Source organism: Planomonospora sp. ID67723, from assembly GCF_015711605.1.
In the GTDB taxonomy this organism is placed as follows: domain Bacteria; phylum Actinomycetota; class Actinomycetes; order Streptosporangiales; family Streptosporangiaceae; genus Planomonospora_A.
The window spans coordinates 1,029,295-1,086,437 of sequence record NZ_JABTEZ010000002.1 but is presented as its reverse complement, the minus strand read 5'-3'; the positions used below and the strand labels follow the sequence as shown (position 1 = coordinate 1,086,437).

50 protein-coding genes (2 of these 50 only partly in view) are annotated in these 57,143 nt (G+C 72.4%); 20 read left to right on the top strand and 30 right to left on the bottom strand.

The genetic code is table 11. The features are described from left to right. Positions 1 to 744: the 5' portion of a cache domain-containing protein gene (locus tag HS041_RS17540; protein ID WP_196441739.1), read on the bottom strand. 48 nt of this gene lie to the left of the window's left edge; the window shows 744 of its 792 coding nt (coding positions 1-744); it begins with the start codon at positions 742 to 744; its stop codon lies beyond the left edge, outside the window. A gap of 30 nt (positions 745 to 774) precedes the next feature. Then, positions 775 to 1,497, bottom strand: coding sequence for a FadR/GntR family transcriptional regulator (locus tag HS041_RS40055; protein ID WP_196441738.1), 723 nt, complete (start codon positions 1,495 to 1,497; stop codon positions 775 to 777). Between the two features lie 88 nt (positions 1,498 to 1,585). On the opposite strand from HS041_RS40055, the gene HS041_RS17530 reads away from it, so the two are divergent. From HS041_RS17530 to HS041_RS17515, 4 genes are read left to right on the top strand one after another with little or no spacing between them, the layout of a single operon-like run. Further along, positions 1,586 to 2,614 carry an ABC transporter ATP-binding protein gene (locus HS041_RS17530; RefSeq protein ID WP_230879102.1) on the top strand — a complete coding sequence of 343 codons (1,029 nt, stop codon included), beginning with the start codon at positions 1,586 to 1,588 and terminating at the stop codon, positions 2,612 to 2,614. A gap of 16 nt (positions 2,615 to 2,630) precedes the next feature. Continuing rightward, positions 2,631 to 3,848: an ABC transporter substrate-binding protein gene (locus tag HS041_RS17525; protein ID WP_196441736.1), complete on the top strand. Its 1,218-nt coding sequence runs from the start codon at positions 2,631 to 2,633 to the stop codon at positions 3,846 to 3,848. A 9-nt stretch (positions 3,849 to 3,857) separates the two neighbouring features. Further along, the gene (locus HS041_RS17520; RefSeq protein ID WP_196441735.1) at positions 3,858 to 4,703 is read left to right on the top strand and encodes an ABC transporter permease; all 846 of its coding nucleotides are present in this window, start codon (positions 3,858 to 3,860) and stop codon (positions 4,701 to 4,703) included. Next, complete coding sequence (locus tag HS041_RS17515) at positions 4,700 to 5,509, top strand: ABC transporter permease (protein ID WP_196441734.1); 810 nt, start codon at positions 4,700 to 4,702, stop codon at positions 5,507 to 5,509. The genes HS041_RS17520 and HS041_RS17515 overlap by 4 nt, the downstream gene beginning before the upstream one ends. Here the strand turns inward: HS041_RS17515 and HS041_RS17510 are convergent. From HS041_RS17510 to HS041_RS17495, 4 genes are read right to left on the bottom strand one after another with little or no spacing between them, the layout of a single operon-like run. Next, positions 5,506 to 6,036: an HAD domain-containing protein gene (locus HS041_RS17510; protein WP_196441733.1), complete on the bottom strand. Its 531-nt coding sequence runs from the start codon at positions 6,034 to 6,036 to the stop codon at positions 5,506 to 5,508. The genes HS041_RS17515 and HS041_RS17510 overlap by 4 nt on opposite strands. A gap of 10 nt (positions 6,037 to 6,046) precedes the next feature. Continuing rightward, positions 6,047 to 6,979: a polyphosphate kinase 2 gene (gene ppk2, locus HS041_RS17505; protein WP_230879101.1), complete on the bottom strand. Its 933-nt coding sequence runs from the start codon at positions 6,977 to 6,979 to the stop codon at positions 6,047 to 6,049. Between the two features lie 47 nt (positions 6,980 to 7,026). Further along, on the bottom strand, positions 7,027 to 8,799 hold the full coding sequence (locus tag HS041_RS17500) for an ABC transporter ATP-binding protein (protein ID WP_196441732.1): 1,773 nt from the start codon (positions 8,797 to 8,799) through the stop codon (positions 7,027 to 7,029). A gap of 49 nt (positions 8,800 to 8,848) precedes the next feature. Beyond that, complete coding sequence (locus tag HS041_RS17495) at positions 8,849 to 10,633, bottom strand: ABC transporter ATP-binding protein (RefSeq protein ID WP_196442553.1); 1,785 nt, start codon at positions 10,631 to 10,633, stop codon at positions 8,849 to 8,851. 165 nt (positions 10,634 to 10,798) lie between these two features. Between HS041_RS17495 and HS041_RS17490 the strand changes: the two genes are divergently transcribed. Further along, a complete protein-coding gene (locus HS041_RS17490; protein ID WP_196441731.1) occupies positions 10,799 to 11,431 on the top strand; it encodes a TIGR03085 family metal-binding protein in 633 nt (210 codons plus the stop codon). A gap of 16 nt (positions 11,432 to 11,447) precedes the next feature. Here the strand turns inward: HS041_RS17490 and HS041_RS17485 are convergent, their stop codons facing one another. Further along, positions 11,448 to 12,116: a MerR family transcriptional regulator gene (locus HS041_RS17485; RefSeq protein ID WP_196441730.1), complete on the bottom strand. Its 669-nt coding sequence runs from the start codon at positions 12,114 to 12,116 to the stop codon at positions 11,448 to 11,450. An 83-nt stretch (positions 12,117 to 12,199) separates the two neighbouring features. Here HS041_RS17485 and HS041_RS17480 point away from each other — a divergent pair, with 83 nt between their 5' ends. The 3 genes from HS041_RS17480 (at position 12,200) to HS041_RS17470 (ending at position 13,927) form a co-directional block, all read left to right on the top strand. Next, the gene (locus HS041_RS17480; protein WP_196441729.1) at positions 12,200 to 13,183 is read left to right on the top strand and encodes a hypothetical protein; all 984 of its coding nucleotides are present in this window, start codon (positions 12,200 to 12,202) and stop codon (positions 13,181 to 13,183) included. After that, the gene (locus HS041_RS17475) at positions 13,180 to 13,611 is read left to right on the top strand and encodes an ABA4-like family protein (RefSeq protein ID WP_196441728.1); all 432 of its coding nucleotides are present in this window, start codon (positions 13,180 to 13,182) and stop codon (positions 13,609 to 13,611) included. The genes HS041_RS17480 and HS041_RS17475 overlap by 4 nt, the downstream gene beginning before the upstream one ends. Positions 13,612 to 13,744: 133 nt before the next feature. Continuing rightward, positions 13,745 to 13,927, top strand: coding sequence for a hypothetical protein (locus HS041_RS17470; RefSeq protein WP_196442642.1), 183 nt, complete (start codon positions 13,745 to 13,747; stop codon positions 13,925 to 13,927). 323 nt (positions 13,928 to 14,250) lie between these two features. Here the strand turns inward: HS041_RS17470 and hisF are convergent, their stop codons facing one another. The 9 genes from hisF to hisD form a co-directional block, all read right to left on the bottom strand. Further along, the gene (gene hisF / locus HS041_RS17465) at positions 14,251 to 15,021 is read right to left on the bottom strand and encodes an imidazole glycerol phosphate synthase subunit HisF (RefSeq protein ID WP_196441727.1); all 771 of its coding nucleotides are present in this window, start codon (positions 15,019 to 15,021) and stop codon (positions 14,251 to 14,253) included. A 35-nt stretch (positions 15,022 to 15,056) separates the two neighbouring features. Beyond that, a complete protein-coding gene (locus tag HS041_RS17460) occupies positions 15,057 to 15,461 on the bottom strand; it encodes a RidA family protein (protein WP_196441726.1) in 405 nt (134 codons plus the stop codon). A 24-nt stretch (positions 15,462 to 15,485) separates the two neighbouring features. Continuing rightward, the gene (priA, locus tag HS041_RS17455) at positions 15,486 to 16,205 is read right to left on the bottom strand and encodes a bifunctional 1-(5-phosphoribosyl)-5-((5-phosphoribosylamino)methylideneamino)imidazole-4-carboxamide isomerase/phosphoribosylanthranilate isomerase PriA (RefSeq protein WP_196441725.1); all 720 of its coding nucleotides are present in this window, start codon (positions 16,203 to 16,205) and stop codon (positions 15,486 to 15,488) included. Positions 16,206 to 16,209: 4 nt separating this feature from the next. Beyond that, complete coding sequence (locus HS041_RS17450; protein WP_196441724.1) at positions 16,210 to 16,551, bottom strand: hypothetical protein; 342 nt, start codon at positions 16,549 to 16,551, stop codon at positions 16,210 to 16,212. 33 nt (positions 16,552 to 16,584) lie between these two features. Beyond that, positions 16,585 to 17,220 carry an imidazole glycerol phosphate synthase subunit HisH gene (gene hisH, locus HS041_RS17445; protein ID WP_196442552.1) on the bottom strand — a complete coding sequence of 212 codons (636 nt, stop codon included), beginning with the start codon at positions 17,218 to 17,220 and terminating at the stop codon, positions 16,585 to 16,587. Further along, complete coding sequence (locus tag HS041_RS17440) at positions 17,217 to 17,372, bottom strand: CG2302 family histidine operon protein (protein WP_196441723.1); 156 nt, start codon at positions 17,370 to 17,372, stop codon at positions 17,217 to 17,219. Before HS041_RS17440 ends, hisH begins: the two co-directional genes overlap by 4 nt. A gap of 74 nt (positions 17,373 to 17,446) precedes the next feature. Then, positions 17,447 to 18,040 (bottom strand): imidazoleglycerol-phosphate dehydratase HisB, encoded by a 594-nt coding sequence (gene hisB, locus HS041_RS17435; RefSeq protein ID WP_196442551.1) that lies wholly within the window; start codon positions 18,038 to 18,040, stop codon positions 17,447 to 17,449. A gap of 23 nt (positions 18,041 to 18,063) precedes the next feature. Beyond that, positions 18,064 to 19,134, bottom strand: a complete 1,071-nt coding sequence (locus tag HS041_RS17430) for a histidinol-phosphate transaminase (protein ID WP_196441722.1) — start codon at positions 19,132 to 19,134, stop codon at positions 18,064 to 18,066. Continuing rightward, the gene (hisD, locus tag HS041_RS17425) at positions 19,131 to 20,465 is read right to left on the bottom strand and encodes a histidinol dehydrogenase (RefSeq protein ID WP_196441721.1); all 1,335 of its coding nucleotides are present in this window, start codon (positions 20,463 to 20,465) and stop codon (positions 19,131 to 19,133) included. The genes HS041_RS17430 and hisD overlap by 4 nt, the downstream gene beginning before the upstream one ends. 162 nt (positions 20,466 to 20,627) lie before the next feature. Between hisD and ybaK the strand changes: the two genes are divergently transcribed. Further along, entirely contained in the window at positions 20,628 to 21,155 is a 528-nt protein-coding gene (gene ybaK, locus HS041_RS17420; protein WP_196441720.1) for a Cys-tRNA(Pro) deacylase, read from the top strand. A 99-nt stretch (positions 21,156 to 21,254) separates the two neighbouring features. Beyond that, on the top strand, positions 21,255 to 22,646 hold the full coding sequence (locus tag HS041_RS17415; RefSeq protein WP_196441719.1) for an amidase: 1,392 nt from the start codon (positions 21,255 to 21,257) through the stop codon (positions 22,644 to 22,646). 10 nt (positions 22,647 to 22,656) lie between these two features. Here HS041_RS17415 and HS041_RS17410 read toward each other — a convergent pair whose 3' ends face one another. After that, a complete protein-coding gene (locus HS041_RS17410; RefSeq protein WP_307845340.1) occupies positions 22,657 to 23,196 on the bottom strand; it encodes a hypothetical protein in 540 nt (179 codons plus the stop codon). Positions 23,197 to 23,305: 109 nt separating this feature from the next. Here HS041_RS17410 and murA point away from each other — a divergent pair, with 109 nt between their 5' ends. Further along, entirely contained in the window at positions 23,306 to 24,622 is a 1,317-nt protein-coding gene (murA, locus tag HS041_RS17405) for a UDP-N-acetylglucosamine 1-carboxyvinyltransferase (protein WP_196441717.1), read from the top strand. Between the two features lie 52 nt (positions 24,623 to 24,674). Beyond that, complete coding sequence (locus tag HS041_RS17400) at positions 24,675 to 26,879, top strand: transglycosylase domain-containing protein (protein ID WP_196441716.1); 2,205 nt, start codon at positions 24,675 to 24,677, stop codon at positions 26,877 to 26,879. Positions 26,880 to 27,041: 162 nt separating this feature from the next. On the opposite strand, the gene HS041_RS17395 is transcribed toward HS041_RS17400, so the two are convergent. The 6 genes from HS041_RS17395 to HS041_RS40455 all read right to left on the bottom strand — a co-directional run bounded on the left by HS041_RS17395 (position 27,042) and on the right by HS041_RS40455 (position 36,891). Further along, complete coding sequence (locus tag HS041_RS17395; protein ID WP_230879100.1) at positions 27,042 to 28,340, bottom strand: serine hydrolase domain-containing protein; 1,299 nt, start codon at positions 28,338 to 28,340, stop codon at positions 27,042 to 27,044. A gap of 94 nt (positions 28,341 to 28,434) precedes the next feature. Further along, positions 28,435 to 29,421 carry a hypothetical protein gene (locus HS041_RS17390; RefSeq protein ID WP_196441715.1) on the bottom strand — a complete coding sequence of 329 codons (987 nt, stop codon included), beginning with the start codon at positions 29,419 to 29,421 and terminating at the stop codon, positions 28,435 to 28,437. Then, on the bottom strand, positions 29,421 to 30,686 hold the full coding sequence (locus HS041_RS17385; protein ID WP_196441714.1) for an MFS transporter: 1,266 nt from the start codon (positions 30,684 to 30,686) through the stop codon (positions 29,421 to 29,423). The genes HS041_RS17390 and HS041_RS17385 overlap by 1 nt, the downstream gene beginning before the upstream one ends. Beyond that, positions 30,687 to 32,045, bottom strand: coding sequence for a galactose-binding domain-containing protein (locus HS041_RS17380; protein WP_196441713.1), 1,359 nt, complete (start codon positions 32,043 to 32,045; stop codon positions 30,687 to 30,689). A gap of 201 nt (positions 32,046 to 32,246) precedes the next feature. Then, positions 32,247 to 35,768 carry a DNA polymerase III subunit alpha gene (gene dnaE, locus HS041_RS17375; RefSeq protein WP_196441712.1) on the bottom strand — a complete coding sequence of 1,174 codons (3,522 nt, stop codon included), beginning with the start codon at positions 35,766 to 35,768 and terminating at the stop codon, positions 32,247 to 32,249. A gap of 166 nt (positions 35,769 to 35,934) precedes the next feature. Continuing rightward, the gene (locus tag HS041_RS40455) at positions 35,935 to 36,891 is read right to left on the bottom strand and encodes a chorismate mutase (RefSeq protein ID WP_374058853.1); all 957 of its coding nucleotides are present in this window, start codon (positions 36,889 to 36,891) and stop codon (positions 35,935 to 35,937) included. Between the two features lie 366 nt (positions 36,892 to 37,257). Here HS041_RS40455 and HS041_RS17365 point away from each other — a divergent pair, with 366 nt between their 5' ends. From HS041_RS17365 to HS041_RS17345, 5 genes are read left to right on the top strand one after another with little or no spacing between them, the layout of a single operon-like run. Next, a complete protein-coding gene (locus tag HS041_RS17365) occupies positions 37,258 to 39,375 on the top strand; it encodes a serine/threonine protein kinase (RefSeq protein ID WP_196441711.1) in 2,118 nt (705 codons plus the stop codon). Between the two features lie 52 nt (positions 39,376 to 39,427). Then, complete coding sequence (locus HS041_RS17360) at positions 39,428 to 41,308, top strand: serine/threonine-protein kinase (RefSeq protein ID WP_196441710.1); 1,881 nt, start codon at positions 39,428 to 39,430, stop codon at positions 41,306 to 41,308. Then, positions 41,305 to 42,159: an AraC family transcriptional regulator gene (locus tag HS041_RS17355; RefSeq protein WP_307845339.1), complete on the top strand. Its 855-nt coding sequence runs from the start codon at positions 41,305 to 41,307 to the stop codon at positions 42,157 to 42,159. Before HS041_RS17360 ends, HS041_RS17355 begins: the two co-directional genes overlap by 4 nt. A gap of 10 nt (positions 42,160 to 42,169) precedes the next feature. Next, complete coding sequence (locus HS041_RS17350; protein ID WP_196441709.1) at positions 42,170 to 42,850, top strand: AzlC family ABC transporter permease; 681 nt, start codon at positions 42,170 to 42,172, stop codon at positions 42,848 to 42,850. A gap of 40 nt (positions 42,851 to 42,890) precedes the next feature. After that, complete coding sequence (locus HS041_RS17345) at positions 42,891 to 43,202, top strand: AzlD domain-containing protein (protein WP_196441708.1); 312 nt, start codon at positions 42,891 to 42,893, stop codon at positions 43,200 to 43,202. Here the strand turns inward: HS041_RS17345 and HS041_RS17340 are convergent. Further along, on the bottom strand, positions 43,171 to 44,406 hold the full coding sequence (locus tag HS041_RS17340) for a sensor histidine kinase (RefSeq protein WP_196441707.1): 1,236 nt from the start codon (positions 44,404 to 44,406) through the stop codon (positions 43,171 to 43,173). The genes HS041_RS17345 and HS041_RS17340 overlap by 32 nt on opposite strands. Beyond that, on the bottom strand, positions 44,406 to 45,092 hold the full coding sequence (locus HS041_RS17335) for a response regulator transcription factor (RefSeq protein WP_196441706.1): 687 nt from the start codon (positions 45,090 to 45,092) through the stop codon (positions 44,406 to 44,408). The genes HS041_RS17340 and HS041_RS17335 overlap by 1 nt, the downstream gene beginning before the upstream one ends. Positions 45,093 to 45,212: 120 nt before the next feature. Between HS041_RS17335 and HS041_RS17330 the strand changes: the two genes are divergently transcribed. Then, a complete protein-coding gene (locus HS041_RS17330; RefSeq protein WP_196441705.1) occupies positions 45,213 to 47,399 on the top strand; it encodes an MMPL family transporter in 2,187 nt (728 codons plus the stop codon). 102 nt (positions 47,400 to 47,501) lie between these two features. Next, positions 47,502 to 49,073, top strand: coding sequence for a protein kinase domain-containing protein (locus tag HS041_RS17325; protein ID WP_196441704.1), 1,572 nt, complete (start codon positions 47,502 to 47,504; stop codon positions 49,071 to 49,073). Between the two features lie 72 nt (positions 49,074 to 49,145). On the opposite strand, the gene HS041_RS17320 is transcribed toward HS041_RS17325, so the two are convergent. From HS041_RS17320 to HS041_RS17310, 3 genes are read right to left on the bottom strand one after another with little or no spacing between them, the layout of a single operon-like run. Further along, entirely contained in the window at positions 49,146 to 50,075 is a 930-nt protein-coding gene (locus tag HS041_RS17320) for an RluA family pseudouridine synthase (protein ID WP_196441703.1), read from the bottom strand. After that, positions 50,068 to 50,631, bottom strand: a complete 564-nt coding sequence (locus tag HS041_RS17315; protein WP_307845338.1) for a signal peptidase II — start codon at positions 50,629 to 50,631, stop codon at positions 50,068 to 50,070. Before HS041_RS17315 ends, HS041_RS17320 begins: the two co-directional genes overlap by 8 nt. An 11-nt stretch (positions 50,632 to 50,642) precedes the next feature. Continuing rightward, the gene (locus HS041_RS17310; protein ID WP_374058865.1) at positions 50,643 to 51,050 is read right to left on the bottom strand and encodes a TraR/DksA family transcriptional regulator; all 408 of its coding nucleotides are present in this window, start codon (positions 51,048 to 51,050) and stop codon (positions 50,643 to 50,645) included. 469 nt (positions 51,051 to 51,519) lie between these two features. Between HS041_RS17310 and ileS the strand changes: the two genes are divergently transcribed. Further along, a complete protein-coding gene (gene ileS, locus HS041_RS17305) occupies positions 51,520 to 54,684 on the top strand; it encodes an isoleucine--tRNA ligase (protein ID WP_196441701.1) in 3,165 nt (1,054 codons plus the stop codon). A gap of 124 nt (positions 54,685 to 54,808) precedes the next feature. Here ileS and HS041_RS17300 read toward each other — a convergent pair whose 3' ends face one another. Beyond that, positions 54,809 to 56,743: a hypothetical protein gene (locus HS041_RS17300; RefSeq protein WP_196441700.1), complete on the bottom strand. Its 1,935-nt coding sequence runs from the start codon at positions 56,741 to 56,743 to the stop codon at positions 54,809 to 54,811. Positions 56,744 to 56,813: 70 nt separating this feature from the next. Further along, positions 56,814 to 57,143: the end of a DivIVA domain-containing protein gene (locus HS041_RS17295; protein WP_196441699.1), read on the bottom strand. 531 nt of this gene lie beyond the right edge of the window; the window shows 330 of its 861 coding nt (coding positions 532-861); its start codon lies beyond the right edge, outside the window; it ends in the stop codon at positions 56,814 to 56,816.

The window sequence follows — 57,143 nt, the reverse complement described above, 5'->3', positions numbered from 1 at the left end:
CCGGCACGGGTGCGCCGCCATGCCGGGGGCTCCCCGGAAGACCGACCCGGCCAGGTGCCTGGCCGTGGTGGAGGCCACCACCCTGCCCTGCCGGTTGACCAGGAACGCCGGGCCGGGCACCCTGCGCAGCACCGGCAGCACCGCGACCTCGAAGCGGCGCACGAACACGTCGGCCGCGGCGACCCCGATGAACTCCCCCTCCCTGCGCACCGGCACCGAGAGGGTCAGCGAGTATTCGTCGGTGCACAGGAAGTCCACGTACGGCCCGGCGAGCGTGTGCTCCTCGCCGGAGCGCGGGCCGGCGAACCAGTCCCAGTGCGAGTAGTCGTAGAACGCGCTGCTGGCCGGGTCCATGTCCCTGACCAGGCGGACGGGGCCGCCCGAAGGGTTCTCCTGCCACCATTCGAGGTACCACGGCGCGTCGGCGAGCAGGCCGGGGGCGGCGATGAAGCCGATGCCGGAGATCAGGCCCCCCAGGCGGGGCAGGAGCAGCGGGCGGAGCCCTGCCAGGTCGCCGCTGACCGGCGCCGGGCCCACGGTCGCGAGCACGGCGTCGCGCACCTGGTGGAGCTCGCCGAAGACGCCCTCCACGATCTCCCCGACCGTCCCGGCCGCCTCCCCGACCGTCCCGGCCGCCGTGCCCGCCGTCTCGGCGGCCGCCACGCCACCGGCGGCCGGGACGGTCACCGAACCCCGCACCGCATCGCTCACCGCGCCCGCCGGCAGCGTCCGGAACTCACCCACGTCGACCCACCGCCCTAGACCCGCTGATGCTCACGGCTCCCGCAGCCGCAGCTCGATGAGGTGTTCCACCCCGTCGAGCACGTGCCGCTCGGCCAGGTCCCTGGCGCGCTCGCCGTCGCCTCGGTGGACGGCCTCGGCGATGGCGCGGTGCTGAGCCGTCGGACCATGTTCTCCCGTGTGGGCGAGCCAGAGCAACGGTCCGATGTCAGCCTGTAACCGGATCTCCTCCTGAGTGAGTCGTGCCGACTGGGAGACGGCCGCGACCTCGATGTGGAAACGTCCGTGCAGCCTGCGCAGGTGGGCCTCGTCCCGGGTGGCGGCCATCTCCTCCAGCGTGCGGCGCAGCGGCGCGACGTCCTCGGGCAGCGCCCGCTGGGCGGCCAGCCGGGCGGCGGCCCCGGCGATGGCCGCGTAGTGGTCGCCCAGGTCGCGCAGTTCCTCCACGGTGAACGCCCGCAACCGGTCGACCAGTTCGGGGGCCTGGGAGGGCACCCGCACGAAGCTGCCGCCGCCGCGCCCGCGCCGGGTCTCGACCATGCCCTGCTGCCGCAGGGCCATCAGGGCCTCCCGCAGTGTGACCGTGGAGACGCCCAGCTGGGCCGCGAGCTCGGACTCGCTCGGCAACTGTTCTCCGTCGGCCAGCAGGCCCAGGACGATCGCGTCGGTGAGCCTGCGGACCACCGCGTCCACCCGCGCGGTGCTGTCCACCGGGGCGAAGGCGGCGAGCCTGGCCCCGCCGGAGACATCCGTCACGGCCGCACCCCCTCATCCTTCGCCGTCGGCACCAGTGATACCGGATCGGCTCTTGCAGTTAAACATTTAAACCCATATGTTTCCGGTCATGTCAGACCCAGCGGTGAGGCTGAGCGGCCTCCGCAAGAGCTTCGGCGGCGTCCACGCGGTCGCCGGCGTCGACCTCGACATCGCCGACGGCGAGTTCTTCGCCATGCTCGGCCCCTCGGGATCGGGGAAGACGACCGTGCTGCGGATGATCGCCGGCTTCGAGAGCCCCACCTCCGGCACGGTCGAGCTCGGCGGTGCCGACGTCACCCGGCTCGCCCCCTTCGAACGCGACGTCAACACCGTCTTCCAGGACTACGCCCTGTTCCCGCACATGGACGTCCTCGGCAACGTCGAGTACGGCCTGCGCGTCAAGCGGGTCCCCCGGGCCCGGCGGCGCGAACGGGCCCTGGCCGCGCTGGCCTCGGTCCGGCTGGAGGGCTACGAGCGGCGCAGGCCCGGCCAGCTCTCCGGAGGCCAGCGCCAGCGGGTCGCCCTGGCCCGCGCCCTGGTCAACCGCCCCCGCGTGCTGCTGCTGGACGAGCCGCTGGGCGCGCTCGACCTCAAGCTCCGCGAGGAGATGCAGGTCGAGCTCAAGTCGATCCAGCGCGAGGTCGGCATCACCTTCCTGTTCGTCACCCACGACCAGGAGGAGGCCCTCACCATGAGCGACCGGGTCGCGGTCTTCAACGAGGGCCGGATCGAGCAGGTCGGCACCCCCGCCGAGATCTACGAGCGCCCCTCCACCGCCTTCGTCGCCGGGTTCGTCGGCACCTCCAACCTCATCTCCGGCGAGGCGGCGCAGGCCGTGCTCGGCAGGCGCGGCACCTTCAGCGTGCGGCCGGAGAAGCTGCGCGTGGCCGCGCCCGGCGACCCGGTGGGCGACGCCGAGCACAGCGCGACCGGGACCGTCAGCGAGGTCGTCTACGCCGGCCCCGCCACCCGGTTCGTGGTCGAGCTCGACGCGGGCGGCCGGCTCATCGCGCTCCAGCAGAACCTGCAGGTCTCGTCCATGGACGTGACGGGCCTGCGCGGCACCAGGGTCCGGCTCGTCTGGCAGCGCCGGCACGAGTTCGCGATCGTCTCGTAAGAAAGGTCGTCAGCAGATGGCATCCACCCCCCGCCTCGCCCGCTTCACCGCCGCGCTCTCCGCGCTCGCCCTCGCCGTCGCCGCCTGCGGCTCCGGCTCCCAACCGGCCGGCACGGCCCCCGCCCCCGGCCAGAGCGGCTTCACCCCGCCCACGATCGAGGCGCTGAAGTCCCTCGGCGCGGGCGAGGGCCAGGTCAACCTGGTCCACTGGGCCGGCTACGCCGAGGACGGCTCCAACGATCCCAAGGCCGACTGGGTCACCCCGTTCGAGCAGGCCACCGGCTGCCAGGTCAACTCCAAGACCGCCGGCACCTCCGACGAGATGGTGAACCTCATGAAGACCGGCGAGTACGACGCGGTCTCCGCCTCCGGCGACGCCTCGCTGCGGCTGATCGCGGGCGGGACCGTCGCGCCGGTCAACACCGCGCTGGTCCCGAACTACGCCGACGTCTTCGCGAGTCTGAAGGACAAGCCGTGGAACTCGGTGAACGGAGTGCCCTACGGCGTGCCGCACGGCCGCGGGGCCAACCTCCTGATGTGGCGCACCGACGCCGTCACGCCCGCCCCCGACTCCTGGAGCGTGGTCTTCGACCCGGCCTCGCCGCACAAGGGCAAGGTCACCGCCTACGACTCCCCCATCTACATCGCCGACGCCGCGGTGTACCTGATGGCCACCAAACCCGAGCTCGGCATCAAGAACCCCTACGCGCTGGACGACAAGCAGTTCCAGGCGGCGGTGGACCTGCTCAAGCAGCAGAAGCAGATCATCGGCGAGTACTGGTCGGACTACACCAAGGAAGTACAGGCGTTCAAGAGCGGCGACTCCGTGGTCGGCACCACCTGGCAGGTCATCGCCAACGTCGCCAAGGCCGACGGGGCCCCGATCGAGGTGACGCTGCCCAAGGAGGGCTCGACCGGCTGGTCGGACACCTGGATGGTCGCGGCCGCGGCCAAGAACCCCAGCTGCGCCTACAGGTGGCTCGACTGGATCATCTCGCCGAAGGCCAACGCCCAGGTCGCCGAGTACTTCGGTGAGGCGCCGTCCAACGCGAAGTCCTGCGAGCTGACGGCCGACCCGAAGCACTGCGAGACCTTCCACGCCACCGACGAGGACTACTTCTCGAAGGTCTGGTACTGGACCACCCCGATCGCCCAGTGCCTGGACGGCCGCACCGATGCGAAGTGCAAGGACTACGCGGAGTGGACCCGCGCCTGGACCGAGATCAAGGGCTGACCGACGAGGATGACCCGCACACTCCGGCGGCGCCTGGCCGCCTTCCTGCACCGGCACGCCGGAGTACGGCTCTCGCTGCTGCTGTCGGCGCCGATGCTCTGGCTCGGCGTGGCCTACCTGGGCGCGCTGGCCGCCCTGCTCGTCTCGGCCCTGTGGAGCACCGACACCTTCACCGGCAACCTGGTCAAGGAGGTGACCTGGGTCAACTTCCAGGAACTGCTCACCGTCGAGGTGTACCGGACGATCGCGCTGCGCTCGGTGGGCGTGGCGGCGGCGGTGACCCTGATCGACCTGGTGATCGCCTTCCCCATGGCGTTCGCAATGGCCAAGCTGGCCCCGCCGCGCGCCCAGCGCTGGCTGGTGATCGCGGTGCTGACCCCGCTGTGGGCCTCCTACCTGGTCAAGGCCTACGCCTGGCGGGTCATGCTCTCGGCCGACGGCGTGCTCGGCTGGGGATACGGCCTGACCGCCACGATCGTCACGCTCTCCTACCTGTGGCTGCCGTACATGATCCTGCCGATCTACGCCGGACTGGAGCGGCTGCCGAACTCGCTGCTGGAGGCGGCCGGGGACCTGGGCGCGCGCGGCGGGCGCACGTTCCGCACGGTCGTGTGGCCGCTGGCGTTCCCCGCCGTGATCGCGGGATCGGTCTTCACCTTCTCCCTGTCGCTCGGCGACTACATCACCGTGAAGATCGTCGGCGGCAGGTCCCAGCTCATCGGGAACGTGGTCTACGACAACATCGGCGCGGCCAACAACCTCCCGTTCGCCGCCGCGGTCGCCACCGTCCCCGTCCTGATCATGCTGGTCTACCTCGCCGCGGTCCGCCGCACCGGAGCCCTGGAGAACCTTTGAACCTCTCGCGTACGGCCCGCGCGACGCTCTGGGCCACGCTGGCCGGCGGCCTGGCTGTGATCTACGTGCCGTTGCTCGTCGTGCTGCTGAACTCCTTCAACGCCGACCGCACCTTCGGCTGGCCGCCGGCCGGGTTCACCCTGCGCTGGTGGGAGGCGGCGTGGAACTCCACCGGCGTGCGCGACGCGCTGTGGACCTCGATCCAGGCCGGGCTCGGCGCGACCGCGATCGCCCTGGTGCTCGGCACGATGGTGGCCTTCGCCATCCAGCGCCACTCCTTCTTCGGCAGGGATGCGGTCTCGCTGCTGATCATCCTGCCGATCGCGCTGCCCGGCATCGTCACCGGCATCGCGCTGAACAACGCCTTCCGCACGGTGCTGGAGCCGTTCGGCGTGGGGCTGGGCATGTTCACGGTGATCGTCGGGCACGCCACCTTCTGCGTGGTGACCGTCTACAACAACGTGCTCGCGCGCCTGCGCCGCACGGGCACCTCGCTGGAGGAGGCCTCGGCCGACCTGGGCGCCGACGCCTTCACCACCTTCCGGCTGGTCACCTTCCCGATGATGCGCTCGGCGCTGCTCGCGGGCGGGCTGCTGGCCTTCGCGCTCTCCTTCGACGAGATCATCGTGACCACCTTCACCGCGGGCGCCGGCGTCAAGACCCTCCCCCTGTGGATCTTCGAGAACCTGTTCCGCCCCAACCAGGCCCCCGTCGTCAACGTGGTCGCCGCCGCCCTGATCGTCCTGTCGGTCGTCCCGATCTATCTGGCCCAGCGCCTGTCCGGCGGCGAGGCGAGCACGCGCTAGCCCGCTCCCCCGGCCTCCCGGGGCCAGTCGGCGAGAACGGCGAAGTCGTCGGGGAGCAGCCCGACGCGCGGGTCGACCCGGTGCAGCAGGGCGGGCCCCGGGTGATGGGCGGCCATGAAGGCGCGGTCGGCCTCGCCGATCTCGTCGTCGACCCAGGCGAAGACCCGGCCCGCCGCCCACTCCACCAGGTGCCGGGTCTTCCAGTGCACGCCGTCGTCCCGGGCCGCCGAGTGCGGCTCGCCCCAGTCGATGACGGGCAGGCGGGGCAACCCCAGCCGCGGCGCGATCCAGGTGTTGGCGTCGTGCCGCCAGGTGGTGGCCCAGACGAGGTCGTACGGCAGGGCGAGCAGGGCGGGACCGTGCCCGGGGTTCAGCCAGACCCGCAGCGGCCGCAGCCGGGGGTCGTCCCAGCCTTCGGGCCGCATGCGGTGCGTGGTGTACCCGGCCGGGCGCCGTTTCGGCTTGGCGGCGTACGGGTTCAGCGGCCCGTCCACATCCAGCAGGAGGACAGGGCGGACATCGTGCACGGGGCCGACCCTAATGGGTGCGGTCGTCGTCCAGCACGTCGGCGGCCTTGACGACGATCTTGGGGTCGGGACGGCCGACGATGTCGTGGTCCTTGCCGGCGTACTCGAACAGGTCCAGGACGTGCCGCATGGCCTCCACCCTGGCCCGCTTCTTGTCGTTGCTCTTGATCACCGTCCACGGCGCCTCGTCGGTGTCGGTGTGCAGGAACATGTCCTCCTTGGCGCGGGTGTAGTCGTCCCATTTGTCCAGTGACTCCAGGTCCATCGGGGAGAGCTTCCACTGCCGGACCGGGTCGACCTGGCGGATGATGAACCGGGTGCGCTGCTCCCTGCGCGTCACCGAGAACCAGAACTTCACCAGGTGGACCCCGTCGCGCACCAGCATGCGCTCCAGCGCGGGGGCCTGCTTCATGAACTCCAGGTACTCCTCCTCCGTGGCGAAGCCCATGACCCGCTCCACCCCGGCGCGGTTGTACCAGGAGCGGTCGAAGAAGACCATCTCCCCGGCCGAGGGCAGGTGCAGGATGTAGCGCTGGAAGTACCACTGGGTGCTCTCGCGCTCGCTGGGCTTCTCCAGGGCGACCACCCGCGCGCCGCGCGGGTTGAGGTGCTCCATGAAGCGCTTGATCGTGCCGCCCTTGCCCGCGGCGTCACGGCCCTCGAACAGGATCACCAGCCGCCCGCCGGTGTCCTTGATCCAGTACTGCAGCTTGAGCAGCTCGATCTGGAGCAGCCGCTTGACCTTGTCGTACTCATCGCGGGACATGCGCTCCGGGTAGGGGTAGCGCTCCCGCCAGGTGTCCACGGGAGTGCCGTCCAGCCACCTCAGGATCGGGTCGTCGTCGCCGTCGTCATCGTCGACCAGGAACTTCTTCAGATCATCCATCAGCTCGCTGTCGGCCATGGCCGAGGCCACCCCCGGCGGCAGCAGGTTCGCGTCCATACCCCGCCCCTGCCACCACCGGGGGCCCGTTAATCCTCAGAACCCGCTCAGGAGTGGGAGGCGGTCACCCAGGAGGCGTGCAGGTCGGCGTAGACGCCCGGTCGCCCGACCAGTTCGGCGTGCGGTCCGCGCTGGACGATCCTGCCGTGCTCGAAGACGAGCACCTCGTCGGCGGCCTCGGCGGTGGACAGGCGGTGCGCGATGGAGACGGCGGTACGGCCCCGCGTGACGCCCTCCAGCGCCCGCGCCAGCCGTACCTCCGTGGCCGGGTCCACTGCGGAGGTCGCCTCGTCCAGCAGGAGCAGGTCGGGGTCGGCCAGGTAGGCGCGGGCCAGCGCGACGAGCTGCCGCTCGCCCGCCGACAGCGACTCGCCGCGCTGGCCGACCGGGGTGTCCAGGCCCGCGGGCAGGCCCTCCACCCAGTCGGCCAGGCCCAGCTCGGTCATGGCCAGCGCGATCTCCGCGTCGGTCGCCTCCGGCCGGCCGAACCGGATGTTCTCCGCCAGCGTGCCGTCGAACAGGAAGCCGTCCTGCGGCACCATGACGATCCGCTCGCGCAACGAGGAGAACCGGACCTCGCGCAGGTCCTCCCCGTCCACCGTGACCCGCCCCGAGACCGGGTCCATCAGCCGGGTGAGCAGCTTGGCGAAGGTCGTCTTGCCCGAGCCGGTCTCCCCGACCACCGCGATCCGCGAGCGGGGCGGGATGTCCACCGAGACCTCGCGCAGCACCGGCGGACCGCCGGGATAGGCGAAGCCGACGTTCTCGAAGGAGACCGAGATGGGACCGCGCGGCAGCTCGACGCCGTCCGGGCCGGGGTCGGCGACGTCGGGCGGGGTGTCGAGCACGCCCAGGACGCGCCGCCAGCCGGCGATCGCGTTCTGCGCCTCGTTGAGCACCTCGGTGGCGATCTGCATCGGGGAGACGAACAGCGTGATCAGGAACAGGAACAGGACCAGGCCGCCCTCGGTGATGCCGTCGCCGACGCCGAGCCGGACGCCGACGAGCACCACGGCGGCCAGGGCGATCGCGGCGACGATCTCGGTCAGCGGGAAGACCGTGGCGACGATCCGCTGGGTGCGCGCCTGGGCGGCCTTGTTCGCCTCGATCGCGGTGTCGAGCCGCTCGGCCGTGCGGGCCTCGGAGCCGTGGGCCCGGATCACCGCCGCGCCGACGACCGACTCGCTGACCGCGGCGAGCATGTCACCGGTGCGCTCGCGGACCCGGGTGTAGGCGGCCGACAGCCACCGCTGGAAGCGCGGCAGCGCGACCAGCAGCGGCAGGAAGCACGCCCAGATCAGCAGCGCGAGCTGCCAGGAGTAGACGAACATCACCGCGCTGGCGACCAGTAGCTGGCCCACCGCGACGATGATCATCAGTCCGCCCCACTGCATGAACGCGCTGATCTGGTCGACGTCGCCGGTGACCCGGGAGACCAGGGCGCCGCGCCGCTCGGAGTTCTGGGTGAGCACCGACAGGTCGTGCACGTGCCGGAAGCCGCGCACCCGGAGCGTGGCCAGCGAGGCCTCGGTCGCCTTGTACAGGCGGACGTTCATCAGGTAGCCGCACAGCGCCGTGACCACCACGGCCACCGCGCACACCACGACGGTGGTCCGGATGAACGGCACGTCGGGCACCGCCCCCCCGAGCCCCCGGTCGATGGTCTGCTGGACGGCGATGGGGACGATCACCTTGCCCAGCGTGGCGAACACGGCCAGCGCCAGCGTCCCGGCCAGCCCTCTGCGGAACTCCGGCGTGAGGGACAGGCCGTGCCGTACGGTGTCCAGCGCCGACCGCTCGACACCCTGAAGCGAACTCACTCGGTCTCCCCCGTCACCGTCACCGTCACCGGCCTGCTGCGTCGCGTTCTCACGCGTTGATCTCCTCGTCCGATTCGAGCGCCTCGCGCTCGGCCTCTTCGCGCTCGTAGGCGGTGACCAGGTTGCGGTAGCCCTCGCAGCGTGCCAGCAGGTCCTCGTGGGAGCCCTGGTCGGCGACCCTGCCGTGTTCGAGGTAGACGACCTGGTCGGCCAGGGCGATGGTGGCCATCCGGTAGGCGACGACCACCACGGTGGAGGCCGCCGAGGTGGCGGCCGCGTCTCGCAGGCCGTACAGGATCTTGGCCTCGACCTGCGGGTCCACGCTGGAGGTGGCGTCGTCCAGGACGAGCAGCCGGGGGCGGCGGACCAGCGCGCGGGCCAGGGCCAGGCGCTGGCGCTGGCCGCCGGACAGGGTGGTCCCGCGCTCGCCGACCATCGTGTCCAGGCCGGAGGAGAGCGCGCTGACGAAGCCGTCGGCCTGAGCCAGCCGGAGCGCCTGCCAGACGTCCTGGTCGGAGACCGGCAGGCCGAGGGTGACGTTGCCGCGCACCGTGTCGTCGAACAGGAACGTCTGCTGGGGCACCAGGGCCACGGCGTCGCTGACCCCGCCGCGCGCGACCTCGCGCAGGTCCGTCCCGTCGACGAGCACGGCTCCCGCGGCCGGGTCGACCAGGCGGACGAAGGTCTGGGCGAGCGTGGACTTGCCGGAGCCGGTGGGGCCGACCAGCGCGACGGTGCGGCCGGGCTCGACCTCGAAGGTCACCCCGTGCAGAACCTGGAAGTCGCCGTAGGCGTAGTCCAGGTCGCGCACCTCCAGCCGGGCCGGGGCGCCGGAGGTCAGCGTGGCGGTGCCGTACTCCATGGAACCGGTGGCGGTGAGCACGGCCTGCACCCGCTCGTAGCCGACGACGGCACGGGGCAGCTCGGCCAGCACCCAGCCGAGGGCGCGGATCGGGAAGGCGAGCAAAGTGAACAGGTAGGCGACCTCGACCAGGACGCCGGAGGTGATCGCGCCGCTCTCCAGCCGCACCGCGCCGACCAGCAGGACCGCGAGCACGCCGAGGGTGGGCAGGGCCTCCAGCATCGGGTCGAACAAGCCCCGGACGCGGCCCACCGCGACGTTGGCGTCCCGCAGTTCCTCGGCCCTGGCCCGGAACCGGGCGGTCTCGGTGTCCTCGCGGCCGAGGGTCTTGACGACCAGGGCCCCGTCGAAGCTCTCGTGCGCGATCTCGCTGACCTCGGCGCGGAACTGCTGGGCGCGGGTCACCAGAGGGCTGAGCCTGCGCTGGTAGACCAGGTTGAGCAGGGCGATGGCCGGGAAGATCAGGAAGCCGACGAGGGCGAGCATGACGTCGGTGAGCACCAGAGCGACCGCCGCGGTCACCAGCATGACGATGACGCCGACGGCCATCGGCAGCGGGGCCAGCGGGGCCCAGGCGGCCTCGGCGTCGGCGCTGGCGTTGGAGAGCAGCTGGCCGGTCGGGTGCCGGTGGTGCCAGGCCAGCGGGAGCCTCAGGTACTGCCGGGTGACGTCCCGGCGGGAGCGGGCCTGCATCCGGTACTGCATGACGCCGGCGAAGTAGCGCCGGCCGGCGACGCCCAGCGCCTTGAGCAGCGCGGTGCCGAGGATGAGGACCATGCCCAGGGTGATCGCGCCGGTGGCCGTCTCCCCCTGCCTGAACGCGGGCAGGACGACGTACTCGGTGGTCCAGCCCAGCGCCCGGGCGGAGGCGACCGTCATCACGCCGTAGAGGGCGCTGGACACCACGGCGGCGGTGAAGACCGCCTTCTCGGCCCGGATGGCCGCCCCGAGTACGCGAAGTCCCTGACGCATGACGGCGGAGGTCACCTTGCTCGTCACTCGGAAGGTGTCCTTTCGAAGGGGAATGTTGCTACAAGTGAGTATCACGCTAGATCAAGCAGTTATTCCCGATCTCAAGTGATCGGCGAACCCTGTCCCCTCTGATTGCCCATGCAACGGCCTTGTTAGGATCACGGGATGACATACGCCCCCGCCGAACGCGCCGCGCTCAGCGACCTGTTCGCCCGGCTCGGCCCGGACTCCCCGACGCTGTGCGAGGGCTGGACCACCTTCGATCTCGCCGCCCACCTCGTCCTGCGCGAGCGCCGGCCCGACGCCGCCGGAGGCATCGCGCTGGCCGCGCTGGCCGGGTACACCGCCAAGGTGCAGGAGTCGCTGAAGGCCAAGCACGGCTTCGAGGGCCTGGTCGAGCTGGTCCGCTCCGGTCCCGGCGGGTTCTACGGCCTGGTCCCCGGCCTGGACGAGACCGTCAACACCGTGGAGCTGTTCATCCACCACGAGGACGTACGGCGGGCGCAGCGGGTATGGGAGCCCCGCGAGCTCCCCTCCGCCCTGGAAGAGACCTTCTGGCGGCGCGTCCGGGCCGGCCGGGGGCTGTTCCTGCGCAAGGCGCCGGTCGGCGTCGTACTGCACCGGATCGGCGGCGGCGTCGCTCTCGGCGGCGCCAAGGACGCACCCCGGGTCGAGGTGACCGGCCCGGCGAGTGAGCTACTGCTGTTCTGCTTCGGCCGCCAGGCCCACGCCAGGGTGGACCTCAGCGGCGACGAGGCCGCGGTGGCGCGGCTGATGGACGCCTCGCTGGGTGTCTGAACCGGGCGCCTGAGCTTCACTCCCCGGCGGCCCGGAGGGCAGCGCCCTCCTCGCCCTCCTCGCCCTCCTCGCCGAACCGGCGAGCCGAGGCGCAGCTCTGGGCCACCCGCCGCAGGGCCGTGACCAGGGCGTCCCCCAGGAGCGTGCCGGCCACGACCAGCTCGACCATCCTCTCCAGGTTCGGCTCGGCGGCCAGCGCGTCGAGGTCGGCCTCCGCCGTCAGCGCCGCCGCCTCGGCATAGGCGTCGAGCCGGTCGAGGATCCCCTGGTAGCCGAGCTCGGCGAGGCCGGCCAGCACGCCGGTGATGGCCAGCATCGCCGGGCTGTCGGGACGCTGCCGCCACCCCTGCCGCGCGATCAGCTCACGGGCCTGGCACGCGGCCGCCTCCCACCGCTCCCCCTCGCCCGGCTCCCGGCGGGGCATGACGGTCCGCTGCGCCAGGCCGAGACGGGCGTCCAGGCTCAGCCCGGGCTCGTCGAGCCGCTGGAGCAGGTCCCGGATGACGGCGTTCGACAGGCCGCCGTAGTCGGCCATGGCGCGCACCAGCCTGATCCGGCGCACGTGGCTGTCGTCGTATCGCGCCTGGTTGGGACTGGTCCGCTCGCCGGGCGCCAGCAACCCCTCCCGCAGGTAGTACTTGATCATCGGTACGGAGACACCCGTCGCCCGGCTCAGCTCCGCCATCCGCACGGTAAACCCTCTCTTGTCGTCTCCGGGGAGCTTACGCTATAGATAATGGATATATCTATTATCTATTTGGAGGCCGCGTGACCCGCTGGCACCGCCCCCTCGTCCTCTGCTCCGGTCTCATGGCCGTCCTCGCGGCCGTCTCCCTCGGCGGCCTGCTGTTCGACGACCGCACGCTGGACGGCATGCCCGTCTGGGCCAAGCCACTGAAGTTCACCGCCTCCCTCGGGATCTACACGTTCACCTGGGCCTGGCTGCTGACCCTGCGGCACCGGGCGCCGCGCTGGGGGTGGTGGCTGGGCACGGCGCTGGCGGCGGCGAGCGCAGCCGAGATCGCGATCATCATGTTCCAGGCCGCCCGGGGGGTCCGCAGCCACTTCAACGCCTCCACCGAGCTGGACGCCACGCTGTACGGCGTCATGGGCCTCACCATCGTCACCCTGATGATCGCGAATTTCGCCGCGTCGATCCTGGTGCTGCGCGAGCGGCAGGCCGACCCGGTCAGCACCCGGGCGATCCGCCTCGGGCTGGCCATCTCCACGGCCGGCATCGCGCTGGGCTACCTGATGACCCTGCCCACCCCGGCGCAGCTGGCCGACCCCGCCGCGGCCGTCATCGGCGCGCACAGCGTCGGGGTGCCCGACGGCGGCCCCGGCCTGCCCCTGCTCGGCTGGAGCACCACCGGGGGCGACCTGCGGATCCCCCACTTCGTGGGCATGCACGCCATCCAGGCCCTCGCCCTGCTCACCCTGGGGCTGAACCGCCTGCGCGACCGGGCCGTGCGGCTGCGCCTGGTGTCCGTCGCGGCGTACGGCCACGCCGGGCTGCTCGCCCTGGTGACCTGGCAGGCGCTGCGCGGTCAGCCGCTGCTGCGCCCCGACGGTCTCACGCTGGCGGCGGCGGCCCTGCTGTCGGCCACCGTGGGAGCCGCCGTCCTGGCGGCGTTCCTGCGCTCCTCCTCCGGCGCCTTCCCGCAGGACCCGGCCGCCCCTCCCCCGGACGGCCCCGGCGGCCCGTCCGCCGGAGCGGAGGCCACCGTGCGCGTAACGGCGGAGACCCGATGACCGAGTTCCTGTTCCAGCTCAGCTTCCTGGCCGCGGCGCCGTTCTGGGCCCTGATGATCCTGGCCCCGTCGTGGTCGCGCACCCGCCGGATCGCCGAGTCGCCGCTGATCGCCCTGCCCTCGCTGGCGGTCTGCCTGACCCTGCTCCTGCCGCTGCTGGGGGACTTCTGGAGCGTGGTCACCCGGCCCACCCTCTCCGGGCTCACCGAGCTGGTGGGCACCCCGGAGGCGCTCGCGGCGCTGTGGGGCCAGATCATCGCCTGGGACCTGCTGGTGGGCCGGTGGATCTATCTCGACAGCAGGGAGAGGGGCCTCCACCCGCTGCTGATGGCGCCGGTCCTCGTCCTCGCGATCCTGCTCTCCCCGATCGCCTTTCCGATATACCTTGCACTCCGCATTGGACAGAAGAGCCGCGCCGCCGCACGATGACAGAGGTGGTCCTGTCAATCTCCGGAACCGGCAGCGGTTCCCCCGGGCTGAGCAGGTATGATCACCACGATCCGGGAGCCACTCGGGCCCAGAATGCCAGATCTCTTTAAAATCCGGGTATATACGGCTGGGAATGGAACTGCAGGAGGCCCCCATGCAGGTCAAGAAGGTCGTCACCTACCTAGCGGTGGCGTTCGTGGTCTTCTATCTGTTCACCAAGCCCGCCGAGGCGGCGAGTGCGGTCGACGGAGTGATCAACGGGATCGTCAAGGGAGCCGACCAACTGGCTGTCTTCGTCACACAAGTCCTGAGCTGACCGTCGGCGGGGGTTTGCCCCGCCCCTGACCTGCTTCTCCCCGGCGCTCCCGCACGCCCCGAGCGGGAGCACGGCCCTCCTCTCATCCCGATGTCACCACCGGCGGATCCGAGCCGATGACCGGTGAGACGAGCAGGGGACGCCCACACCCACCGTGGCCACCGACGTCCACGCCGTGACCGCTGACAGCACCACCGTCGCCGGGTAGGCCGCGCTCACGTGCGCCCTCGTCGTCCCGCAGCTCCCTGCCGGGAGGCGCGGTCAGGCGACCCCCAGGACCCGGGGCGAGCCCGGCGGGACATGGGCCCCGCCGAAGCGGCCCTTCAGCGGACCGGGCAGCCCGCCGTGCGCAACGCGTCCTTCACATCGGCGATCTTGAGCTGGCCGAAGTGGAACACCGACGCGGCCAGGACCGCGTCGGCTCCGGCCTCGACCGCCGGAGGGAAGTGCTCCAGCGCCCCGGCCCCGCCGCTGGCGATCACCGGGACGGAGACCGCCGCGCGGACGGCGCGGATCATCTCCAGGTCGTAGCCGTCGCGGGTGCCGTCGCCGTCCATGGAGTTGAGCAGGATCTCGCCCACGCCCAGCTCCTCACCGCGCCGCGCCCACTCGACGGCGTCGATGCCGGTGCCGCGGCGCCCGCCGTGCGTGGTCACCTCGAAACCCGACGGCGTCGGCGGGCCGTCGACGACCCGGCGGGCGTCCACCGAGAGCACGATGCACTGCGCGCCGTACCGCCGGGAGGCCTCGGTCAGCAGCTCCGGGCGGGCGATGGCGGCGGTGTTCAGCGACACCTTGTCCGCCCCCGCCCGCAGCAGCCTGTTCACGTCCTCGACCGAGCGCACCCCGCCGCCGACGGTCAGCGGGATGAACACCTGCTCGGCGGTGCGGCGCACCACGTCGTACATGGTGGAGCGGTCGGAACTGGAGGCCGTGATGTCCAGGAACGTCAGCTCGTCGGCCCCCTCGGCGTCGTAGCGCCGGGCCAGCTCGACCGGGTCCCCCGCATCTCGGAGATTCTCGAAGTTGACGCCCTTGACCACCCGCCCGGCGTCCACGTCCAGGCAGGGGATCACTCGTACCGCGACAGTCACGTGCCGTTCCTCGTTTTCTGCATATCGCCTGGGACCTAGCGGGCCCCGGCCTCCCTGTAGGCCTCGACCTCGACCTCGACCAGCATGCGCGGGTCGATCAGACCCGCCACCTGCACGCCGGTGCAGGCGGGCCGGATCTGGCCGAACAGCTCCGCGTGCGCCCGGCCGACCTGGTCGTAGTGTGCATCGTCGACCACGAAGTAGCGGACCCTGACGACGTCGTGGCGGGACAGGCCCGCCTTCTCGATGGCGTCCAGAGCGACGCCGAACGAGGCGCGCGCCTGCTCGTAGGCGTTCCCCTGGTGGAGGATCTCATCGTCGACGGCGGCGGTGCAGCCCGAGACGATCACCCAGGGCCCGGCCACCACCGCCCGGGCGTAGCCGTACCGCTCCTCCCAGAATCCCCCGCTGAAAACCCTGGAACCCGTCCGCTCAGTCACCTTGTCTCCTCCACGCCCGAGAAACTAGGAAACCGCCGCCAGGGCCTCCTCGAGGGTGAAAGCCTGGGCATACAGGGCTTTGCCCACGATCGCACCTTCGATACCGATCGGGACGAGGGAGGCCAGAGCGCGCAGGTCATCAAGGGAGGAGACGCCTCCGCTGGCGACCACCGGCTTGTCGGTGCGGGCGCAGACCTCGCGCAGCAGGTCGAGGTTGGGACCGCGCAGGGTGCCGTCCTTGGTGACGTCGGTGACGACGTAGCGCGAGCAGCCGTCGGCCTCCAGACGCTCCAGGACCTCCCACAGGTCGCCGCCCTCCTGGGTCCAGCCCCGGGCCGCGAGGGTGGTGCCGCGGACGTCCAGGCCGATCGCGACGTGGTCGCCGTACTCAGAGATGATCTTCGAGCACCAGGCGGGGTCCTCCAGCGCCGCGGTGCCGATGTTGACCCGGCGGCAGCCGGTGGCCAGCGCCGCCTCCAGCGAGGCGTCGTCGCGGATACCGCCGGACATCTCGACCTTGACGTCCAGAGCCTTCACCACGGAGGCGAGCAGCTCCCGGTTCGAGCCCCGGCCGAAGGCGGCGTCGAGGTCGACCAGGTGGATCCACTCGGCTCCCGCCTCCTGCCAGGCCAGCGCGGCCGAGAGCGGGTCGCCGTAGGAGGTCTCGGTTCCGGCCTCACCCTGGACCAGGCGGACCGCCTGGCCTCCGGCGACGTCCACGGCGGGCAGCAGCTCTAGCGACATCTGTTCAGGACCTCCGGTCGAATACGACGGTGACGAGCACCGGGACAAGCAGTAGGGAAAAGACGAGCACGCCCAGCCTCGCGGACCACGAGGACCAGAGCAGCCAGGCGATCACCTGGACGATCAGGAACAGGACCGCCACGACACCGTTCTGCGCGCGGCGGCGGCGGGCCCGGATGCCACGCTGGCCGGCGATCCGGACCGGCCTGCCCGGCAGGAGCGCGGTGACCCTGCCCAGCCGCTCCCGGCGCCGGGCGAGCCGGGCCTCCTGCTCGGCGCGCAGCGCCGCCCGGCGCGCCTGCTCCGCCTCGCGCTCGGCCCGCCGCCGGGCCCGCTCCTTGCTCATCGGCCGGCGCTCATCGGCCGCTCGCCACGCGGGTCATCCGACGGTGCCCAGCCAGTTCGCGAGCAACCCCGCACCGGCGTCACCCGACTTCTCGGGGTGGAACTGGGTGGCCATGAGCGGGCCGTTCTCCACCGCCGCGACGAACGGCACGCCGTGCTCGGCCCAGGTGACCAGCGGGTCGGTGAAGCCGGGCCCGGCCTGCAGCTCCCACTCGCGCACGCCGTAGGAGTGCACGAAGTAGAACCGCGCGTCCGGCTCCAGCCCGGCGAACAGCACCGAACCCGCGGGCGCCTTGACCGTGTTCCAGCCCATGTGCGGCAGGACCGGGGCCTCCAGGCGCTCGACCGCGCCGGGCCACTCACCGCAGCCGGAGGTGGTGATCCCGTGCTCCACCCCCGTCTCGAACAGGATCTGCATGCCCACGCAGATGCCGAGCACCGGCCGCCCCGCCGACAGGCGGCGCGCGACGATCCGGTCGCCGTGCACGGACTTCAGCCCGCTCATGCAGGCGGCGAACGCGCCCACCCCGGGCACGACGAGACCGTCGCACTCCAGGGCCGCCTCGTAGTCGGAGGTCACCGTGACCTCCGCGCCCACCCTGGCCAAGGCGCGCTCCGCGGAGCGCAGGTTGCCCGAACCGTAGTCCAGGACCGTGATCTTCTTCTTCACCACCAGAGCACCGCCGCCGTGGTCGCCAGGGCCGCGAGGGCGCCCAGCAGGACCGCGCCCTTCTTCAGACCCTGTTTGAGGAAAGAAACAATGCCGCCCACCAGGAAGAGGGCGACGAAGGCCATCGCGATGGCCGTCCAGTTCTCAGTCATCGCCGCTCACAGGACCTCCTCCGTCGGCCCCGTGAGCAAGCTGCTGCGCCCACCGGCTCGCTCGCTACGCTCGCTCACAGCACGCCCTTGGTGCTGGGCACCCCGGTGGCCCGGGGGTCGGGCTCCGACGCCTCGCGCAGCGCCCGCGCCAGCGCCTTGAACTGGGCCTCCACGATGTGGTGGGCGTTGCGCCCGTACGGCACGTGCACGTGCAGGCAGATGGCGGCCTGCGCGACGAACGACTCCAGGATGTGCCGGGTCAGCGTCGTGTCGTAGTCCGGGCCGATCATGGGAGCCATGTTCTCCGGCTCGCTGTGCACGAGGTACGGCCGGCCGGACAGGTCCACGGTCACCTGGGCCAGGGACTCGTCCAGCGGGCAGGACGCGCTGCCGAACCGCCGGATGCCCGACTTGTCGCCCAGGGCCTCGCGGAACGCGGAACCCAGCGCGAGCGCGGTGTCCTCGATGGTGTGGTGCGAGTCGATGTGCAGGTCGCCCTCGGTCTTCACGGTCAGGTCGAACAGGCCGTGCTTGCCGAGCTGGTTCAGCATGTGGTCGTAGAACCCGACGCCGGTGGCCACGTCGACGATCCCGGTGCCGTCGAGATCGACCTCCACCAGCACCGAGGTCTCCTTCGTGGCGCGCTCGACACGACCCACGCGCCGCATGGGCTCGCCTCCGGCAAGACTCATCACAGGATCCCTTCCAGGGCGGCGCGGAACGCCGCCATCTCCTCAGCCGTTCCGACGGAAACCCTCAGCCACTCCGGCGGGCCGACCTCGCGGATCAGCACCCCCCGCTCCAGCAGCCCCTCCCAGACCTTGCGCCGGTCCGGGAAGCGGCCGAAGAGCACGAAGTTGGCATCCGAGTCGGCGACCGCCAGCCCCCTGCCCCGCAGCCACTCCACCGTGGCGTCCCGCTCGTCCCGCAGCATGTCGACGGTGCCGAGCAGCTCGTCCCGGTGGGCGAGCGCGACCCGCGCCGCCGTCTGGGTGAGCGTGGACAGGTGGTACGGCAGGCGGACCAGGAGCAGCGCCTCGATCACCGCCGGGCAGGCGGCCAGGTATCCCAGGCGGGTGCCCGCCATCGCGAACGCCTTGGACATGGTCCGGGTGACGATCAGGCGCGGGTTGTCCGGGAGCAGGGTCAGCGCCGACGGCGTGCCGGTGCGGGCGAACTCGAAGTACGCCTCGTCCACCACGACCATGCCGGGCGCGGCCTCGACGATCCGGGCGATCACGGCCGGGTCGAGAGCGGTGCCGGTGGGGTTGTTGGGCGAGGTCAGGAAGACGACGTCGGGCCGGTGCCCGGCGATCGTCGCGACCGCCTTGCCCGGGTCGATCCCGAAGTCCTCCTCGCGCATCCCGGAGATCCACTCGGTGGACGTGCCGCGCGCGATGATCGAGTGCATCGAGTAGGACGGCTCGAACCCGAGCGCGCTGCGGCCCGGGCCGCCGAAGGCCTGCAGGATCTGCTGGATGACCTCGTTGGAGCCGTTGGCCGCCCACACCCGCCCGGCCGTCAGGCCGTGCCCGAGATAACCGGCCAGGTCCTCGCGCAGGGCGACCGCGTCGCGGTCGGGGTAGCGGTTGAGCTCTGCCGCGCCGTGCCGTACGGCCTCGGCCAGGTCCGTGACCAGCGAGGCCGAGGGACCGTAGGGGTTCTCGTTGGTGTTGAGCCGGACCGGGACGTCGATCTGCGGGGCGCCGTACGGCGACAGCCCTCTCAGGTCGTCGCGGATCGGCAGGTCGTCCAGGTTCACGAGCGGTTCTCCCAGTCACTGAGCTCGGCCAGCTCACCCGCGGCGAACCGGACGCGGACCGCCGCGCCGTGCGCGGGCAGGTCCTCGGCGTCGGCGAGGACGGACACGTGGGCCGCGGCCTCCGCCAGCGCCTCGCGGGTGTAGTCGACGACGTGGATCCCGCGCAGGAACGTCTGCACCGACAGTCCCGAGGAGTGGCAGGCGCAGCCCCCGGTGGGCAGCACGTGGTTGGAGCCGGCGAGGTAGTCGCCCAGCGAGACCGGCGCGTAGGCGCCCACGAAGATCGCCCCGGCGTTGCGGACCCGGGCGGCGAGCGTGGGCGCGTCGGCGGTGTGGATCTCCAGGTGCTCGGCGGCGTAGGCGTCCACGACCCGCAGTCCCGCCTCCATGTCGTCGACCAGCAGGATGCCGGACTGGCGCCCGGCCAGCGCCTCGGAGATGCGCTCGGAGTGCTTGGTCGCCGCCACCTGGCCGGGCAGCTCCTTCTCCACGGCCTCGGCCAGCTCCGCCGAGTCGGTGACCAGGACCGCGGCGGCGATCTGGTCGTGCTCGGCCTGGCTGATCAGGTCGGCGGCGACGTGCGCCGGATCGGCGGTGGAGTCGGCCAGGATGGCGATCTCGGTGGGCCCGGCCTCGGAGTCGATGCCGATGCGCCCCTTGAGCAGGCGCTTGGCCGCCGCGACCCAGATGTTGCCGGGCCCGGTGACCATGGTCGCCGGAGCGCACTCCTCGGTGCCGTAGGCGAACATCGCCACGGCCTGGGCACCGCCGACGGCGTAGACCTCCTCCACGCCGAGCAGCGCGCACGCGGCCAGGATGGTCGGGTGCGGCAGTCCGCCGAACTCCTTCTGCGCGGGCGAGGTGACCGCCAGCGAGGGCACCCCCGCCTCCTGGGCCGGCACGACGTTCATGACCACGCTGGACGGGTAGACCGCCTGGCCGCCGGGGACGTACAGCCCCACGCGCTCGACCGGGACCCAGCGCTCGGTGACGGTCCCGCCGGGCACGACCCGGGTGGTGACGTCGGTGCGGCGCTGGTCGCGGTGGACCAGGCGGGCGCGGCGGATCGACTCCTCCAGGGCCGCGCGGACCCGCGGGTCGAGCTCCTCCAGGGCGCGGGTGATCGCCTCGGCGGGCACCCGGGTGGAGTCCAGCTCCACGCCGTCGAACCTGGCGGTCAGCTCCCGCACCGCCGCCGCACCGCGATGATGCACGTCCTCGCAGATGGGCCGGACCTTTTCCAGGGCGGCTTCGACGTCGAGTTCGGCACGGGGCAGCACGTCGCGCAGGTCCTCGGGGAGGGCGCCGCGCAGGTCGGTACGGGAAATCACCCGTACAGTCTACGGAGCCCCGAGCCCGCTTCCCGTCCTGTCCACCATCCGGACGTCCGATCTCCTCTGCCGGTGGCCCGGACGGGGGTCGCGGGAGTTCTGTCATCTGCGGATCCATCGACTTTACGTTGTAGATTTCCTTGATGCTCTACGCTGCGGCGCATGAGCAAGTCGAAGGGCGCCAGGGGACCCCGGGGCGCCAAGGGACAGGGCGGTCAGGGCACCCCGGCGACGGTGGCGCTGAGCCAGGCCGGGGTGGAGTTCACCCTGCACCCCTACGAGCACGACGCGAACGCGCAGGCCTACGGCGAGGAGGCGGCCGACGCGCTCGGCGTGCCGTACGAGCGGATCTTCAAGACGCTCGTGGCCGAAGTCGAGGGCGGGCTGGCGGTCGCGGTGGTGCCGGTGGCGGGCAAGCTGGACCTCAAGGCGTTCGCGGCGGCGCTGGGGAGCAAGCGGGCGGCGATGGCCGAGGCGGCCAAGGTGGAGCGGGTCACCGGCTACGTGGTGGGCGGGATCAGCCCGCTGGGACAGCGCAGGCAGCTGCCGACCGTGGTCGACTCCTCCGCCCTGGAGTTCGAGACGGTCTACTTCTCCGCCGGGCGGCGCGGGCTGCAGATCGAGACCGCCCCCGCCGAGCTGGTCCGGCTGACCCGCGCGACCACGGCTTCCATCGGCAGGACCGGGTAGTTCTGTCGAAGGTTGCCAGGGCGCGGCGGAGGCCGTTCTGGCCAGACTGGGCCGGACACGGCCGCCCGTGCGCGGGCCGCACACCCACCGGGAGGACCGATGCACTACCTGACCGCCGTCGAGATGCTGGAGCTGCTGCGCACGCGGCAGGTCAGCGCGGTCGAGTTGCTCGACGCGCACCTGCGCCGGATCGAGGAGGCCAACCCCACGGTCAACGCGATCGTCACGCTGGTGGCCGAGCGCGCCCTCGACGAGGCGAAGGCGGCCGACCGGGACCTGGCCAGGGGCATCTGGCGCGGACCGCTGCACGGGCTGCCGGTCGCGCACAAGGACCTGACCGACACCGCGGGCATCCGCACCACGTACGGCTCGCGCCTGTTCGCCGATCACGTCCCGGAGCGGGACGCGCTGATCGTGCGGCGGATGCGCGAGGCCGGGGCGATCACGATCGGCAAGACCAACACCCCCGAGTTCGGCACCGGCTCGCACACGGTGAACGAGGTCTTCGGCGCCACCCGCAACCCCTACGACCTGTCGTGCTCGGCGGGCGGCAGCAGCGGCGGGGCGGCGGCGGCTCTGGCCTGCGGGATGGTGCCGCTGGCCGACGGCTCGGACATGGGCGGCTCGCTGCGCAACCCGGCCTCGTTCTGCAACGTGGTGGGGCTGCGCCCGACGCCCGGGCGGGTGCCGTCGCCGACGCCGACGGCGGCCTGGTTCACCCTGGGCGTGTCGGGGCCGATGGCCAGGACCGTGGAGGACCTGACGCTGCTGATGAGCGTGGTGGCCGGGTTCGACGCCACCTCCCCCCTCTCGATCGCCGAGAGCGGCGCGGTCTTCACCGAGCCACTGGATCTGCTGGACCTGACCGGGCTGCGGATCGCCTGGAGCCCCGACCTGGGAGGGCTGCCGGTGGACGCCGAGACGGCGAAGGCCACCGCGGACGCCCCGGCGGTGCTGGCCGGGCTGGGGGCCCACGTGGAGCGGGTCGACCTCGATCTCTCCGACGCCGAGGACGCGTTCCGGACCTACCGGGCCTGGTACTACCTGCTCTCCTTCGGGGACCTGCCCCAGGAGGAGCTCGGCGAGAACGTGCGCTGGAACGTCGAGCGGGGCCGGGCGGTGACCGGGGCGGACCTGGCCCGCGCCGAGCGGCTGCGCAGCGGCCTCTACCAGCGGATGAGCGCGTTCTTCGACGCCTACGACTTCCTCCTCGCGCCGGTCAGCCAGGTGCCGCCGTTCCCCGTGGACGCGCCGTACGTCTCGGAGATCAACGGCGAGGCGCTCCCCGACTACCTGGCGTGGATGCGCTCGGCCTACTGGATCAGCGTGCTGCACGCTCCGGCCGCCTCGGTGCCGTGCGGGTTCACCTGGAACGGGCTCCCGGTCGGCGTGCAGATCGTCGGGCGCCCCTTCGCCGACCTGCGGGTGCTGCGGCTGGCCCACGCGTTCGAACGGGCCACCGGTCACGGCTCCCGCCGGCCCGCCCTGTGACGGCCCCGCCTCACCTGCCGCCGAGGTCGCGCTCGGAGAGCGGCCCGTAGGGATCCTGCCCGCCGAACGGCTGGCGCAGCGGCGACTCGCGGTAGCCCGCGACGCCCTCCAGCGCGAAGAAGAGGCCCGCGGCGAGCATCGGCCAGGCGAAGATCACACCGTTCGCGGTCAGCTTCAGCCTTCCGGGGACCATCGGCGTGTCCGGCCCGGCGGCGGTCACGGTGACCGCGCCGAGGTTCACCGCCCCGCCGACCGTCAGCGTGAGGTACGCGGCGAGCAGACCGCCGGCGGCCAGTCCGAGCAGCACGGCGAGCGGCCGGCCCCGGCGCGACAGCGTGTAGCCCGCCGCGCCGCAGATCAGCCCGAGCGCGCCGGTGACGACGGCGAACCAGCCGTCGGCGGCGATGAGCGCCTGGGTCGAGGGGTCGGCGAGCACCGGGCCCTGCTCGGTCACGACGTACGGCGCACGCGGCGCGAGGAGCGACCAGAGGACGCCGGCGGCGGCTCCGAGAAGGCCGAGAGCGAGCACGGTCACGGCGAAGTCGCGCACGTAGCGCAATGTGCCTCTCCCTCTATTTTCGCGTCATTCCACCAGATGCTATCGACTGCACCATTTTGCGATATCGAAAGCGCTGGCCGGAGCCCGTTACCCTTGCGGGGTGAATGAAGAGGTATGGCTGATCGAGCCCTCCGGCCCGCTCCGCGGTGACGTCGAGGTCCGCGGGTCCAAGAACGGCGTCTCCAAGCACATGGTGGCCGCCATGCTGGGAAGCGGCGAGAGCATGATCCACAATGCTCCCGACGTGGGCGAGGTCGGGATCACCGCGCAGATGCTGCGGGCACTCGGCATCAACGTGGAGATCACCCCCCGGGAGATCATCATCGCGCAGGGCCCGGAGATCAATCCCCACGTGCCCGCCGCGTTCACCGGTCTCAACCGGATCCCGATCCTGATGCTCGGCCCGCTGCTGCACCTGGCGGGCGAGGCGTTCGTCCCGCTGGTCGGCGGCGACCCGATCGGCCGCCGCCCGGTCGACTTCCACGTCGAGGCCCTGCGCGCGATGGGCGCGGAGGTCGAGGTGAGCGAGACCGGCGTCTACGCCAAGGCCAAGCGACTGCGCGGGACCCGGATCGAGCTGCCCTACCCGAGCGTGGGTGCCACCGAGACGATCCTGATGTCGGCGGTGCTGGCCGAGGGCAAGACCGTGCTCAAGGGCGCGGCCATGGAGCCCGAGGTGGTGGAGCTCGCCCTGTTCCTGCAGCGCATGGGCGCGCTCATCGAGCTCAGCCCGGACCGGCGCATCGTGATCGAGGGCGTGGAGCGGCTGCACGGCGCCTCCACCTGGCTGAACGGCGACCGCATCGAGGCCTTCTCCTACCTGGCGGCCGGCCTGATCACCGGCGGCCAGGTGCGGGTCCACGGCTGCCCCCAGGACCGCCTCGTCACCGCCATCACCACGCTGGCCAGGATGGGGGCCCAGCTCGACATCACCGACGACTACCTCTCGGCGTCGGCCCCTGACGGCCTGCGCGCCGCGGCGGTGCAGACCGACACCCACCCCGGGTTCATGACCGACTGGCAGACGCCGCTGATGGTGCTGTTCACGCAGGCCCAGGGCATGTCGGTGCTGCATGAGACGGTCTTCGAGAACCGGCTCGTCTACGTGCCCGCGCTGCAGAAGATGGGCTGCGAGATCGAGGTCTTCGACGTCTGCCTCGGCGGCCCGGCCTGCCGCTACCACGACACCAACGCCAAGCATTCGGCGGTCGTGCGGGGCGTGTCCAAGCTGCGCGGCGCCGACGTGACGCTCCCCGACATCCGGGCCGGTTTCTCCGCCGTGCTCGCCGCCGCAGCCGCGGAGGGCACCTCCACGCTGCGCGGGGTGCACCACATCGAGCGGGGCTACCACCGGCCGTTCGAGCAGTTCGCCTCGCTCGGTCTGAAGATCAGTCGAGAGAAAGTGCAGAGCGGGTAAGGATTCGCAATCGGGTGTTTGCGGGGCATCACCCTGCCGCACCTTACTCTCTGTGACATTGCGACGTGACACCAGGCCCGGCCCCGTCGCGTGCCTGCGGGTCCTGACGGCCTGCGGAGTACTCGGCGGGCTGCTGGCGGCGGGGGCCGCGCTACCACTCGTCGGCAGCGCGGGCCTCGCGGCGAAGGACGTCGCGGGCGTCTTCACCGACCTGCCGCCCAGCCCCCGCGAGGATCTGCTCCCCCAGCGCACCGTGCTCCTGGACCGCCGCGGCAGGCCGTTCGCCCAGTTCTACTCGCAGAACCGGACGGTCGTGGACCTCGGCAGGGTCGCACCGGTCATGCGCAAGGCGATCATCGCGATCGAGGACTCCCGCTTCTACCACCACGGCGGCCTGGACATCAAGGGCACGCTGCGCGCGCTGGTGACCAACACCCAGGCCGGCGGGGTGCGGCAGGGCGGGTCCTCCCTCACCCAGCAGCTCGTGAAGAACATCCTGGTGGAGAACGCCGAGACCGAGGCCGAACGCGACCAGGCGCGGGCGCCGAACCTCCAGCGCAAGCTCAGTGAGCTGCGGTACGCCCTGGCGATGGAGCGCAAGTACACCAAAGACGAGATCCTGGAGCGCTACCTCAACATCGCCTACTTCGGCGCGGGGGCGTTCGGGGTGGAGGCCGCCGCGCAGCGGTTCTTCTCGGTCCCGGCCGCCAGGCTGTCCCTGCCCCAGGCCGCCACGCTGGCCGGAGCGGTGCGCACGCCGTACGCGACCGACCCCTCGCTGGGCGAGCAGCACCAGGAGCGGCTCAGGCAGCGCCGCGACATCGTCCTGGACCGGATGGCCGAGACCGGGTCCGTCACCCGCGCCCGGGCGGACGCGGCCAAGCGCACCCCGCTGAACATCCGCCTCAAGCCGGAACCGGGCGGTTGCGCCGGCAGCGACCACCCCTACTTCTGCGTCTACGTCCACCGGGAGCTGCTGAGCAACCCCGTCTTCGGGCACACGCGGGAGGAACGCGAACACCGCCTGGCCAGGGGCGGCATGGTGATCCGCACCACCCTGGACCCCGCCGCCCAGAAGGCCGCGGAGCAGGCCATCGCCGCGCGGGTCGACCCGGAGGACACCGAGGTCGCCGCCGAGGCGATGGTCGAGCCGGGCACCGGGCGGATCCGGGCGCTCGCCGCGAGCAAGCGGTACGGCCGCAACCCCGGCAACCGCAGGAACGGCCCCCGCACCACCTTCAACCTCGCCGCCGACGTGGCGCACGGCGGCGGCCTGGGCTTCCAGGCCGGATCCACCTTCAAGGCGTTCACCCTGGCCACCGCGCTCAGCAAGGGCTGGCGGTTCAACCGGGGGTTCGCCACCCCCGGCCGGTACGTCCCGGCCAAGGGCTTCACCGACTGCGCGGGCCGGCCGGTCAACGACCCCGGCAGCGAGATCTACAACGCCGACGGCAGGCGGAGCCCGGGCGCGTACAGCCTCTCCACCGGCACGTGGAACTCGGTGAACATCTTCTTCATGAAGCTGGAGCGCAAGGTCGGCCTGTGCCCGGTCGTCAGGACCGCCAAGGCGCTCGGCATCACCCGGGCGGACGGCACGCCGCTGCGCGAGGTCCCGACGTTCACGCTCGGGATCAACGAGATGGACCCCCTCACGGTGGCCGGGGCGTTCGCCGCGTTCGCCGCGCGGGGCCGCTACTGCCGCCCGGTGGCCATCGCCGAGATCACCGGCCGGGACGGCCTCCGCGTCCCCATCCCGCCCAGCTGCCGCCAGGCGATCGACCCGAGGGTGTCCGACGCGGTGAACCACGTGCTGAGCGGGGTGTTCACCCGGGGCACCATGAGGGGCCAGGGCATCGGCCGCCCCGCCGCGGGCAAGACCGGGACCAACAACGGCTACACCTCGGCCTGGTTCGCCGGGTACACCCCCGCCCTGTCGGCGGCGGTCAGCGTGGGCGACATCCGCGGCTCCTACCGCCACCCGTTGCGCGGGGTGCAGATCGGCGGTGACTACTACGCCAGCGTGCAGGGCGCCTCCCTGCCGGGCCCGATCTGGGTGGCCTCCATGTCCGCCGCCCTGCGCGGCGTGCCCGCCAGACCGTTCCACGCCCCGGACATGGCCCGCTTCGGCGGCGGCCGCACGCCCTTCCTGGCCAAGGCGCCGCTGGCCGACCGCCCCCGCGGGCGCCGCCACGGCGGCGGGAACGGCGGCGGCCGGAACAGGCCCCGCTTCCTTCCCTGGCAGAGCCCCGACCGCTGACCTCGAGCCGCCCGGACCCCGACGGCCGTGCTGCGGTGAGGGCTTCTGGATGAACCCGGCAGAAGCCCCCATCACAGCCCGACCACAAACGATCATGGGCACCCTCGAGGAGGGCGGCGCCGGACGCTCCGGCGCCTGCCGGGAACGGCCGGTGCCGGCAGGTCACCGCTTGACGCGCACCTGCTGGGTCGGGAAGGGCGACCAGGGTCGCTGTGCCTTGGCGGCCGGGGCTGGGCTCTGACCGCACAGGGCCTGCGACATGTGGGCTCCGAGGGCGAAGTCGATCGCGTGCGGCACCACGGCCCCGTTCTCGTCGAGCCGGTTGTACTTCATGAGGTTGATCCCCACGGAGAGCTGGCGGCCCCCGGAACTGGACAGGGAGAAGGTTCCCATGCCGAACACGCCCCCGTCGTGCCCCCAGAACCGGCCGCAGGCGGTGTCCTGGGCGTACAGGCCCAGGCCGTAGTGCATCACGACGTTGCCCTGGTCGTCGGTGACCGGCACGGTGGCCTGCATCTGCGCCAGCTGGGCGGGGGCGAGGATCCCGCCGCCCAGCAGGAGCCGGTAGAACCGGTTGAGGTCGTCCATCGTCGACACGAGCGCACCCGCCGTACCGGCCCAGGACATGTCGTAGACGCTGTAGTCGCGCGGCGGGTCGATGAGCCCGAACAGCGCCTCGTACGCCTTGGAGTTCGGGCCGGGGATGTACGGCGTGCGGGGGAAGGAGGTGTTCCTGAGCCCGGCCTTGGCGATCACGTGGCGGGTGATGTACCGGTCGGCTTCGGTTCCGGTCGCCTTCTCCAGCAGCAGCCCGGCGATGATGTAGTTGGTGTTGGAGTAGGACCAGCCCTGGCCGGGTTCGCCGGTGGCCGGCGCGGCCAGGCCGAACGCCACCAGTTCCCGCGGGCCGATCCTGCGGAACCTGTGGTCGTCGAGGCTCTGCGGCGACCCCTGCACGAGGGAGGGGAAGGCGCCCGCGACGTAGTCGCCGATGCCGCTGGTGTGGTTGAGCAGCATCCGGACCGTGACCTTCTCGCCGCGCTCGCCCGGGATCAGGCCGGGAAGGTAGCGGGCGACGGGCGCGTCCAGTTCGATCCGGCCGCGTTCGACCTGCTGCAGGACGGCGACCGCGGTGAAGGTCTTGGTGATGCTGCCCACCCGGTGGCGCATCCCCGCGTGGACGGGCCGCCCGGTCTCCACGTCGGCCACGCCCGCCGCGCCGTCCCACCGGGAGCGCCCGTCACGAACGCCGGAGTAGACACCGTGCATGCCGGCGGCGTGGACCGCCTCCAGGGTCTGCCGCAGCGCTCCCCGGTCCAGGCCGGGGCCCGTCCCCGCGGGGGCGGGTTCGGCCGTCGCGGGTGGCGCGAACGCCCACGTCGTGAGTACCGCGCTCAGCCCGAGCCCGGCGGCCGCCGATCCCCGGCGGGGGCTCCGCATGAAGACCATCACCTCTGTCATCTCCTCTGTCCGGAAACCCGACATGATGATCTTCACAATCTTTCCGCCGTCCGTCCTCCCCTTCCGGGATGAGATCGGTCGTCGTCCCCCGGGACTACGGGGACCGGCCGACGACCACCGGGGAGGACGCGTCGCGCACCAGGAGGGCCGGGGCGCCGGTGCCGTCGGCGGGGACGGACCAGACGTCGGGGCCCTTGCCGTACATCACGGTGCGGGCGTCGAGCCAGGCGGCCTGGTCGTCGACGCTCGCGGTCTCGGCCAGCGGCGTCTCCTCCATGGTGGCCAGGTCGAGCAGGTGGAGCCGCCAGGGCCGGTCGGGGTCGCCGGAGACCCGTTTCTTGAACACCAGGCGCGTCCCGTCGGGGGACAGCGACGGGCACTCGGCGTTCTCCCTGAGCGTGCGGGCCTCCCACCTGGCGTAGTCGCCCTTCACCAGGTAGGTCTTCCCCTTCGTCGACACGGTCGCATAGAACGTGTTGTCGTCGGCGGCGAAGGTGACGCCCCAGTAGTTCACGTCCGGGGAGAAGTAGCGGCGCCCGCCGAGGGTCAGCGGGATGTCCTCCATGTTGGTGACGGCGAAGCCGGTGCGGCGGTCCAGGATCCCGGTCCAGGTGGAGAATCCCCCTTCGTTGTAGGAGTCTCCGGTGACGAACACGGTCCACGAGGCCATCCGGCCGCTGGCCGACATCCTGGCCCGGTTCGGGATCCCGGCCAGTTCGACCCGCTGGAGCTCCCGCATCGAGCGGTCGAGGATCACCGCGTCGGTCATGGGGACCGGTCCGGGCCTGGCGACCAGGCAGACGGAGACGCCCGCCGCCGTATGGAACCGGTTGCAGGCCGGTCCGCCGTCGACGGGCGCGGCCGAGGTGTCCCCCAGCGGCACCGCGGCGACCCGGCCGGCCGTCGTACGGAACACGAGCCGCCCCGGGTCCAGGAGGCCGTCTCCACCCCCCTGGACCGCCGGTGCCCGCGGGTCCGGGGCGGGGCCGCGTCGCGCCGCCCAGCCCGCGTAGCCCGCCGCGACGGCGGCCAGCAGCACCACGGCGGCGATCAGGACCGGAAGCCTCCGGGCGGAGGTCATCACCGCCTCCTTCGCGCAGGATCCGGCCGGTGAGCCGGTACGGCGGGCCGCAGTGCGAACCACGAGGCGAGCGCGCAGGCGGCGAGTCCCGCCGTCATGGCCGCCAGTCCCGGCTCGCTCCCCCACACCGTCCAGAGCGCGCCGAACAGGACCGAGGAGAACATCCGGGCGACGGCCTGACCGGTCTGGAGCAGGGCCAGGCCGCTGGCGCGCAGGCGTTCGGGGAGCACCGGCCCGGCCAGGGCCATCAGCACGCCGTCGGTGGCCGCGTAGAACGCCCCGTGCAGGACCAGCACGGGGACGAGCCAGCCGGGGCCGAGCAGCAGCAGGTAGGCGCCGGCCAGCGCGACGTGCCCGGCCAGGAAGACCGGGACCCGGCCGAGCCGGTCGGCGAGCCGTCCGGCGGGCACGGCGAGCATCAGGTAGACCGCGGCCGTGCCGACCGGCAGCAGCGGGAAGTACTCGGGCCCCAGCCCGCCGCGCTTCTGCAGGAGCAGGTAGACGAATGCGTCGCTGACCGTGACCAGGCCCAGGACGGCGGCCACCGCGCAGACGTGCCGGAACGGCGCGTCCCGCAGCAGCCCGGCGGCGGCGCGCAGCGAGACCGCTCCGCTGCCGGCGGCGCCGGGCGGCAGCGGCTCGCGGCGGTCGCGGACGTACATGACCAGCAGCAGGACGCCGAGCACGGCGACGCAGAAGCTGACCACGAACACCGCGTCGTACGCGCCCGCGGTGGCCGTCAGCACGGCGAACGCGGCCAGCGGCCCGAGCAGCGCCCCGAACGTGTCCATCGCGCGGTGCACGCCGAAGGCGTGGCCGAGCGCGTCCGGCGGGGCGCTCAGCGAGATCATCGCGTCACGCGGGGCCGTGCGCAGCCCCTTGCCCGCCCGGTCGGCGGCGATCGCCGCACCCAGCAGCGGGACCGAGGCGCCGGCCGCCAGCAGGCCCAGCCGCGACAGGGCCGACAGCCCGTACCCTGCCCCGGCGACCAGCTTGCGCCGCTGCCACCGGTCGGCGAGCTGCCCTCCTGCCAGGCGGACCAGCGCGGTCAGCCCGGCGTAGAGCCCGTCGAGCGCGCCGAACTGCAGCATGCTGAGCCCGAGGGAGAGCGTCACGTAGAGCGGGAGCACGGCCGTGACCATCTCGGAGGAGATGTCGGTGACCAGGCTGACCCCGCCGAGGGCGAGCACGTTCCCCGGAACCGCCCAGGAGGTCCGCGACCGCGGACGGGTCCCGTCCGCGGTCCGGTTCGCCGAGATGTACATCTAGTGGCAGGTGTAGGTGGGGCTGGTGTCCTTGACCGCGCCGCCGACATCGACGAGCTGCCAGGAGAACGAGCTGGGGGCGAGGGTCAGCTTGAGCACGCCGTACAGGTTGGTGAGGCGCTTCTGGCTGTTGGGCCTGGCGGTCTTGAGCTCGTACGGCGGCGCGCCGCCCATCCCGCCGATGACCTGGACGATGCCCTTGGAATCGGCCGCGGCGCTCGGGTTCTGCGGCGCGAACCGCTCGTAGTGGTGGTCGTGCCCGCCCAGCACCAGGTCGGCTCCGGCGCCGTAGAGGATCTCCCAGACCGGCTTGCTCTGCTTCTGGTTGCCGTGCGAGCCGGAGCTGAAGAGGGGGTGGTGGAAGTAGGCGGCGATGCAGCGCCTGTCGTTGGCGGCCAGGTCGGCCTTGAGCCAGTCGAGCTGGGCGGAGTCGGTGAAGAGGTTGGAGTCGAGGGCGACGAAGTGCCAGTCGCCGTGGTCGTAGCTGTAGTAGGTCTTGCCCCGCGGGGTGGCGATGGAGCCGAAGTAGGCCTTGTACCCGGCGTAGGTCCCGGCGGGGTCGTAGGTCTCGTGGTTGCCGGGGACGGGGCGGGTCTTGCCCTTGAACCTGCCCCAGGTCTTGTCGTAGTAGTTCCGGTAGTCCGAGATCCGGGCGTCGTCGTACTGGTTGTCGCCCATGGTGACGACGAACGCCGGGTTCATCCGCTCGACCAGCGCGGCGGTCTTGGGGTGGGCGCAGGAGCCGGAGCTCGCGGTGCACTGCGCGGCGATGTCACCGGCCGCCGCGACCGTGAAGGCCTCGCCCGGCGGGACGGTCGGGGTGACCGTGGGAGTGGGCGTCGGGGTCGGCGGGGTGCCGCCGCCGTACACCTGCAGCTCCCACAGCGAATAGCCGTAGGGGGTGCCGCGCTCGGTGCCGTACATGCGGACGTAGCGCCCGGAGCCGGAGACGGTCAGGTCGTCCTCGCCGCCGTCCCCGGTGGTGGTGGAGTAGACGGTGGTCCAGGTGCTCTTGTCGTCGGAGACCTGGATCTCGTAGGCGCTGCCGTAGGCGGCCTCCCAGAGCAGCCTGACGCGGGAGATCTGCTGGGCCGCGCCCAGGTCGACGCGGATCCACTGGGGGTCGGCGCCTTCCTCGGAGGCCCAGCGGGTGGAGGTGAGGTCGCCGTCGACCGCCTTGCCCGAACTGTAGGACTGGCCCTCCTTGGACGAGGAGGAGGCGGGTTTGCCCTGCGAGAGCAGGGTCTCGGCGGCCTCGGCCCGGCCTGCGGCGACGAGCAGCCCGGATAGGAGGACGGTGATCGCGGCGAGCGCCCAGAGGAGCCTGCGGGGGACGGGTTTCGGCATCGCTGAAGACATGACTGTCTCCTGGGGGGTGAGAGGCGTGAGATCACGGCGCGGCGAGGCGTCGTGCGAGGCGCGGCCGGGACAGCAGGTCTCTCACTGAGCGCGTCACGTCCCCGGGAGGGGACGCCGCGCCGAGCCGCTTACCGGCATAGTGGCAAGCGGTCCGGCGCGGTGTCAACAAGTTAGGAAAGTTTCCTAACCCTCGTTTCGTCGTCAGGCTCCGAGGCAGGCGGGGCCCAGGAGTTGCTTGAGGTCGCCCATCAGGGCCGGGGACGGCGAGACGCGCAGCCGGTCGTCCAGGCGCATGACCGTGGTCTTGGGGCCGTTGTGGACCTGGAGGTGGACCTCGGTGGTGCCCGGGTGGGTGGTCAGGACCTCCTTGAGGCGGCCGACCACCGGGGGCGTGCACCGGGCCAGCGGGACGCTCACCAGGAGCGGCCCGCCCGCCTCCGTGGTGAGGTCGGGGGCGGTCACCTCCATGGCGATGATCTTCCCGACGTCCTCGCGCTTGTCCAGCCGGCCCTTGACGAAGACGATCGCGTCCTCGGCGAGGATCGTGGAGCAGAGCTGGTACGCCGAGGGGAAGATCATCACCTCGATGGCGCCCTCCAGGTCCTCCAGCATGGTCAGGACCCAGGTGTCGCCCTTCTTGGTGACCTTGCGCTGGACCCCGCTCAGGATGCCGCCGACGGTGACGACCTGCCCGTCGGGACGGCTGTCGTCCTGCAGTGCGGCGATCGAGCAGTCGGCCCCGGAGGCGAGGATGTGCTCGACGCCGAAGAGCGGGTGGTCGGAGACGTACAGGCCGAGCATCTCCCGCTCGAAGGCGAGCAGGGTTGTCTTGTCCCACTCCCCTGGCGGGATCTGCACGTCGAAGGTCTGGTCCTCGGTGCCGTCGGCCGCGCCGAACAGCGAGTCCTGGCCGATCGCCTCGTTCTTCTTGATGTCGATGATCGCGTCGACGGCCTGCTCGTGGACCATCACCAGGCCCTTGCGGACGTGGTCGAAGGAGTCGAAGGCCCCGGCCTTGATCAGCGACTCGATGACCCGCTTGTTGCAGACGACCGCGGGAACCTTGCGCAGGAAGTCCTTGAAGTCGGTGAAGCGCCCCTTCTCCCTGCGCGCGGCGATGATCCCGTCGACGACGTTGCCGCCGACGTTGCGGATGGCCGACAGGCCGAAGCGCACGTCGCTGCCACGCGGGGTGAAGTCGAAGTCGGAGTCGTTGACGTCCGGCGGGAGCACCTTGATGCCCATACGGCGGCACTCGTTGAGGTAGAGCGCCGACTTGTCCTTGTCGTCCTTGACCGAGGTGAGCAGGGCGGCCATGTACTCGGCCGGGTAGTTGGCCTTGAGGTAGGCGGTCCAGTAGGAGACCAGGCCGTACCCGGCGGTGTGGGCCTTGTTGAAGGCGTAGTCGGAGAAGGGCAGCAGGATGTCCCACAGGGCCTTGATCGCCGCGGCGGAGAAGCCGTTGTCCTTCATGCCCTGCTCGAAGAACTCGAACTGCTTGTCCAGCTCGGACTTCTTCTTCTTGCCCATCGCCCGGCGCAGCAGGTCGGCGCCGCCCAGGGAGTAGTTGGCGACCTTCTGGGCGATCGCCATGACCTGCTCCTGATAGACGATCAGGCCGTAGGTCGTGTCGAGGATCTCCTTGAGCGGCTCCTCCAGCTCCGGGTGGATCGGAGTGATCTCCTGCTGGCCGTTCTTGCGCATCGCGTAGTTGGTGTGGGAGTTGGCTCCCATCGGACCGGGGCGGTAGAGCGCGAGCGCCGCGGAGATGTCCTCGAAGTTGTCGGGGCGCATCAGGCGCAGCAGCGAGCGCATGCCGCCGCCGTCGAGCTGGAAGATGCCGAGCGTGTCGCCCCGCGACAGCAGCTCGTACGTCTTGACGTCGTCCAGCGGCAGGTCGAGCAGCTCGATCATGGTGCCGGTGTTGGCCTCGATGGCCTTCAGGCAGTCGTCGATGATCGTGAGGTTGCGCAGGCCCAGGAAGTCCATCTTCAGCAGGCCGAGCGTCTCGCAGGTCGGATAGTCGAACTGCGTGATGATCGCGCCGTCGGAGTCGCGGCGCATGATCGGGATGTAGTCGGTCAGCACCTCCGACGACATGATGACGCCGGCGGCGTGCACGCCGGTCTGCCGGATCAGGCCCTCCAGGCCCCGGCCCAGGTCGATCGCCGACTTGACGTCGACGTCCTCCTCGTACAGCCTGCGCAGCTCGCCGGCCTCGCCGAAGCGCGGGTGGTCCTTGTCGAAGATGCCCGACAGCGGGATGTCCTTGCCCATCACCGCGGGCGGGAACGCCTTGGAGACCTTGTCGCCGAGGGCGTAGGGGTAGCCGAGGACGCGGGCGGCGTCCTTGATGGCCGCCTTCGCCTTGATGGTGCCGAAGGTGGCGATCATGGCGACCTTGTCGGCGCCCCACTTCTCGGTCACGTAACGGATCACGTCGCCGCGCCGGCGCTCGTCGAAGTCGATGTCGACGTCGGGCATGGAGACGCGCTCGGGGTTGAGGAACCGCTCGAAGATCAGGCCGTGCGGGATCGGGTCGAGGTCGGTGATGCCCAGGGCGTAGGCCACCAGAGAGCCCGCCGCCGAGCCCCGGCCCGGGCCCACGCGGATGCCGTTGCGCTTGGCCCACATGATGAAGTCGGCGACCACGAGGAAGTAGGATGGGAAGCCCATCTGGATGATGACACCGAGCTCCTTCTCCACCCAGGCGCGGTGCTCCTCGTCCACGCCGCCCGGGAAGCGGCGCTTCATTCCCTCCCAGACCTCCTGGCGGAAGAACTCCTCCTCCGTCATGCCCTCCGGGATCGGGAAGGTCGGCATCAGGTTCTTGAACCCGAACATGCCCTCCGGCTCGACCTTCTCGGCGACCAGGAGCGTGTTGCGGCAGCCCTCGGCCCACAGGTCGGAGGAGTCGACCGCGCGCATCTCGTCGGCGGTCTTGATGTAGTAACCGCTGCCGTCGAAGCGGAACCGGTCGGGGTCGGACAGCTGCTTGCCGGTCTGGATGCACAGCAGCGCGTCGTGGGAGGTCGCGTCCGACTCGTAGGTGTAGTGCGAGTCGTTGGTGACCAGCGGCGGGATGTTCAGCTCTTTCGAGATGCGGGTCAGTCCGTCGCGGACCCGGCGCTCGATCTCGAGGCCGTGGTCCATGATCTCCAGGTAGTAGTTCTCCTTGCCGAAGAGCTCCTGGAACTTCGCGGCGGCGGCCCGCGCCTCGTCGTACTGGCCCAGCCGCAGGCGGGTCTGGACCTCTCCCGACGGGCAGCCGGTCGTGGCCATCAGGCCCTCGGCGTGCTCGGCGAGGATCTCGGCGTCCATCCGGGCCCACTTGCGGACGAAGCCCTCGGTGTAGGCGCGGGAGCTGAGCTTCATCAGGTTCTTCAGGCCGCGCTCGTTGCGCGCCCAGATCGTCATGTGGGTGTAGTAGCCACCCGCCGACACGTCGTCCTTCTTCTGGTGGGGCTCTCCCCACAGCACCGGCTTCTTCTGGTGCCGGGAGGCGGGGGCGACGTAGGCCTCGATGCCGATGATCGGCTTGATGCCGGCCCCGGTGGCCTGCTTGTAGAAGTCGTAGGCGCCGTGCATGTTGCCGTGGTCGGTGATCGCGATGGCGGGCATGCCCAGATCGCCGACCTGTTTGAACATCTGCTTCAGACGGGCGGCTCCATCGAGCATGGAGTACTCCGTATGAACGTGAAGATGCACAAACGAGTCTGACATGCGGCCTCGTCCTCCCCCTTGTCGCGCGTCGGCGAGGGAAGCTTACGCGCGTTTCCCCGTCTCCGGGGCGCCCGCCGCCCCTCGTTTCCGGCATGCCCGGATGCGGCGGCGCCGCACCCTCCGCACGGTCCGGACCCGGCTCCGCGGGTCCCGTACGGCCGCGCGCTCAGTCCCGGCGCGCGGCCCTCCGCTCCTCGGCCAGTTGCAGCCCCGCCTCGATGACGGCGTTCATGATGGGCGCCAGTCTGACCTCGCCCAGGGTGGGGGCGCGACGGGCCATCTCGGCGACCAGGCGGCGCTCGCGGTCCATGTCGCGGCCCGCGAAACCGCCCACGGGCTTGAGCCGCTGGATGGTCCCGGCCAGCTCGGCGCGGCGCTCCAGGAGGACGGCCAGGGCGGCGTCCACGCGGTCGACGGCGCCGCGCGCGGAGAGCACGGAGTCCGGCTCCTCCCTGCGGGTGACCGCTCCGACGATCTTCACGGCCTCCTGGGCGGCCGCGGCGACCTCCGGCGCGGCGTCCGGGGCCAGGAGCAGTCCGTCGGCCCCGGCGGCCACCGCGGCCGCGGCCAGCGCCGGGTCGTCGCCCAGCCAGGCCAGGACGGGGTGACCGGAGCGCTCCCGGGCCGCGCGCATCAGGGCCAGGTCGAGGACCGTCTCCCCCGGGAGGGCCCCGGCGCCTCCGCCCGCACGCACGCGGCTCCCGCCCTCGCAGAGCACGACCCGGTCATTGCCCTCGGCCACGCAGTGGCCGCCCACGGCGAGCCACTCCTCCAACGTCGCGGCGGGGCCGCGCTGCACGACCACCGGCAGGCCCAGCCGGGCGACCGCGCGCACCAGGTGGAGATCCCGCATCCAGCCGGCCCCGACCACCACGCCGTCGGCTCCGGCCGCGATCCCCACCAGGTCCGCCGAGGAGAACGGCTCCACCAGGACCGGCCCGGCCCACTGCGCGCGGACCCGGGCCAGCGCCTCGGCCGCGGGCACCCGCCCGTGGTGGCCGCGCAGGCTGATCCAGCGCGCGTCCGCGCCCACGCCGCCGATCACCACGGCCGGACCCGTGGCGCCCACCGTCAGCGTCCCCAGGTGCACGGCCCCGCTCCTCACGCGTGCGGTCAACGACATCTCGGCTCCCCATGCTCAGCCGGCGCGCGCTCCGCGGGCCGGCGAATCGTAAGAAACACAAAAGGCAGAGACTCGGGCGTCTCTGCCTTTGCCGGCTCCGGTTGGTCGCTAGGTCACGTGCTCACGACCGGCTCCCCGGAGCCGGCTCGATAAACGCGAAAGAGCGATTCATGCCGTCAACCATAGGCCATCACCTCGCCACACGCCACTCAGTGGACAGGCGTCTCACATCGTGGATGCATGCTCGATGGACGGCGCGCGGGGCGCGAGTCCCCGGGGGAGGAGGTTCTGACCGGGCGAGAGGTCTGGACGGATCCCTGTTTATGGGAGGATCTCCTTCACTGTGAGGGAGGTTTGGAGCTGGTGATGCAGTCGGATGGGCACCAGGAAGAGCGACGTGTCGCAGGCCGCTACCGCCTCCTGGAACCCATCGGGCGGGGCGGGATGGGCACGGTCTGGAAGGCTCACGACGAGCTTCTCGACCGGACCGTCGCGGTCAAGGAGGTCCGCTACTCCGCCGCCCTCGGTGAGGACGTCCAGACCCTTAACCAGCGCATGATGCGCGAGGCCCGCGCGGCCGCCCGGCTCTCCCACCCGAACGTCGTGGTCGTCTACGACGTGATCGAGGAGAACGAGCAGCCCTGGATCGTCATGCAGCTGGTGCAGTCCCGCTCGCTGGGCCAGGTGCTGCGCGAGGACGGACCGCTCCCGCCCCGGCGGGTCGCCGAGATCGGGCTCGCCCTGCTGGAGGCGCTGCACAGCGCGCACGACGCCGGGGTGCTGCACCGCGACGTCAAGCCGGAGAACGTGCTGCTCGCCCAGAACGGCAGGGTGGTGCTGACCGACTTCGGCATCGCCAAGCTGGACTCCGAGAACACGCTGACCATGACCGGCGTGGCGGGAACGCCCGCGTTCATCGCGCCGGAGCGGCTGCGCGGCCTGCCCGCCCGCCGGGAGTCGGACCTGTGGTCGCTCGGCGCGACCCTGTACGCGGCGGTGGAGGGCAGGTCCCCGCACGACCGCAAGATGCCCCTGCCCACCATGCACTCGGTCATGACCGACCCGCCGGACCCGGCGCGCAACGCCGGCCCGCTCCTGCCGGTGCTCGAAGGCCTGCTCCGCAAGGAGCCCGTCCAGCGGCTCACCTACGCGGAGGCCTCCGCCATGCTGCGGAAGGTGGCCGAGGGCCGCGCCTCCACGCAGCCGTGGTCGATCTCACAGGTCCCGTCCGCCTCCGCGCCCGCCCTCGCCGACCCTCCCGCGGGGGCGGAGCGGCGCAAGCCGTACGAACCGGTGCCGCCCCGCAAGCGGACACCGTCAGGCGCCGAGGGAGAGAAGCGGGCCGCCCCCTCCGGTGCGGAACGGCCGGCCCCGCCCGCAGGCGGGAAGCCGCCGGCGCGGGGGGAGGCCGGACCGGGCCCGGCGGCTGCCGGCATCCCGCAGACCGGGCAGGTCGCCAAGCTGCCGCCCCCGGGCGCCGTCGCGCCCGACGCGGGTCGGGCCGCCCCGTCCGGCGCGGCGGAGGAGACTCCCTCCGTCGCGCAGACGCCGCCCGTCGCCTCGGAGACACCCCCTGACGCGCCTTCCTCCGCCACGAGGAAGTACGTCAAGGACCTCGCGGCCGACTCTCCCCCGGCCGGCTCCGCCTCGCCGGACTCCCCCGCTCCCGGCCCCGTCCCGCCGGTCCCGCAGTCCGTCCCCGAGCCGGCGGGGCACGGCCCGGCCCAGCTCGACCAGGAGCGGACCAGGCTCGGGATGCTGCCTCCCTCCAGGGTCCGGCGCGTGCTGCCCGTGATCCTGGTGGCGCTGGTCGTCGTGGCCGCGCTGGGCGTCTGGATCGGCATGAACAGCGACACGCCCGGCGTGGCCGGACAGCGGGACCGGAACACGGCCGAACCCGGGGAGAGCCCTTCGGAGGGCGCGGAGACCGAGAAGGGTTCCGATCCCGGGAAGAGCTCGGACTCCGGCAAGAGCCCGAGCCCCGAGGAGGGCTCGGCCGAGCCCACGCCGACCCCGTCGAAGACCACCGGGAAGAAGAAGGACAAGCTCCCCTCCGGCTGGCACCTGCACAAGGACCGCAACGGCTTCTCCATCGGCCTGCCCAAGGGGTGGGGCGTGGACCGGCGCCCGGGACCGCAGGTGTGGTTCCGCGGCCCCGACCGGGTGAGCTTCGTCATGGTCGAGTACACCGACAGCCCGGGCAAGGACGCCAAGGAGGACTGGGAGAAGCAGGAGCCGACCACCCGCGCCACGCTCCGCGGCTACGAGCGGATCCGGATCGACAGGGTCGACTACATGGAGAACGCCGCCGACTGGGAGTTCACCTGGCAGATGTCCTCCGGCAAGGCACGGGTGCTCAACCGGGGGTTCATCACCAAGGGCGGCCGGGGATACGCGATCTACTGGCACACCCTCGCGTCGAAGTGGGACGAGAGCCTGCACCTGTTCGAGGGGTTCACCGCGACCTTCTCATCGAAAAAGTGATGTTCGGCCCGACCGGCTACGATTCGTGAGCTTGGGAGGGGGATCGAAAGCTATGACCGAACGGAGGGTCGCGGGCCGCTACCACCTGCTCGAACCCATCGGAGAGGGCGGGATGGGCGTCGTCTGGCGCGCCCACGACGAGCTGCTCGACAGGGTCGTTGCGGTCAAGGAGGTCCGCTACCGCGGGGTCGACGAGGCCACACAGGACGAGCTGAACCGGCGGACCATCCGGGAGGCGAAGACCGCCGGGCGGCTCGACCACCCATCCGTGATCATCGTGCACGATGTGATCGAGGAGGGCGGGCGGCCCTGGATCGTCATGCAGCTGGTGCGCTCGCGCTCGCTGGGCGAGGTCGTCCGCGAGCGCGGCCCGCTGCCCCCCGGGCGGGTGGCGTCCGTCGGGCTGAGCGTGCTGAGCGCGCTGCGCGCCGCGCACGCCGCCGGGATCCTGCACCGCGACGTCAAACCGGAGAACGTGCTGCTGGCCGATGACGACCGGGTGGTGCTGACCGACTTCGGCATCGCCGCCACGACGCAGGAGCCGGGGATCACCCGGACGGGCGGGATGGTCGGCACGCCGGCCTTCCTGCCGCCGGAGCGGCTGCACGGGCTGCCCGCCGGGCCGGAGTCGGACCTGTGGTCGCTCGGCGCGACGCTGTACGCCGCGCTGGAGGGGCACCCGCCCTTCCAGCGCCCGACGGCCGCCGCGACCATGATGGCCGTCCTGCAGGGCGAGCCCGGCCCGATGACCCACGGCGGCCCCCTGTCCACGGCGATCCTCGGTCTGATGACCAGGGATCCGGCCGCCCGCATGGGCGCGGCGGAGGCCGAGGTCCTGCTCGCCCGCGCCGCCGGCCGGCCCCTGCCCGGCGACATCCCGCCGTCCCGGGAACCGGCCCGTCCCGTGCCGCCCCCGCACGGCACGCAACCGTGGGAACCGGGCCGCGAGCCCGGTGGCGACGAACCCCGGCCCCGGCACATCCACCCGGCCGGACCGGGGGAACCCGGACCGGGACCGTTCCCGCCGCAGTCCGCCCACCTCGGGCACACGCCCCATCCGCCCAGGCCCGCCCAGACGCCGTACCCGTCCCGGTCCGGGCGACCGCCGCACCCCGGCGAACCCGCCGCCCAGGTGCGGCCGGAGCACTCCGACGCACCGGTCCGCACCGGGCGGACGGCGCACTCGGTCGGGCCCGTGCACCCCTGGCCCCTCCCGCCCCCGGACGGTCCCGCGCACCCTGGCGAGCCCTCGCACCGGGGATCCCCGACGCTGTCGGACCATCCCGCCCACGCCGGGGATCCCCGGCACGCCCCCCGGCAGAGGGGCAGGCGGGTGGCGCTCATGGTCGGGGTACCGGTGCTCGCGCTCGCGGCCGGAGCGGGCGGCTGGCTGGTCCTGCAGGACCGCGCGGCGGGGACGGCCGTCGTCTCCACGACAGAGGGTCCCACCGGCGGCCCCGTCAGCCCTCCGGCGACTCCCTCCGGCGACCCGGTGGTCCCGAAGGGCTGGCGGCTGCACGAGGACCCGCTGGGCTTCAGCCTCGCCATCCCGCGCACCTGGAGCGTCAAACGGTTCTCCGGCCGCGACCGGGTGGAGTTCCGGGCACCGGGATCGGCCGCCTTCCTGTGGGTCGAATCGACCGAGGACCCCGAGACGGACCCGGTCGAGCACTGGGAGAAGGTCGAGGAGGGCGGCACGGCCGACGGCGTCTGGCCGGGCTACGAGCGGATCTCCATCACCCCGCTGACCTACCTGGACAGGCCCGCCGCCGACTGGGAGTTCACCTTCCGGCGTGACGGCGTGCCGGTCCGCGTCCTGGACCGGGGGTTCCGCACCGCCGACGGCACGCCGTACGCCATCTACTGGGAGAGCCCGGAGGCCACCTGGGACCGGGCGCCCTTCGACCGGCTCGTCAAGACTTTCCGGCCGTGAGCGCGGGAGAGGCCGCACGGTTCTGGCGGAGTCCGGGGTTGCCGGGAGTGGACCTGCTCAAGGCCCGCTACGTCACGCACCGGTTCACCCGGCACGTGCACGAGGGGTACGCCATCGGGGTCATCCTGTCCGGGGTCGAGGAGTTCGACTACCGGGGCGCCCGGCACCGCGCCGGGACGGGCGCCGTGGTCCTGGTCGACCCCGACCAGGTGCACAACGGCCAGGCCGGGGTGCCGGACGGCTGGGCCTACCGGATGCTCTACCCGTCCGTCCAGGTGATCACCGAGATCGCCGGGGAACTGCTGGCCGGGAGGGGCACGCCGTACTTCCCGGAGGCCGTGCTGTCCGGCGGGGCGGGCTCGCGCGCCGCCGCCCTGCTGCGCGCCGCGCACAGCGCCGCCGAGCACGGCGACGACCTGGCCTCCTCCACCCTCGCCCGTACGGCCTTCGGCGCGCTGGTCCGCCACCACGCCGCCCACCGCCCGGCCAGGCCGCAGCCGCCCTCCGGGGGCCACGCGGTACGGCTGGCGCGGGAGATCCTGCACGAGCGCCTGATCGACCCTCCGACGCTGGAGGACCTGGCGCGGGCGGTGGAGGTGCGGCCCTTCACCCTGATCCGCGCGTTCAAGGCCGCCACCGGCCTCCCGCCGCACGCCTACCTGAACACGCTCCGGGTGCGGCAGGCCCGCTCCCTGCTCGACTCCGGGACACCGGCCGCCCAGGTCGCCGCCGAAGTCGGGTTCGCCGACCAGGCCCATCTGAACAGGCATTTCAAGCGGATCATGGGCGTGCCTCCGGCCGCCTACCAGCGCGCAGGAACGTACAAGACCCCGCCGACGAACCGGACATAACCTCACTTCCATGGAAACAACCACTCGTTCCTCTGCCATCAGGGACGGGCTGGGCGTGGGACTCGCAGTCGGGCTCTCCGGGCTGGCCTTCGGAGCCGCCGCGGTCACCGCCGGGCTGAGTGTGGCCCAGGCGTGCGTGCTGAGCCTGTTCGCCTTCACCGGGGCCTCCCAGTTCGCGCTGGCCGGGGTGGTGGCGGGCGGCGGCAGCCTCATCGCGGGTGCCGCGGGCGCGCTGCTGCTCGGCGTCCGCAACACCCTGTACGGCCTGCGCCTGGCGGACCTGCTCGATGCCCGGGGCTGGCGCCGCCTCCCCGTGGCGCAGGGGGTGATCGACGAGACCACGGCGGTGGCGCTGGCCCAGCCCGACGGGGAGTCGGCCAGAACCGGCTTCCTCGTCACGTTCGCCAGTCTCTATCTCACCTGGAACGCCACCACCCTGCTCGGCGCGCTCGGCACCTCCCAGGTCGCCGACCCCGCGGTGTTCGGCCTGGACGCGGTGGGCCCGGCGACGTTCCTCGCCATCCTGTGGCCCCGGCTGACCGCGGACGATCCGGAGACCCGGTCCCTGCGGGCCGTGGCCGCTGCCGGGATCGCGGTCGCGCTGGCCGCGACCCCGTTCACCCCGCCGGGCGTGCCCGTGCTGCTGGCTGCCCTACCCGTGCTCGCCCTGGTCCTGAGGAGGCCGCGATGACCCGCCGTCCTGCATCCCCCCGCCCCCGGGGAGGTCTCGGATGAGCGTGTGGCAGGCCGTCGTGGCCGTCTGTCTGGGCTGCTACGCCCTGAAGCTGGCCGGGCTCTCGGCGCCGCGCCGCGTTCTCGACCACCCGGGCGTGCGGCGTTTCGCCGCGCTGGTCCCGGTGGCGCTGCTGGCCGCGCTGATCGCGGTGCAGGCCTTCACGCACGGACAGGCCCTGCACCTGGACTGGCCGCGCACCGCCGGGCTCGGGGCGGCCGTGGTCGCGCTGCTGCTGCGCGCGCCGTTCCTGGTGGTCCTCGCGGCGGCGGCCGCCGTCACGGCGCTGCTCCGCCTGGCCGGCCTGTGAGCGGGATCACCACGCGGAAGACGGCGCCCCCGCCGGGGCGGGAGTCCGCCTCGGCACGGCCTCCGTGGGCGGCGGCGACCGCGGCCACGATGGACAGTCCCAGTCCGGCTCCGCCCTGGTCGCGGCCCTCGCCCCGGGTGTGGCCGGAGCGGTAGAAGCGCTCGAAGACCAGCGTCCGCTGCTCCCGGGTGAGGCCGGGCCCCTCGTCGGCGACCTCGATCACCGCCTCCCCGCCCGCCCGCCGTACCCGGACGGTGGCCGGAGCGGCCGGCGGGGTGTGGGCGAGCACGTTGGCCAGCAGGTTGCCGACCGCCTGGCGGAGCCGGGCCGCGTCGCCGGTCACCTCGACCGGTCCGCCGTGCTCGGCCGAGATCGGGCGGTCCGGCTCGATGGCGAGGGTGTCGGCCACCGCGTCGGCCACCAGCCCGGTCAGCTCGACCGGGGCGCGTTCCAGCGGGCGTCCCTGGTCCAGGCGGGCGAGCAGGAGCATCTCGTCCACCAGCGCTCCCATCCGGGCCGCCTCCGCCTCGATCCTGTGCATGGCCTTGGCGAGGTCCTCCGGGCGGGTGTCCGCGCCGCGCCGGAACAGCTCGGCGTAGCCGCGGATGGTGGCGAGGGGCGTGCGCAGTTCGTGGGAGGCGTCGGCGACGAAGCGGCGCAGCCGGTCCCTCGACTCCTCCCGTTCCCGGAACGCCCCCTCGATCTGGCCGAGCATCGCGTTGAGCGCGTGGCCGAGGCGGCCCACCTCGCCGCCGGCCGGGGCCGCCTCGATCCGGCGGTCGAGGTCGCCCGCGCCGATGTCCGCCGCCGTCTCCACGATCCGGTCCAGCGGGCGAAGCCCCCGGCGGACCAGGTGCGCGGCCAGCAGGGTCAGGCAGAGCAGCGCCACCGCCGATGAGACGATCATGACGCGGGCGACGCGGCCGGTCAGCTCGTCGGAGGCCGCGAGCAGGGCCTGCGGGGTGTCCATCGCCAGCAGCCTGGCGCCGTTGTGCCCGCGCCAGTCCTGCAGCGCCCCGAAGGTGGCCCCGGCGACCGTACCGAGGGCCAGGGCGACCAGGCCGACGACCGTCACGACCAGCCGGCCGCGCAGGGAGGCCGGCAGCCGGGGACGGAGGGTCCCGGGGAACCGCCGGGCCCGGCTGGACGCGGAGGGGCCGGGGGACACCGCAGGGGGGGCGGACGCGGCGGAGCGGGGCGGCATCAGTCTTCCCGGGGCAGGCGCAGGACGTAGCCCACGCGGGGCACGGTGTGGATGAGGGGCGGTCCTGAGGAGTCGACCTTGCGGCGCAGGTAGCTGATGTAGGTCTGCACGACGCCGTCGTTGCCGCCGAAGTCGTACTCCCACACGTGGTCGAGGATCTGCCGCTTGGAGACCAGCCTGCCCGCGTTGGCGGTCAGGAAGCGCAGCAGCTTGAACTCCGTGGGGGTCAGGTCGACACGCCGCCCGCCCCGCCAGACCTCGTAGGCGTCCTCGTCGATGACGAGGTCGGCGAAGGTCGTGCGGCCGGTCTCCGGCCCGGCGCGCTCCGTCCGGCGCAGCACCGCCCGGATCCGGGCGATCAGCTCCTCCAGGCTGAACGGCTTGGTGACGTAGTCGTCCCCGCCCGCGGTCAGCCCGCCGATCTTGTTCTCGGTCGCGTCGAGGGCCGTGAGGAACACCACCGGCACCTCCGACCCGGAGGCCCGGATCCTGCGGCACACCTCCGTCCCGAGCACGTCGGGCAGCATCACGTCCAGGACGATCAGGTCCGGGCGGAAGACGTCCGCCGTCGACACCGCCGCCGCGCCCGTCCCCGCGATCGCCGTCTCGAAGCCCTCGTACCGCAGGGCGGTGGCGACGAGGTCGGCGAGGTAGGGCTCATCGTCTACGACCAATATGCGGCTCACCCCGCCAGTCTCCCCCCTCCGATCTTCAAAAGGTCTTAGAGAACTCTGTGAAACGAGATTCACAGAGCGCTCCGAGGACGGGCACACGCCCGCCGAAGATCGCCCTGGTGCGCTGAGGGCATGCAGAGACTCTCGGCCTTCGTCCTGAGGCACAAGCGGCTGGTCGCGGTGCTGACCGCGGTCGCCTTCCTGGCGGGCCTGGGCGCGACCCCGTTCGCGATCCAGCGCCTGTCCGAGGAGTACGCCCACCCCGGGATGCCCGCCTTCGACGCCAACCGGGAAATCGTCAGAATCTACGGCAGCGGCGGCTACCAGCGGCCGTTCGTCCCGGTCGTGGTCCTGCCCGACGGCATGCGGGTGGAGGAGCACAAGGAGATGATCGGCAGGGCGTTCGCGGCCGTGTCGGCGAAGCTGCCCCGGGCCCGCGTGGTCTCCTACGCCGACACCGGCGACATGCGACTCGTCGGCTCCGACGGCCGGACCACGTTCGGGCTCGTCTTCCCCGGCACCTACTCCGACGGCAGCCCGCCGGGCGGCGGCCTGGGCGAGACACCCGACGAGAGCCCCGTGATCACGGAGGCGATGTCCGCGGTCCTGCCGCGGGGCGGCACCGTGCGCGTCACCGGCCTGGACGCCCTCGCGCCGAGCGTGGACGCGGGCGGCGTCGACGTCCCTTCCAAGATCGGCATCGGTGTGGCCGCCGCCGTGATCGTGCTGTTCCTGGTCTTCCGCTCGGCCCTGGCGCTCGTGCCGGTCCTCATCTCCGTCCTGGCGATCTTCGTGTCGTTCGTCGTGATCCTGCTGCTGACTCTGGTGATGACCGTGCACGACGTGGCGTTGACCACCATGCCCCTGCTGGGCCTGGGCATCGCCGTCGACTACTCGCTGCTGCTGGTGGCCCGGTGGCGGGAGGAGCAGGCGGGCGGGCACCGCGGCGACGAGGCCGTGCACCGGGCGATGCGGGGGGCCGGGCGCGCGGTGCTGTTCAGCGGCGTCGCGGTCGCGATCGGCCTGGTGACCATGGTGGTGCTGCCGGTGCCGTTCCTGCGCAGCCTCGGCCTGGCCGGAATGATCATCGCGGCGGTGAGCGTGGCCGTCACGCTCACCGTGCTCCCGGTCCTGCTCGCCCTCACCGGGCAGCGCCTGGAGCGCAGGCGCGGCGCGGCGGGGGCCGCGCCGTTCCACCGGGAGGCGCGGGCCGGGCGCGCGTGGTCGGCCTGGGCCCGCGGAGTGGTACGGCTGCGCCGGCCGGCCGCGCTGCTGAGTGGCGGCCTGCTGGTCGCGCTGACCGTCACCGCGCTCGGCGTCAACCTCGGCCTGCCCGAGAGCGGCCGGCTTCGCACCTCCGGCCCCGGCCACGAGGGCCTGGCCGCGCTGCGCCGGGCGGGCATCCCGGCCGGCTCCATCACCCCCTTCGACGCGCTGGTCACCGGCGACCCGGCGCGGGCCGTCGCGCGGATCAGAGGCGTCGAGGGCGTGTCCACCGTGCTGGCGCCGGACAACGCGTCCTGGCGACGGGACGGCACCGCGGTCGTCACCGTGCTGCCGGTCGCGGAGAACGGCGCCGACGCCGGGCAGGCGACCGTCACCCGGGTCCGGGAGACGGCCGGCGCGGACGTCCGGGTCGGCGGCAGCGCCGCGCAGAGCATGGACTTCCAGGCGCAGGCCTACGGGGCCCTCCCCTGGATGCTCGCGCTGATCGCGCTGGCCACGTTCGTGATGCTGGCGCGGGCGTTCCGCTCCCTGCTGCTGCCGCTCAAGGCGATCGCGCTCAATCTGCTCTCCCTGGGCGCGGTGATCGGCGCGATGGTCCTGCTGTGGCAGTTCGGGTGGGGCACCCGCGAGCTGCTCGGCATCCAGCCGACCGGCTCGATCGGCGAGTTCGTGCCCTTGACGATCTTCGCTTTCCTGTACGGCCTCAGCATGGACTACGAGGTGTTCATCCTGTCCAGGATGCGGGAGGAGTACGACTCCTCGGGCGACACCCGTCACGCGGTGATCGAGGGCGTGGGCCGTACCGGGCGACTGGTCACCTCGGCCGCGCTGATCCTGTTCGCCTCCTTCGCCGCGCTGGCCATGACCCCCGAGCTGGACGTGAAGGTGTTCGCCAGCGGCCTGGCCCTGGGCATCCTGCTGGACGCGACCCTCATCCGGGGCGTCCTGGTCCCGGCGGCGGTCGCGATGATGGGCCGCTGGAACTGGTGGCTGCCCGCCTGGGCGGCCCGGCTCCTGCGGGTGGAGCCCTCTCCGCTGAGGCCCGAGCGGCCCGTCCCGCACCGGGAAACGGTGCCGGGACCGGTCTCCTGACCCGCACCGCCGGCGGAGAACCCGCGCCCGAGAACACACTTCTGCACCTGATCACGAGAAAAGTCCGGACTATCCCGACCGATCGTGGGTAGCGGAGGGTTCATGTCCGATCCTCAGGAGCTCATCGGTGACCGGTACCGGCTGCTGGAACACATCGGCCGGGGAGGGATGGGCACGGTCTGGCGGGCGCGGGACGAGGTGCTCGGCCGCGACGTCGCGGTCAAGGAGGTCATCCCCTCCCCCGACCTGACGGGCCCCGAACGCGAGGTCTTCACCGTCCGGACCCTCCGGGAGGCACGCGCCGCCGGGCGGATCGGCCATCCGGGCGTGGCGACGGTCTACGACGTGATCGAGGAGCGCGGGCGGCCGTGGATCGTGATGCAGCTCGTGGAATCCCGGACCCTCGGCGCCGTGATCAGGGAGGACGGCCCGCTGCCCCCCGCCGAGGCGGCCCGGATCGGACTGGACGTGCTGGGGGCCCTGGTCGCCGCGCACCGCGTGGGGGTACTGCACCGCGACGTCAAGCCGGACAACGTGCTGCTGGCGACCGACGGCCGGGCCGTGCTGACCGATTTCGGCATCGCGGTGCTGGAGGGCGATTCCTCGGTGACCAGGACCGGAGCGCTCATCGGCACCCCGGCCTTCATCGCACCGGAACGGGCCAACGGCGGCCCCGCGGAGTTCGCCTCCGACCTGTGGTCGCTCGGCGTGACGCTGTACATGGCGGTCGAGGGGCACTCCCCCTTCCAGCGTGCCCACCCGCTGGCCACGCTCTCGGCGGTCATGCACGAGGCTCCGGCCCCGCTCCGGTTCGCCGGAGCGCTGGGGCCGGTGGTCTCCGGACTGCTCCGCAAGGATCCCGCGCGCCGGATGTCCGCCCATGAGGTGCAGGCGCACCTGGCGGCGATCGTGGCCGGCACCGCGCCGGAGCCCACCGTGCCCATCGACCTGGCCCCGTCGTCCCCGGCCCTGGCCGCCGGGGCGGCGGGCATCCCGGCGATCGCGCAGGGGGCCGCGCCCGCGGCGGGGGTGCGGGACGCACCGTCCGCCGGGCCCGCTCCGGCCGCCGTTCCCGTTCCCGCGGACGACGCACCCGCGCAGCCGGGCGCCGCAGCCCGCGCGGCCGGCCTCGGCTCCCGGCGCCGCTCCATCCTGGCCGGGGCCGCGGCGACGGCCCTCGCCGTCGCCCTGAGCGCCGGAGGGATGGCCTGGGTCACCTCGAGGTCATCCTCCACCGGTGACCCGCTGAGACCGCCCGCCACCTCCGTGAGCATCCCCACCACCGGGCGGACGGCGCCGGCGGAACCCGAGGGGTCGGACACCGCTGTCGACACCGCCACCTCACCCCCCGACACCGGCGGGAGCGGGCCGTCCGCCGGGCCCACCTCGGACGGCCGCACGCAGGACGATCCCGAGCCCTCGGCCAAGCCGTCACGGAAACCCTCGCAGAAACCCTCACAGAAGCCGTCGCAGAAACCCTCGCCGGACCAGCCCGGCGAGGGCTCGGGGGACGACGCGGAGGACGACTCCGGCCAGGGTCCCGGCGAGGGCGGCGACTCCCCCGACCAGGTCGAGCCCGGCAGCGGCCTGAACGCTCACGGCGCCGGTCACCCCGGCGAGGGCGGAAAGCCCGAGAAGGCCTCCAAGGGAGCCAAGAAGCGCGGGAAGGGATAGCGGCCCTCCCCGCAAGGAAGCGTGGCCGCCGCGGAGGAGGCGCATGCCCCCTCTCCGGTGTCCGCCGCAGCCCTACGACTCGCCGCCGACCACCTTCAGCGCGTGGGCCAGGTCGGCGGGGTAGTCGGTGGTGAAGCTGACCCACTCGCCGGTGGCCGGGTGCTCGAACCCCAGGGAGACGGCGTGCAGCCACTGCCGGCTGACGCCCAGGCGCGCGGCCAGCGTCGGGTCCGCGCCGTACAGCATGTCGCCGACGCACGGGTGGCGCAGCGCCGACATGTGCACCCGGATCTGATGGGTCCTGCCGGTCTCCAGCTTGATGTCCAGCAGTGACGCCGCGCGGAACGCCTCGATCGTGTCGTAGTGGGTGACCGAGGGCTTGCCCCCGGCCACGACCGCGAACCGGCCGTCCCCGAACGGGTGACGGTCGATCGGCGCGTCCACGGTGCCGCGTGACGGATCGGGGTGGCCCTGGACCAGCGCGTGGTAGCGCTTTTCCACCGTGCGCTCCTTGAAGGCCCGCTTCAGGTGGGAGTAGGCGTGCTCGCTCTTGGCCACGACCATCGCGCCGGTGGTGTTGGCGTCCAGCCGGTGCACGATGCCCTGGCGCTCGGCGGCGCCGCTGGTGGCCACACGGCGGCCGGTGCCCAGCAGGCCGCCGATCACGGTGGGGCCGGTCCAGCCGGTGGTCGGGTGGGCCGCCACGCCGACGGGTTTGTTGACGACCACGATGTCGTCGTCCTCGTAGACGATCGTCATGCCGGGGATCGGCTCGGGCACGGCGGTGGGCGCGGCGGGCGGCGGCGGCAGGGTCACATCCAGCCAGGCCCCTCCCTGGACCCGGTCGGACTTGGCGGCGGGCGCCCCGTCCACCAGCACGTCCCCGGAAGCGATCAGCTCGGCGGCGCGGGTGCGGGACAGGCCGAACAGGCGGGACAGGGCGGCGTCGAGGCGCTCGCCCTCCAGCCCGTCGGGTACGGGGAGGCTCCGTCGGTCAGCCATCGCTGTTGCGCTCCTTCTGCCCGGTGTCGCGGGTCCCGTCGATCTGGTAGCCCCGCCAGGCGAGGAAGACCGCGAGGATCCCCCCGCAGACGACCCCCGCGTCGGCGATGTTCCAGACCGGGAAGTGCCCCGGGAAGGTCTCGATGAAGTCGACGACATGCCCCTGGAACGGCGAGGGCCGGCCGAAGCCCGAGGGGTACCGGAAGATCCGGTCGGTCAGGTTGCCGAGCGCCCCGCCGAGCAGCAGGCCGAGGGTGACCGCCCACGGCAGGCTGCGCAGGTGGCGGGCGGTCCGCAGGATGGCGATCACCACTCCGGCCGCGACGAACGTGAAGACGATCGTCATGCCGGTGCCGATGCTGAAGGCGGCCCCGGAGTTGAAGATCACCCGGAACTGGAGAAGGTCCGGGATCAGGACGAGCGGTTCCCTGCCCTCCAGGGTCCGCAGCACGATCACCTTCGTGGCCAGGTCCAGGAGATAGACGATCGGCGCGATCGTCGCGAGCACGGCGATCCGCCGCGCTCCGAGCGGGGCGGCCGGGACCCCCCCGCTCACGGCGTCGCCGGTCAGCGGCGCTCCTCCCGCTGCTTGCAGGCCACGCACAGCGTCGCCCTCGGGAACGCCTGCAGGCGCTCCTTGCCGATCGGCTGGTGGCACGATTCGCACACTCCGTAGGTCCCTGCGTCGATCCGGGCGATCGCTCGCTCGTTCTGCGCGACCAGGTCGCGCGCATTCAGGGTAAGGGCGATCTCGCGTTCCCGTTGATACGTCCGGGCCCCGGCGTCGGCCTGATCGTCGCCAGCGCCGTCGGTGACGTCGTTCGACGCGATCTCCGACTCGGCTCTGGCGATCTCGGCGGTCAGGTCGTCGATCTCCGCCGTCAGCCGCCCGCGGACCTCTGAGAGCTCCTCGGCCGTCCACGTCGCCGCGGGACCGTTCTGTGCCGGCACTACCGCGCTATTGTCTGCGCTCACGGTCGTGGCCATGTCGGCCTCCTCACTCGGTCGGACCCCTGCCAGAGCGGTCAGCGGTGCGGGAAGCTTAGGTCGCTCATAACGGAACGGCAAACGCCCCGCTGAGCTCTTTACCAATCCCGTACTATCCCCCCTCTTCCCTCTCATTCCTCCCAGCCTCCGGATATCAGGAAGCCCCGCACGGGCCGCGTGCGTTATCGTTTGAATCCGCAAGGTGTTGACGGGGACGAGTACCTCCGGCCCCCCTCGCACGAGCGACCCGGGGACGGTGTGAGCCCGGGGCGAGGACCGGGGGGAAGATCACCCCTGAGCCGCCGGAAGAACGGCCCCGTCGGGGCCCGGTAGACCCGGCAGCGACCACAAGGAAGAGGGCTTCCGCCTGCGGAGGCCAAGGAGGGTGGTACCGCGGGACCGCGAGGTCTCGTCCCTCCACGCCACTGCCAGCACCAGCGTGGAGGTCCCGTCCCCGATGTCCGCCCATTTCCGTCCCCTTCCCGCGCAGGTCGACCTGCCCGCGCTCGAACACGAGGTGCTCGGCCGCTGGCGGGACGGCAAGATCTTCGAGCGCTCGGTCGAGCAGAACGCCGGCGGCCCCACCTGGGTGTTCTACGAGGGCCCGCCCACCGCCAACGGCATGCCCGGTGTCCACCACATCGAGGCCCGCGTCTTCAAGGACGTCTTCCCCCGCTACAAGTCCATGCGGGGCTACAGCGTGCCCCGCAAGGCCGGCTGGGACTGCCACGGCCTGCCCGTCGAGGTCGGCATCGAGAAAGAGCTCGGCCTGTCCGGCAAGAAGGACATCGAGGCGTACGGCATCGCCGAGTTCAACGCCCGCTGCCGCGAGTCGGTGCTGCGGCACGTGGACGCCTTCGAAGAGATGACCGAGCGGATGGGCTACTGGATCGACCTGTCCCAGGCCTACCGCACGATGGACCCGGCCTACGTCGAGTCCGTCTGGTGGTCGCTCAAAACAATCTTCGACAAGGATCTGCTCTTCCGTGACTTCCGGATCACGCCGTACTGCCCGCGCTGCGGCACCGGCCTGTCCGACCACGAGCTGGGCCAGCCCGGCGGCTACGAGACCGTCTCCAGCCCGTCGGTATACGTCCGGATGCCCGTCCTCTCCGGCCCGCTGGCCGAGCTGGGCGCGTCCCTGCTGATCTGGACCACCACGCCCTGGACGCTGGTGTCCAACACGGCGGTCGCCGTGCACCCCGAGGTGACCTACGTCGCGGCCCGCCCCGCCGGCTCCGACGAGGTGCTGGTCGTCGCCGCGCCGCTGCTGCACGCCGCGCTGGGCGAGGACGCCGAGGTGCTGTCCACCTTCCAGGGCGCCGAGCTGGAGCACACCGCCTACTCGCGGCCGTTCGACCTCGTCGACATCCCCGGCGCGCACTACGTGGTCCTCGGCGACTACGTCACCACCGAGGACGGCACCGGCCTGGTCCACCAGGCCCCCGCCTTCGGCGCCGACGACATGGCGACCTGCAAGCGGTACGGCCTGCCGGTGGTCAACCCGATCGGCCCCGACGGCCGCTTCGCCGACGACGTCCCCCAGGTCGGCGGGCGGTTCTTCAAGGACGCCGACGAGGGCCTGACCGCGGACCTGCGCGAGCGCGGCCTGCTGTACCGGGGCAGCCACTTCGAGCACAGCTACCCGCACTGCTGGCGCTGCCACACCGCACTGCTGTACTACGCCCTGCCCGCCTGGTACATCCGCACCACCGCGATCAAGGACCAGCTCCTCGCCGAGAACGAGAAGACCAGCTGGTTCCCCGAGACGATCAAGTGGGGCCGCTTCGGCGAGTGGCTGCGCAACAACGTCGACTGGTCGCTGTCCCGTTCGCGTTACTGGGGCACCCCGCTGCCGCTGTGGGTCTGCTCCGCCGACGAGTCGCACGTCACCTGCGTCGGCTCGCTGGCCGAGCTGAGCGCGCTGTCCGGCCAGGACGTCTCCGGCCTCGACCCGCACCGCCCCTACGTCGACGACGTCACGCTGCCCTGCCCCTCCTGCGGCGCCGAGGCCCGCCGGGTGCCCGACGTCATCGACGCCTGGTACGACTCGGGCTCGATGCCGTTCGCCCAGTGGGGGGCGCCGTACCAGAATCCCGAGATGCTGGAGAAGGCCTACCCGGCGCAGTTCATCTGCGAGGCGACCGACCAGACCCGCGGCTGGTTCTACTCGCTGATGGCGGTCGGCACGCTGGTCTTCGGCCGCTCCTCCTACGAGAACGTGCTCTGCCTGGGCCTGATCCTCGCCGAGGACGGCCGCAAGATGAGCAAGCACCTGGGCAACGTGCTGGAGCCGATCCCGCTGATGGACCAGCACGGGGCCGACGCCCTGCGCTGGTACATGGCGTGCTCCGGCTCGCCGTGGGCGGCCCGCCGGGTCGGCCACGCGGCCCTGGAGGAGATCGTCAGCAAGGTCCTGCGGACCTACTGGAGCACCGCGTCGTTCCTCACCCTCTACGCCGGGGCGGAGTCCTGGTCGCCGGCGCAGGCGGCGCAGGCCCCCGCCTACGGCGAGCGGCCGGCGATCGACCGCTGGGCCCTGGCGGAGCTGCACCGTACGGTGGCCGAGGTCACCGCCGCCCTGGACGACTTCGACACCGCCCGGGCCGGGCGGCGGCTGAGCGAGTTCCTCGACGACCTGTCCAACTGGTACGTGCGCCGCTCCCGCCGCCGGTTCTGGTCGGGCGACACCACCGCCTTCGCCACCCTGTACGAATGCCTGGAGACGGTGACCCGCCTGATGGCTCCGGTGGCACCGTTCATCACCGACTACGTCTGGGACGTGCTGCGCTCCGACGAGAGCCCCGTCTCGGTCCACCTGGACACCTGGCCGTCGGTCAAGGAAGAGGCGCTGGACCCGGCGCTGCTGGAGCAGATGGCGCTGGTGCGCCGCCTGGTGGACCTGGGCCGCTCGGCCCGCGCCTCCAGCGGCGTCAGGAACCGCCAGCCGCTTCGCCGCGCACTGGTGGGCGCGCCCGGCTGGGCCTCCCTCTCCCCCGAGCTGCGCCGCCTGATCGCCGAGGAGCTCAACGTGCAGGACCTGGAGGACCTGTCCGGGTTCTCCGCCGACCTGATCTCCTTCACGGTCAAGCCCAACTTCCGGGCGCTGGGCAAGCGGTTCGGCTCGCAGACGAAACTGGTCGCCGCGGCCGTCTCGGCGGCCGACGCCACCGGGATCGCCCTCGCTCTGCGTTCCGGATCGCCGGTCTCGATGGAGGCCGGGGAGCTGGGCTCGGTCGAGCTGACCGCCGACGACGTGATCGTCACCGAGCAGCCCAAGTCCGGCTGGGCCGTGGAGAGGGGGGCCGTCGACACCGGCACCGGCGAGACCGTCGCCCTGGATCTGGCCATCACCGACGAGCTGCGCCGCGCCGGCCTCATCCGCGACGTGATCCGCCTGGTCCAGGAGGCCCGCAAGTCCACCGGTCTGGCCATCGCCGACCGGATCGACCTGTGGTGGTCCGCCACCGACGCCGACCTGGCCGAGGCCCTGCGTGAGCAGGGCGGCACCGTGGCCGACGAGGTGCTCGCCCTCTCGCTCACCGAGGGCGTCGCCGAGGGCCTCCCCTCCCACCAGGACGCCGATCTCGGTCTCACCTTCCAGCTGCGCCGTACCGCCTGACGGAAGAGGGCCGTACCACCGGACGGGCAAGGGCCCCGGGGGTCTCCCCGGGGCCCTTGCCCTTGGCTTGCCGGGCCCTTGCGGGCTGCTGTCCCCGGCCGCGCGTTCCCGCCGGGCGCCGTGGTCAACCGCCCTGGCAGATCGGGCAACCGCTCAGCCCGGCCTCCTCCGCGGCGGCACGGGGCATGCTCTCGACACCGTCGTCGAGCCCCGTGACGAGAGGGCAGGTCGGGCTGTGGAAACGGCCGGTGCCCATGATGGCCTTCACCGTGCCGGAGCCTTCGTCACCCTCGGCCGCCGGGATGCCCTCCGGTGAGGTGGGGGCGTCGTCCGCCGCCGGCTCGACGACCGGGATCCCCTCGGGCGGGATGTCGGTGTCGCCCGGGGAGGCGCCGGCGGGTGCCTCCCCGGGGGAGGCGTCCGGCTGTGCGGGCTCCTGCCCGGTGGGCGTCCACGCCTGCGGGGATCCCCCGGCCGGGGTCTCTCCGGCGGGCGGCTCCGCTTTCACCGCCGCCTCCTCCGAGGCGGACGCCCCGGACTTCTCCGCCGGAGGCGTCCTCGTCTCCGGAGTCTCTTCCCGAGCCTCCGCCGGGGCGGTCACCGAAACCCCTTCCGGGGCCTCTCCCGAGGTCTCCGCCGGGGCCTCTTCCTGGGTCTCCGCCGGGGCGGAGCCGGCCGGCACCGGCTGCCCGGCGCGCCCGGGTGCGGTCTCGGCCGGCTCCACCGGCTCGGTGGTCTCCCGGGTCTGTCTGCCTGCCGCGGCCGTGACGGCGGGCTCGTGTTCCGCAGCGGGCTCGGCGGCGGGTTCCCGCCCGGTGGACTCCTCCGTCCGCGCGGCGTCCGCCGCCGGAGACGCGTGCCCGCCGGGCTCGGGTCCGGCCGCGGGCTCCGGCTCCGGTTCCGGAGTCGGCTCGGAAGCCGGAGTGACGATGTCCCTGCTGAACCAGCTGGTGGCCGCGGAGTCTTCCGGGGTCGCGGCAGAGGGCGCGGCCTTCTGGACCGGGAACACGGGTGTGGCGGAGGGCCCTGCCTGTTCCCGGGAGCCTGCCTGTTCCCGGGAGCCGGACGGCCCCTCGGCGCGCGGCGGTTGCGGGATCTGGGACTCCGGGGCCGGGGACTCCGGGGCCCGGGATCCCGGGGTCGGGGACTCGGGAGTCTGGGACGGGGTCCGCGGACCCTGATCCGGCACGGCACCCTGGACGTACGGCCGGGCGACCGGGGCTGCAGGATCGCGGGCGTCCGCGGAGGGCCGACCGGCGTCCGGCGAGACGGCTGCCTCGGGGGCGGGCTCCCGGGCTCCGGAGGGGACCGGTCGTGCGGGGCCCGGCTCCGGAGAGGCGGACGGGACGGGTTGCGCAGGCGCCGCCGGAGGGGCGGAGGGCTGGGCGGCCCGTGGGCCGGCAGGCCCGTAGGGAGGGCTGAACCGGGCGGTGGCCTCATCGGCGGACGGTTCTGAGGCCGCGGCGGGGCCGGGCTCCTCGAAGGCCAGGGACCGGACGGGCTCCTGCGCCTGCGGCGCGGAGTCCTGCGGCGCGGTCGCGGCGGTGAGCTCGGGCAGGCAGGTGGTGCAGGGCGTGAAGCCCTCCTCCCGTGCCTCCTCCTGGGTGAGCTCCTCGTGATCCCGGCCGGCCAGCTGACGGCACCCGGCGAGGTGGTAACGCCTGCGGCCGGGAATCACCAGCACGATCGAGTCGCCGTCCAGAGATCCCTGCCGCGTGGCGGGGACCGGTCCGGCCTCGGGGACCGGGCGGGGCCGGGTGGCGACAGGCGTCTGCTGTCGCACGCCGTGCGGCGCCGCTGCGGGCTGACCCGCCGGAGCGTGGTGCTGGTGGGGGGCCATGGCCGGCGCCGACAACGGCGGCCCGGCAGGAGCCGGTCCCTGATAGGGGAACGGCGGAGCAACCCCGGCGCGCCCTCCGCCGGGGAACAGCTCATGGCGTCGCAGCAACGCCCCGATCACCAGGAAGACCGCGGACAGGACACTGACCGCAATCGACCACATGACCAGAAACGGTTCGGCGAGCACGACTCCCACGATGAGCAGGACGACGGCAGTCAACACCAAACCAGCGCTGACAATGATCACAGAGGGACTCCCGGGTACGGGTCAGAGGGAATGACCCGGCACCTTAGCGACGGTCGTTGTGCGGACCGTCAGCGCCCTGGAAGGCGCCGGGGTGCTGCGGCTCGCCGCCGAACGGGTTGGCGGGACCGGCCTGGAGAGGCGGCTGCCCACCCGGAGCGCCCGCATGGGACATGGCCGGAGGCCCGCCCACGATCGGGAAGCCGCCGCTGCCCTCGGCTGCGACGTTCAGCTCGGCCAGCTGGTTCTCCAGGTAGAGCTTGAGGCGGCTGCGGTACTCCCGCTCGAAGCTGCGCAGTTCCTCGACCTTGCGCTCGAGCTCGTCACGGTTCTGCACCAGCGAGCCCATGGCCTGGCGGTGCCGCTCCTGCGCGTC

Bases quoted from the DNA above. Each gene is read 5' to 3' on its own strand.
- HS041_RS17530 (WP_230879102.1), top strand. From the start codon at position 1,586: ATGTCAGACCCAGCGGTGAGGCTGAGCGGCCTCCGCAAGAGCTTCGGC.
- HS041_RS17525 (WP_196441736.1), top strand. From the start codon at position 2,631: ATGGCATCCACCCCCCGCCTCGCCCGCTTCACCGCCGCGCTCTCCGCG.
- HS041_RS17520 (WP_196441735.1), top strand. From the start codon at position 3,858: ATGACCCGCACACTCCGGCGGCGCCTGGCCGCCTTCCTGCACCGGCAC.
- ppk2 (WP_230879101.1), bottom strand. From the start codon at position 6,979: ATGGACGCGAACCTGCTGCCGCCGGGGGTGGCCTCGGCCATGGCCGAC.
- HS041_RS17495 (WP_196442553.1), bottom strand. From the start codon at position 10,633: ATGCGTCAGGGACTTCGCGTACTCGGGGCGGCCATCCGGGCCGAGAAG.
- HS041_RS17490 (WP_196441731.1), top strand. From the start codon at position 10,799: ATGACATACGCCCCCGCCGAACGCGCCGCGCTCAGCGACCTGTTCGCC.
- HS041_RS17485 (WP_196441730.1), bottom strand. From the start codon at position 12,116: ATGGCGGAGCTGAGCCGGGCGACGGGTGTCTCCGTACCGATGATCAAG.
- HS041_RS17475 (WP_196441728.1), top strand. From the start codon at position 13,180: ATGACCGAGTTCCTGTTCCAGCTCAGCTTCCTGGCCGCGGCGCCGTTC.
- HS041_RS17470 (WP_196442642.1), top strand. From the start codon at position 13,745: ATGGAACTGCAGGAGGCCCCCATGCAGGTCAAGAAGGTCGTCACCTAC.
- priA (WP_196441725.1), bottom strand. From the start codon at position 16,205: ATGTCGCTAGAGCTGCTGCCCGCCGTGGACGTCGCCGGAGGCCAGGCG.
- HS041_RS17450 (WP_196441724.1), bottom strand. From the start codon at position 16,551: ATGAGCAAGGAGCGGGCCCGGCGGCGGGCCGAGCGCGAGGCGGAGCAG.
- HS041_RS17440 (WP_196441723.1), bottom strand. From the start codon at position 17,372: ATGACTGAGAACTGGACGGCCATCGCGATGGCCTTCGTCGCCCTCTTC.
- hisB (WP_196442551.1), bottom strand. From the start codon at position 18,040: ATGCGGCGCGTGGGTCGTGTCGAGCGCGCCACGAAGGAGACCTCGGTG.
- ybaK (WP_196441720.1), top strand. From the start codon at position 20,628: ATGAGCAAGTCGAAGGGCGCCAGGGGACCCCGGGGCGCCAAGGGACAG.
- HS041_RS17415 (WP_196441719.1), top strand. From the start codon at position 21,255: ATGCACTACCTGACCGCCGTCGAGATGCTGGAGCTGCTGCGCACGCGG.
- HS041_RS17395 (WP_230879100.1), bottom strand. From the start codon at position 28,340: ATGACAGAGGTGATGGTCTTCATGCGGAGCCCCCGCCGGGGATCGGCG.
- HS041_RS17390 (WP_196441715.1), bottom strand. From the start codon at position 29,421: ATGACCTCCGCCCGGAGGCTTCCGGTCCTGATCGCCGCCGTGGTGCTG.
- HS041_RS17385 (WP_196441714.1), bottom strand. From the start codon at position 30,686: ATGTACATCTCGGCGAACCGGACCGCGGACGGGACCCGTCCGCGGTCG.
- HS041_RS17380 (WP_196441713.1), bottom strand. From the start codon at position 32,045: ATGTCTTCAGCGATGCCGAAACCCGTCCCCCGCAGGCTCCTCTGGGCG.
- dnaE (WP_196441712.1), bottom strand. From the start codon at position 35,768: ATGTCAGACTCGTTTGTGCATCTTCACGTTCATACGGAGTACTCCATG.
- HS041_RS40455 (WP_374058853.1), bottom strand. From the start codon at position 36,891: ATGTCGTTGACCGCACGCGTGAGGAGCGGGGCCGTGCACCTGGGGACG.
- HS041_RS17365 (WP_196441711.1), top strand. From the start codon at position 37,258: ATGCAGTCGGATGGGCACCAGGAAGAGCGACGTGTCGCAGGCCGCTAC.
- HS041_RS17360 (WP_196441710.1), top strand. From the start codon at position 39,428: ATGACCGAACGGAGGGTCGCGGGCCGCTACCACCTGCTCGAACCCATC.
- HS041_RS17350 (WP_196441709.1), top strand. From the start codon at position 42,170: ATGGAAACAACCACTCGTTCCTCTGCCATCAGGGACGGGCTGGGCGTG.
- HS041_RS17345 (WP_196441708.1), top strand. From the start codon at position 42,891: ATGAGCGTGTGGCAGGCCGTCGTGGCCGTCTGTCTGGGCTGCTACGCC.
- HS041_RS17340 (WP_196441707.1), bottom strand. From the start codon at position 44,406: ATGCCGCCCCGCTCCGCCGCGTCCGCCCCCCCTGCGGTGTCCCCCGGC.
- HS041_RS17330 (WP_196441705.1), top strand. From the start codon at position 45,213: ATGCAGAGACTCTCGGCCTTCGTCCTGAGGCACAAGCGGCTGGTCGCG.
- HS041_RS17325 (WP_196441704.1), top strand. From the start codon at position 47,502: ATGTCCGATCCTCAGGAGCTCATCGGTGACCGGTACCGGCTGCTGGAA.
- HS041_RS17320 (WP_196441703.1), bottom strand. From the start codon at position 50,075: ATGGCTGACCGACGGAGCCTCCCCGTACCCGACGGGCTGGAGGGCGAG.
- ileS (WP_196441701.1), top strand. From the start codon at position 51,520: ATGTCCGCCCATTTCCGTCCCCTTCCCGCGCAGGTCGACCTGCCCGCG.